Annotated in this window: 55 protein-coding genes and 1 tRNA gene (2 of these 56 only partly in view); 25 read left to right on the top strand and 31 right to left on the bottom strand. The window is 72.4% G+C overall.

Going from position 1 to position 56,150, the window contains the following annotated elements:
• The 3 genes from ACBR40_RS21480 to ACBR40_RS21470 all read left to right on the top strand — a co-directional run.
• A protein-coding gene (locus ACBR40_RS21480; RefSeq protein WP_371249882.1) for a M1 family metallopeptidase crosses the window boundary here: on the top strand, positions 1-957 show its 3' portion. Its footprint begins 462 nt before the window's first position; only the last 957 of its 1,419 coding nucleotides appear in the window; the start codon falls outside the window, past its left edge; the stop codon is at positions 955-957.
• A gap of 76 nt (positions 958-1,033) precedes the next feature.
• A complete protein-coding gene (locus ACBR40_RS21475; protein WP_329589850.1) occupies positions 1,034-1,579 on the top strand; it encodes an RNA polymerase sigma factor in 546 nt (181 codons plus the stop codon).
• Positions 1,576-2,364 (top strand): hypothetical protein, encoded by a 789-nt coding sequence (locus ACBR40_RS21470; protein ID WP_371249881.1) that lies wholly within the window; start codon positions 1,576-1,578, stop codon positions 2,362-2,364. The genes ACBR40_RS21475 and ACBR40_RS21470 overlap by 4 nt, the downstream gene beginning before the upstream one ends.
• A gap of 57 nt (positions 2,365-2,421) precedes the next feature.
• On the opposite strand, the gene ACBR40_RS21465 is transcribed toward ACBR40_RS21470, so the two are convergent.
• Positions 2,422-3,594 carry an FIST N-terminal domain-containing protein gene (locus ACBR40_RS21465; protein ID WP_344210862.1) on the bottom strand — a complete coding sequence of 391 codons (1,173 nt, stop codon included), beginning with the start codon at positions 3,592-3,594 and terminating at the stop codon, positions 2,422-2,424.
• A gap of 172 nt (positions 3,595-3,766) precedes the next feature.
• On the opposite strand from ACBR40_RS21465, the gene ACBR40_RS21460 reads away from it, so the two are divergent.
• From ACBR40_RS21460 to ACBR40_RS21445, 4 genes are all read left to right on the top strand, one after another.
• Positions 3,767-5,164 carry a sigma 54-interacting transcriptional regulator gene (locus ACBR40_RS21460; RefSeq protein WP_344210864.1) on the top strand — a complete coding sequence of 466 codons (1,398 nt, stop codon included), beginning with the start codon at positions 3,767-3,769 and terminating at the stop codon, positions 5,162-5,164.
• A gap of 62 nt (positions 5,165-5,226) precedes the next feature.
• Entirely contained in the window at positions 5,227-5,988 is a 762-nt protein-coding gene (locus ACBR40_RS21455) for a hypothetical protein (protein ID WP_371249880.1), read from the top strand.
• Between the two features lie 49 nt (positions 5,989-6,037).
• Positions 6,038-7,996: a VWA domain-containing protein gene (locus ACBR40_RS21450; RefSeq protein ID WP_371249879.1), complete on the top strand. Its 1,959-nt coding sequence runs from the start codon at positions 6,038-6,040 to the stop codon at positions 7,994-7,996.
• A 35-nt stretch (positions 7,997-8,031) separates the two neighbouring features.
• Positions 8,032-8,487, top strand: coding sequence for a GNAT family N-acetyltransferase (locus ACBR40_RS21445; RefSeq protein ID WP_371249878.1), 456 nt, complete (start codon positions 8,032-8,034; stop codon positions 8,485-8,487).
• Here ACBR40_RS21445 and ACBR40_RS21440 read toward each other — a convergent pair.
• Complete coding sequence (locus ACBR40_RS21440; RefSeq protein ID WP_371249877.1) at positions 8,462-9,148, bottom strand: hypothetical protein; 687 nt, start codon at positions 9,146-9,148, stop codon at positions 8,462-8,464. The two genes, ACBR40_RS21445 and ACBR40_RS21440, sit on opposite strands and share 26 nt — an antisense overlap.
• 239 nt (positions 9,149-9,387) lie before the next feature.
• Between ACBR40_RS21440 and ACBR40_RS21435 the strand changes: the two genes are divergently transcribed.
• Genes ACBR40_RS21435 through ACBR40_RS21425 form a run of 3 tightly spaced genes read left to right on the top strand, consistent with a single transcriptional unit; the run spans position 9,388 to position 12,562 of the window.
• Positions 9,388-10,671, top strand: a complete 1,284-nt coding sequence (locus ACBR40_RS21435) for a sensor histidine kinase (protein ID WP_371249876.1) — start codon at positions 9,388-9,390, stop codon at positions 10,669-10,671.
• Positions 10,668-11,363, top strand: coding sequence for a response regulator (locus tag ACBR40_RS21430; RefSeq protein ID WP_371249875.1), 696 nt, complete (start codon positions 10,668-10,670; stop codon positions 11,361-11,363). The genes ACBR40_RS21435 and ACBR40_RS21430 overlap by 4 nt, the downstream gene beginning before the upstream one ends.
• A gap of 44 nt (positions 11,364-11,407) precedes the next feature.
• On the top strand, positions 11,408-12,562 hold the full coding sequence (locus ACBR40_RS21425; protein ID WP_371249874.1) for an epoxide hydrolase family protein: 1,155 nt from the start codon (positions 11,408-11,410) through the stop codon (positions 12,560-12,562).
• Position 12,563: 1 nt separating this feature from the next.
• Here ACBR40_RS21425 and ACBR40_RS21420 read toward each other — a convergent pair whose 3' ends face one another.
• Positions 12,564-12,986 carry a DUF6292 family protein gene (locus ACBR40_RS21420; RefSeq protein WP_344210880.1) on the bottom strand — a complete coding sequence of 141 codons (423 nt, stop codon included), beginning with the start codon at positions 12,984-12,986 and terminating at the stop codon, positions 12,564-12,566.
• 139 nt (positions 12,987-13,125) lie between these two features.
• Between ACBR40_RS21420 and ACBR40_RS21415 the strand changes: the two genes are divergently transcribed.
• Both ACBR40_RS21415 and ACBR40_RS21410 read left to right on the top strand, forming a co-directional pair.
• Entirely contained in the window at positions 13,126-13,251 is a 126-nt protein-coding gene (locus ACBR40_RS21415; RefSeq protein ID WP_344210882.1) for a hypothetical protein, read from the top strand.
• A 10-nt stretch (positions 13,252-13,261) separates the two neighbouring features.
• On the top strand, positions 13,262-13,693 hold the full coding sequence (locus ACBR40_RS21410; protein WP_371249873.1) for a hypothetical protein: 432 nt from the start codon (positions 13,262-13,264) through the stop codon (positions 13,691-13,693).
• A gap of 13 nt (positions 13,694-13,706) precedes the next feature.
• Here the strand turns inward: ACBR40_RS21410 and ACBR40_RS21405 are convergent, their stop codons facing one another.
• On the bottom strand, positions 13,707-14,849 hold the full coding sequence (locus tag ACBR40_RS21405) for a cystathionine gamma-synthase (protein ID WP_344210886.1): 1,143 nt from the start codon (positions 14,847-14,849) through the stop codon (positions 13,707-13,709).
• Positions 14,850-15,163: 314 nt separating this feature from the next.
• Between ACBR40_RS21405 and ACBR40_RS21400 the strand changes: the two genes are divergently transcribed.
• The gene (locus ACBR40_RS21400; protein WP_344210888.1) at positions 15,164-16,306 is read left to right on the top strand and encodes a histidine kinase; all 1,143 of its coding nucleotides are present in this window, start codon (positions 15,164-15,166) and stop codon (positions 16,304-16,306) included.
• A 51-nt stretch (positions 16,307-16,357) separates the two neighbouring features.
• Here ACBR40_RS21400 and ACBR40_RS21395 read toward each other — a convergent pair whose 3' ends face one another.
• Entirely contained in the window at positions 16,358-17,728 is a 1,371-nt protein-coding gene (locus ACBR40_RS21395) for a cystathionine beta-synthase (protein ID WP_344210890.1), read from the bottom strand.
• A 127-nt stretch (positions 17,729-17,855) separates the two neighbouring features.
• Here ACBR40_RS21395 and ACBR40_RS21390 point away from each other — a divergent pair, with 127 nt between their 5' ends.
• The 3 genes from ACBR40_RS21390 (at position 17,856) to ACBR40_RS21380 (ending at position 21,625) form a co-directional block, all read left to right on the top strand.
• Positions 17,856-18,839 (top strand): SGNH/GDSL hydrolase family protein, encoded by a 984-nt coding sequence (locus tag ACBR40_RS21390; protein ID WP_344210892.1) that lies wholly within the window; start codon positions 17,856-17,858, stop codon positions 18,837-18,839.
• A 143-nt stretch (positions 18,840-18,982) separates the two neighbouring features.
• Positions 18,983-20,329, top strand: coding sequence for a PQQ-binding-like beta-propeller repeat protein (locus tag ACBR40_RS21385; RefSeq protein WP_371249872.1), 1,347 nt, complete (start codon positions 18,983-18,985; stop codon positions 20,327-20,329).
• Between the two features lie 78 nt (positions 20,330-20,407).
• Positions 20,408-21,625 (top strand): acetyl-CoA C-acetyltransferase, encoded by a 1,218-nt coding sequence (locus tag ACBR40_RS21380; protein ID WP_344210896.1) that lies wholly within the window; start codon positions 20,408-20,410, stop codon positions 21,623-21,625.
• Between the two features lie 74 nt (positions 21,626-21,699).
• Here ACBR40_RS21380 and ACBR40_RS21375 read toward each other — a convergent pair whose 3' ends face one another.
• The 18 genes from ACBR40_RS21375 to ACBR40_RS21290 form a co-directional block, all read right to left on the bottom strand.
• The gene (locus ACBR40_RS21375; protein ID WP_344210898.1) at positions 21,700-22,107 is read right to left on the bottom strand and encodes a PPOX class F420-dependent oxidoreductase; all 408 of its coding nucleotides are present in this window, start codon (positions 22,105-22,107) and stop codon (positions 21,700-21,702) included.
• 64 nt (positions 22,108-22,171) lie between these two features.
• Entirely contained in the window at positions 22,172-22,405 is a 234-nt protein-coding gene (locus ACBR40_RS21370) for a DUF4287 domain-containing protein (RefSeq protein ID WP_091086767.1), read from the bottom strand.
• 166 nt (positions 22,406-22,571) lie between these two features.
• Positions 22,572-23,366, bottom strand: coding sequence for a Bax inhibitor-1/YccA family protein (locus ACBR40_RS21365; protein ID WP_344210901.1), 795 nt, complete (start codon positions 23,364-23,366; stop codon positions 22,572-22,574).
• A 170-nt stretch (positions 23,367-23,536) separates the two neighbouring features.
• Positions 23,537-23,609: transfer RNA gene (locus tag ACBR40_RS21360), tRNA-Leu, on the bottom strand.
• Between the two features lie 451 nt (positions 23,610-24,060).
• Positions 24,061-24,573, bottom strand: a complete 513-nt coding sequence (locus tag ACBR40_RS21355) for an ACT domain-containing protein (protein ID WP_344210903.1) — start codon at positions 24,571-24,573, stop codon at positions 24,061-24,063.
• Positions 24,574-24,652: 79 nt separating this feature from the next.
• Positions 24,653-25,969: an NAD(P)/FAD-dependent oxidoreductase gene (locus ACBR40_RS21350; RefSeq protein ID WP_344210905.1), complete on the bottom strand. Its 1,317-nt coding sequence runs from the start codon at positions 25,967-25,969 to the stop codon at positions 24,653-24,655.
• A gap of 93 nt (positions 25,970-26,062) precedes the next feature.
• On the bottom strand, positions 26,063-26,857 hold the full coding sequence (locus tag ACBR40_RS21345; protein WP_371249871.1) for a uracil-DNA glycosylase: 795 nt from the start codon (positions 26,855-26,857) through the stop codon (positions 26,063-26,065).
• 18 nt (positions 26,858-26,875) lie between these two features.
• On the bottom strand, positions 26,876-27,757 hold the full coding sequence (locus tag ACBR40_RS21340; protein ID WP_371249870.1) for a hypothetical protein: 882 nt from the start codon (positions 27,755-27,757) through the stop codon (positions 26,876-26,878).
• Positions 27,754-28,080 (bottom strand): PadR family transcriptional regulator, encoded by a 327-nt coding sequence (locus ACBR40_RS21335; RefSeq protein ID WP_344210910.1) that lies wholly within the window; start codon positions 28,078-28,080, stop codon positions 27,754-27,756. The genes ACBR40_RS21340 and ACBR40_RS21335 overlap by 4 nt, the downstream gene beginning before the upstream one ends.
• 100 nt (positions 28,081-28,180) lie before the next feature.
• Entirely contained in the window at positions 28,181-29,347 is a 1,167-nt protein-coding gene (locus ACBR40_RS21330; RefSeq protein ID WP_344210912.1) for a hypothetical protein, read from the bottom strand.
• A 178-nt stretch (positions 29,348-29,525) separates the two neighbouring features.
• Positions 29,526-30,473, bottom strand: a complete 948-nt coding sequence (locus ACBR40_RS21325; RefSeq protein WP_344210914.1) for a Ppx/GppA phosphatase family protein — start codon at positions 30,471-30,473, stop codon at positions 29,526-29,528.
• On the bottom strand, positions 30,464-30,952 hold the full coding sequence (locus ACBR40_RS21320) for a DUF501 domain-containing protein (protein WP_344210916.1): 489 nt from the start codon (positions 30,950-30,952) through the stop codon (positions 30,464-30,466). The genes ACBR40_RS21325 and ACBR40_RS21320 overlap by 10 nt, the downstream gene beginning before the upstream one ends.
• Positions 30,942-31,430: a septum formation initiator family protein gene (locus tag ACBR40_RS21315; RefSeq protein ID WP_344210918.1), complete on the bottom strand. Its 489-nt coding sequence runs from the start codon at positions 31,428-31,430 to the stop codon at positions 30,942-30,944. The genes ACBR40_RS21320 and ACBR40_RS21315 overlap by 11 nt, the downstream gene beginning before the upstream one ends.
• A 60-nt stretch (positions 31,431-31,490) precedes the next feature.
• Complete coding sequence (eno, locus tag ACBR40_RS21310) at positions 31,491-32,768, bottom strand: phosphopyruvate hydratase (protein WP_344210920.1); 1,278 nt, start codon at positions 32,766-32,768, stop codon at positions 31,491-31,493.
• A 160-nt stretch (positions 32,769-32,928) separates the two neighbouring features.
• On the bottom strand, positions 32,929-33,870 hold the full coding sequence (locus tag ACBR40_RS21305) for a MazG family protein (RefSeq protein WP_371249869.1): 942 nt from the start codon (positions 33,868-33,870) through the stop codon (positions 32,929-32,931).
• Positions 33,871-33,873: 3 nt separating this feature from the next.
• Positions 33,874-34,476 (bottom strand): SurA N-terminal domain-containing protein, encoded by a 603-nt coding sequence (locus ACBR40_RS21300; RefSeq protein ID WP_344210924.1) that lies wholly within the window; start codon positions 34,474-34,476, stop codon positions 33,874-33,876.
• Positions 34,477-34,506: 30 nt separating this feature from the next.
• On the bottom strand, positions 34,507-37,995 hold the full coding sequence (gene mfd, locus ACBR40_RS21295) for a transcription-repair coupling factor (RefSeq protein WP_344210926.1): 3,489 nt from the start codon (positions 37,993-37,995) through the stop codon (positions 34,507-34,509).
• A 132-nt stretch (positions 37,996-38,127) separates the two neighbouring features.
• On the bottom strand, positions 38,128-38,490 hold the full coding sequence (locus ACBR40_RS21290; RefSeq protein ID WP_344210928.1) for a signal peptidase I: 363 nt from the start codon (positions 38,488-38,490) through the stop codon (positions 38,128-38,130).
• A gap of 62 nt (positions 38,491-38,552) precedes the next feature.
• On the opposite strand from ACBR40_RS21290, the gene ACBR40_RS21285 reads away from it, so the two are divergent.
• The 3 genes from ACBR40_RS21285 (at position 38,553) to ACBR40_RS21275 (ending at position 41,438) form a co-directional block, all read left to right on the top strand.
• On the top strand, positions 38,553-39,272 hold the full coding sequence (locus ACBR40_RS21285) for a class I SAM-dependent methyltransferase (RefSeq protein WP_344210930.1): 720 nt from the start codon (positions 38,553-38,555) through the stop codon (positions 39,270-39,272).
• 70 nt (positions 39,273-39,342) lie between these two features.
• Positions 39,343-40,557 carry an adenylyl-sulfate kinase gene (cysC, locus tag ACBR40_RS21280; RefSeq protein ID WP_371249868.1) on the top strand — a complete coding sequence of 405 codons (1,215 nt, stop codon included), beginning with the start codon at positions 39,343-39,345 and terminating at the stop codon, positions 40,555-40,557.
• Complete coding sequence (locus tag ACBR40_RS21275) at positions 40,554-41,438, top strand: sulfite exporter TauE/SafE family protein (RefSeq protein ID WP_344210934.1); 885 nt, start codon at positions 40,554-40,556, stop codon at positions 41,436-41,438. Before cysC ends, ACBR40_RS21275 begins: the two co-directional genes overlap by 4 nt.
• On the opposite strand, the gene ACBR40_RS21270 is transcribed toward ACBR40_RS21275, so the two are convergent.
• Positions 41,435-42,586 (bottom strand): glycoside hydrolase family 26 protein, encoded by a 1,152-nt coding sequence (locus ACBR40_RS21270; RefSeq protein WP_371249867.1) that lies wholly within the window; start codon positions 42,584-42,586, stop codon positions 41,435-41,437. The two genes, ACBR40_RS21275 and ACBR40_RS21270, sit on opposite strands and share 4 nt — an antisense overlap.
• 297 nt (positions 42,587-42,883) lie before the next feature.
• On the opposite strand from ACBR40_RS21270, the gene ACBR40_RS21265 reads away from it, so the two are divergent.
• From ACBR40_RS21265 to ACBR40_RS21240, 6 genes are read left to right on the top strand one after another with little or no spacing between them, the layout of a single operon-like run.
• Entirely contained in the window at positions 42,884-44,296 is a 1,413-nt protein-coding gene (locus tag ACBR40_RS21265) for a hypothetical protein (protein ID WP_371249866.1), read from the top strand.
• A complete protein-coding gene (locus ACBR40_RS21260; protein ID WP_344210940.1) occupies positions 44,293-45,573 on the top strand; it encodes a hypothetical protein in 1,281 nt (426 codons plus the stop codon). The genes ACBR40_RS21265 and ACBR40_RS21260 overlap by 4 nt, the downstream gene beginning before the upstream one ends.
• Positions 45,570-46,520 (top strand): hypothetical protein, encoded by a 951-nt coding sequence (locus tag ACBR40_RS21255; RefSeq protein WP_344210942.1) that lies wholly within the window; start codon positions 45,570-45,572, stop codon positions 46,518-46,520. Before ACBR40_RS21260 ends, ACBR40_RS21255 begins: the two co-directional genes overlap by 4 nt.
• On the top strand, positions 46,517-47,371 hold the full coding sequence (locus ACBR40_RS21250; RefSeq protein WP_344210944.1) for a sulfotransferase domain-containing protein: 855 nt from the start codon (positions 46,517-46,519) through the stop codon (positions 47,369-47,371). Before ACBR40_RS21255 ends, ACBR40_RS21250 begins: the two co-directional genes overlap by 4 nt.
• Entirely contained in the window at positions 47,359-48,651 is a 1,293-nt protein-coding gene (locus ACBR40_RS21245; RefSeq protein ID WP_344210946.1) for a lipopolysaccharide biosynthesis protein, read from the top strand. Before ACBR40_RS21250 ends, ACBR40_RS21245 begins: the two co-directional genes overlap by 13 nt.
• A complete protein-coding gene (locus ACBR40_RS21240; protein WP_371249865.1) occupies positions 48,648-49,532 on the top strand; it encodes a sulfotransferase in 885 nt (294 codons plus the stop codon). The genes ACBR40_RS21245 and ACBR40_RS21240 overlap by 4 nt, the downstream gene beginning before the upstream one ends.
• On the opposite strand, the gene ACBR40_RS21235 is transcribed toward ACBR40_RS21240, so the two are convergent.
• The 7 genes from ACBR40_RS21235 to ACBR40_RS21205 form a co-directional block, all read right to left on the bottom strand.
• Positions 49,522-50,301: a WecB/TagA/CpsF family glycosyltransferase gene (locus ACBR40_RS21235; protein WP_371249864.1), complete on the bottom strand. Its 780-nt coding sequence runs from the start codon at positions 50,299-50,301 to the stop codon at positions 49,522-49,524. The two genes, ACBR40_RS21240 and ACBR40_RS21235, sit on opposite strands and share 11 nt — an antisense overlap.
• The gene (locus ACBR40_RS21230; RefSeq protein WP_371249863.1) at positions 50,298-51,206 is read right to left on the bottom strand and encodes a glycosyltransferase family 2 protein; all 909 of its coding nucleotides are present in this window, start codon (positions 51,204-51,206) and stop codon (positions 50,298-50,300) included. The genes ACBR40_RS21235 and ACBR40_RS21230 overlap by 4 nt, the downstream gene beginning before the upstream one ends.
• Positions 51,203-52,099 carry a sulfotransferase gene (locus tag ACBR40_RS21225; RefSeq protein ID WP_371249862.1) on the bottom strand — a complete coding sequence of 299 codons (897 nt, stop codon included), beginning with the start codon at positions 52,097-52,099 and terminating at the stop codon, positions 51,203-51,205. The genes ACBR40_RS21230 and ACBR40_RS21225 overlap by 4 nt, the downstream gene beginning before the upstream one ends.
• Positions 52,100-52,212: 113 nt before the next feature.
• Positions 52,213-53,475 (bottom strand): sulfate adenylyltransferase subunit CysN, encoded by a 1,263-nt coding sequence (gene cysN, locus ACBR40_RS21220; RefSeq protein WP_329589758.1) that lies wholly within the window; start codon positions 53,473-53,475, stop codon positions 52,213-52,215.
• Positions 53,476-54,390 (bottom strand): sulfate adenylyltransferase subunit CysD, encoded by a 915-nt coding sequence (cysD, locus tag ACBR40_RS21215; protein WP_371249861.1) that lies wholly within the window; start codon positions 54,388-54,390, stop codon positions 53,476-53,478.
• A gap of 19 nt (positions 54,391-54,409) precedes the next feature.
• The gene (locus ACBR40_RS21210; RefSeq protein WP_344210960.1) at positions 54,410-55,174 is read right to left on the bottom strand and encodes a 3'(2'),5'-bisphosphate nucleotidase CysQ; all 765 of its coding nucleotides are present in this window, start codon (positions 55,172-55,174) and stop codon (positions 54,410-54,412) included.
• Positions 55,174-56,150, bottom strand: partial view of a sugar transferase gene (locus ACBR40_RS21205; RefSeq protein ID WP_371249860.1) — the 3' portion only. It continues 460 nt past the right edge of the window; 977 of the gene's 1,437 nt are visible here — the last part of the coding sequence; its start codon lies beyond the right edge, outside the window; its stop codon occupies positions 55,174-55,176. Before ACBR40_RS21205 ends, ACBR40_RS21210 begins: the two co-directional genes overlap by 1 nt.

Below are 56,150 nucleotides of genomic sequence, written 5' to 3'. Positions count from 1 at the left end.
AACCTCGGCACCTACGGCTTCATCCCGACCCGCGACGGCGCGTTCGTCACCGCCGAGCCCGACGGCGCCAAGACCTGGTTCCCGGCCAACGACCACCCCTCCGACAAGGCGTCCTTCGACTTCGCGATCACCGTGCCCGCCGGGCTCACCGCCCTGGCCAACGGCGAGCTGACCGGCCGGCCCACCACCGTGGGAGGCAGGACCACGTGGCGCTGGCACGAGAGGCAGCCGATGGCCACCTATCTCGCCACGGCCACGCTCGGCACGTTCGACCTGCGCGAGGGCCGCACCGCCGCAGGCATCCCGCTGCTGGCCGCCGTCGATCCGGCGTTCAAGAGCTCGCTCGACAAGCTCTACACCGTCTCCGGCGAGGTCACCGACTACTGGTCCACCGTCTTCGGCCCCTATCCGTTCGGCTCGACCGGCGGCGTCGTCGACGACTTCGCCACCGGCTACGCCCTGGAGAACCAGACCAAGCCGATGTACGGCGGCTTCGCGCCCGACGAGGCCATCATCGCCCACGAGCTGGCCCACCAGTGGTTCGGCGACAGCCTCAGCATCCGGCGCTGGAAGGACATCTGGCTCAACGAGGGCTTCGCCACCTACGCCGAGTGGCTGTGGGCTGAGCACAAGGGCACGGGCACCGCCGAGGCCATCTTCCAGCGCAATCTCGCCCGCCCGGCCGGCGACCCGATCTGGGCCTACCCGCCGGGCAACGCCAAGGCCGACGACCTGTTCAACCAGTCCGTCTACACGCGCGGCGCGATGACCCTGCACGCCCTGCGCAAGGCCGTCGGCGACGAGACGTTCTTCAAGCTGCTGCGCGCCTGGACCGCCGAGCACCGCTACGGCAACGTCACGACCGAGCAGTTCATCGCGTTCGCCGAGAAACTGTCGGGCAAGGACCTCGGCCCGCTCTTCGACGCCTGGCTCTTCCAGCCCCGCCGCCCCACCTGACCAGGGCGGCAACGCTTTCCGTCGCCCGGCCCAAGTAGAGGTGTAAGGCGAACGACGGAAAAGGAAGTGGCGGGCCATGCGCCTCAACGAGGACCCCGCGGCCTTCGAGGCCTTCTACCGCCGCCACGTGGACGCGGTGCTGAGGTTCGTGACCAGACGGGTGAGCGACCCGCACCTGGCCGCCGACCTCACGGCCGACATCTTCGTGGCGGTGCTGGACTCCGCGCACACCTACGTTCCCGGCCGCGGCAGCGAGGCCGCCTGGCTGTACGGCATCGCGCGCAACGTCGTGTCGGCCCAGCACCGGCGGGCGGCCCGGGAGTCCCGGGCCGGCAGCCGGCTGGCCGGCCGGCGGCTGATGGACGACGACGACCTCACCCGGATGGAGGAGCGGATCGACGCCGGGCGCCGGATGCGCCACGCCTGGGAGGCCCTGGCCGGGCTGCCCGAGGGCGAGCGCGCGGTGCTGGAGCTCGTCGCGATCGACCAGCTCAGCCTCAAGGAGGCCGCCGCGGCCCTCGGGATCCGTCAGGTGACCGCCCGGGTCAGGTTGCACCGGGCCAGACGAGCCCTGCGAGACGTCGCTTCGCCGGCATCCGTGTACCTGGAAGGACAGGCATGAGCAGCTTCGAGGAGCGCCTTCTCAGTGCACTCAAGTCGGAGATCACGATGAGAACGGCGGACGACATGATGACGACGACGAGCACTTCCCCGGCCCTGAGCGGGCGGCGCGGACGGCGGCTGGCGGTGGCCGTCGCGGGCATTGGGGCGGCCGCCGCCGCGGCCGCGGCGCTGATGGTCCAAGCGCCCGCGTACGCGGTCACCGAGGCGCCGGACGGGACGGTCAGCGTCCGGATCAGCGCCTTCACCGACCCCGGCGGGCTGGAGGCCGAGCTGGCCCGCCACGGCGTCAAGGCGGTCGTGGACTACCTGCCCGAGGGGCGGACGTGCCGGCCGGAGCGCGGCCGGCCGGGCGGCCCGCACGGCCGCTTCGGCAGCGCCATCAGGAGGGACGGGGACGGGATCTCCTTCTCCATCACGGAAGGGCAGGTGCCGGCCGGGTCGACGCTCGTCCTGGCCGTGACCAAGGGGCCGGACGGCGACCGTGACCTGCCGTCGGCGACGTCGCTCCAGGTGGTGGAGGGTGAGGTCGCGCCCTGCGCGGCCACTTCCTTGCCGCTGCCGTCATCCGGCTCCGGCGGCACGGAGGAAGGAAAGAAGGACGACGGCCCCGGCTTCACGACACGCGAGGACGGCGGCCCCGGCCCCACCACGCGCGACGACGGCGGCCCTGGCCCCACGACGCGCGAGGACGGCGGCCCTGGCCTCACGACGCGCGAGGACGGCGGCCCCGGCCTGGTCACGCGCGAGAACGACGGCTCCGGCCCGGCCCAAGGCACCGGCTGACACCCTCACCGCCGCTCCGGCCCCGCCCCTGCATCCCGGCGCGGGCCGGGGCGGCGGTCACGCCGGGGACGTGCTGGAGAAGACCAGGACGGAGGCGGTGAAGCCGTGGACGTGGTTGTGCCCGGCGACCGGCCCGACCTCCCCGGCGGCGAAGAACCCCGCCACCCCGATCGGCCCGAGCGTGTCGCGCAGCGCGACGGGGTCGTGGTCGGCGGTGCCGAACATGGCCGAGCCGCGCCCGTTGCAGGAGAACAGCAGCGCCCCGTCGACCCGGCCGAGCTGTTCGCGGTGGGCGTCCAGGACGTCGTACAGGTCCTCGTCGGCGGTGGCGGCGTCGCGCACCTGGAAGCGTACGGTCCGGCCGACCTCCACGATGTCGCCGATGGCGACGGCCTCGCGTTCGGGGTCGATGCCGATCACGCCGCGGATGAGGAAGTCGCCGCGTTCGTGGCGCTCGGCGTACTCGTCCATGGCGATGCCGATCTGCAGCCCGGCGGCGACGAGCTCGCGGTCGTCCTCGTCGAGGTCGCTGACGATGTCCTCGAGCCGGGCCAGCGCGGGCTGCCCGGCCAGCTCAAGTAGCAGGTTCTCCTCGGACGCGGTCACCACCATGCTGGGGCCGATCGGCCGGCAGCCCTGGCTGACCACGGTGCTGACCTGCAGCGGCCCGCCGAGCAGGACGCCGATCGCGCCTTCCAGATAGACCTTGCCGTCCGCGAACAACCTGACCGAGCCCCGCCCCTGGAGGCCGTTGGCCAGCCCGCCGATGAGCGGGAGGTCGCCGAGCACGTCCACCGAGCGTTCGACGAAGGCGTCGGTCGGAAAGGTGTACGGGTCGGCCAGCAGGATCGCCACATGGTCGTCAGTGGCGCGCTCGGGCACCCCGACGACCACGAACTTGTCCTCGGCCGCCAGCGTGTCCAGCGCGAACGTGGTGAGTCTGGCCCCTTCCAAGGTCGCCGCCCAGGCGCTCACGGCGGGCGTCAGTTCCACCCCCTGCCCGTCGCCGATCACCCCCGTGGCGCTGCAACCGATCACGTGCGCACCGGGCGCGAGCTCCATCGCGGCCTGTCCGGCCCTCGCGACGTCGTCAGGGTCGTCGCCGCAGATGAAGAAGCAGACCAGGTCGGCTTGGCCGCTGAGCCTCGACAGGGCCCGGCCGACGGCGTTCTGCGCGGCCACCACCAGGTCGGAACCCACGGCGAGGCCGTCGGCGAAGCGACTCGTCATCAAGGCCACACGTCTCGCCTCCCTCAACATGTCCAAGTTCCCTAGGTCCGGATTCTCCCCACTAAAGGGACAAGCACGCACACGAACCGTCACTCAATAGTCGAGATCCGAAATCTCCCCTGGTTGTGGAAGGCCCTGCCACATTCCCCTCAGGGGACGTAGTCTCGAACCCGTGCATCAGCCACAGCCACGAACTCTCCGCGAGCTGCGGGAGAGCGGACACGTCCACCGCACCGTGAAAGCCGAGGTCAGGGCGAACCTGCTGGCCAAGCTGCGGGCGGGCGAGCCGCGCTTCCCCGGCATCGTCGGCTTCGACGAAACGGTCCTGCCGCATCTGGAGCGGGCCCTTCTCGCCGGGCACGACCTGGTCCTCCTGGGCGAGCGCGGCCAGGGCAAGACCCGGCTCATCCGCACCGTCACCGGGCTGCTCGACGAGTGGACGCCGGTGGTCGAAGGGTGCGAGATCAACGACCATCCGTACGCGCCGGTCTGCACGCGCTGCCGGACGCTGGCGCGGGAGCTGGGCGAGGAGCTGCCGGTCGCCTGGAAGCACCGCGACGAGCGCTACGGCGAGAAGCTGGCCACGCCCGACACCAGCGTGGGCGACCTGATCGGCGACATCGACCCCATCAAGATCGCCGAAGGCCGCACGCTCGGCGACCCCGAGACCGTCCACTACGGGCTCGTGCCGCGCACCAACCGGGGCGTCTTCTCCGTCAACGAGCTGCCCGACCTGGCGGAACGCATCCAGGTGTCGCTGCTCAACGTGCTGGAGGAGCGCGACATCCAGGTCCGCGGCTACAACCTGCGCCTGCCGCTCGACATCCTGCTCATCGCCAGCGCCAACCCCGAGGACTACACCAACCGCGGCCGGATCATCACTCCGCTGAAGGACCGCTTCGGCGCCGAGATCCGCACCCACTACCCGCTCACCGTCGAGGACGAGCTCACGCTCATCCGCCAGGAGTCCGTCCCCGACATCGGGGCCGACATCCCCGAGCACCTGGTCGAGGTGATCGCCCGCTTCACCCGCCTCGTCCGCGAGTCCACCGCCGTGGACGCCCGTTCCGGCGTCTCCGCGCGCTTCTCGATCGCCGCCGCCGAGACGGCCGCCGCCTCCGCGGTGCGCCGCTCCGCCATCGCGGGCGAGGAGCAGGCCGTCACCCGCGTGGTCGACCTGGCCTGCGTGGTCCACAGCCTGCGCGGGAAGGTGGAGTTCGAGGTCAGCGAGGAGGGCAGGGAGACCGAGATCCTGGCCCACCTGCTGCGCCGGGCGACGGCGGAGACGTTCCGCAACCGGCTGGGCGGCGCGGACCTGTCGGCGGTGACCGACAAGTTCGCCGAGGGCGGCCAGGTGGAGTCCGGCGAGCTGGTCCCGGCCGGCGAGCTGCTGACCCGCATGGGCCCGGTGACCGGCCTCGCCAAGATCATGTCGCGGCTGGGCATGGGCGCGGGCGAGGAGTCCCCCGGGCACGCGGCGGCGGCGCTGGAGTTCGCGCTGGAAGGGCTCTACCTCATGCGGCGCCTGTCGAAGGAGGACCTCGACGGAACGGCCGTCTATCGCACGTGAACGCGGGCGCGTTTTCCCGCGTCAAAGGGGGTGACTGATCGTTCCTGACGGGGGAGCCACCCATGCGCCGTTCGCTTGCCTGCGCCACCGCCGCCGTACTCACCGCGGGCGCCTTCGCCGTGCCCGCGCGGGCCACCACTCCCAGCGCCTCGCCCCAGGTCGCGTACGGCTACGCCTGGCCCGACGGCAAGGGTCACCTCCGGATCGTGCCGAAGTCGGCCACGCTCGTGAAGCAGCAGGGCTTCCTCGGCTACCGGCTCAAGACGCTCGCCGGGGCCAAGGAGGTCCGGCTCGACTACACGAGGGCCGCCGTCGGCCGGGTGACCGTGGCCTGCGACCTGAAGGAGACCGAGGGGCAGGTCGCGCTCGACGCGAAGGGGCTCGGCCGCACCCGGTGCAAGCCCGGCGACCTGGCCGCCGCGCTGGGGCGCGGGGCGACGCCGATGCGCGTGGAGTACCAGGACGGGCGGGCCGTGCGGGTCAACGAGATCCTGATCTCCAACTGGCCGAACTCGCGCACCGCCCGGGGGACGATCGAGCGGGTGGACGACCGTACGGTGCTGTTCGCGACGGGCGGGAAGACGTACAAACTGGGCTACTCCTACCTGACGTACTTCTACCGGACCACGGCCCGCTGCAAGGACGGCTGGCTGGCGGGACGGCCGGTCAACGCCGGCCGCGACGGCCTGGGCAAGCGGGCGTGCGGCCCCGACGACCTGGCGAGGGCCCTGCGCTCGGTCGAGCACCCGGTGCTCGCGAAGCTGCGCTTCTCGCCCGAGGTCGGCGGGATCGACGAGGTCTGGGAGGTCTACGGGGACGCGTAGGACCGGCCCCGCAGCGAAATCGGGCATTCCGGGTTAGCGTGGTGGGGTGATGGCCTACCGCTATGGCGAGTACCACGACGGCCCCGACCCTCTCGCTCCCCCCTACGACGTACGGGCGGCGCTGGACGAGATGGGCGACGCGATCCTGTCGGGCTCGACGCCGGTCCACGCCCTGCGCGACCTGCTCAAGCGCGGCCTGCCCGGCGCGCAGGACCGCCGCGGTCTCGACGACATGCTCAGGGAGGTCCGGCGGCGCCGCCGCGACCTGCGCGAGCGCGGGCGGCTCGACGGCACCCTGGAGAAGGCGCGGGCGCTGCTCGACAAGGCCATCGGGCAGGAGCGGGCCGAGCTGTTCCCCGACCCGTCCGACGACGCGCGGATGCGGGAGGCGGGGCTCGACGCGCTCCCCGACGACACCGCGAGCGCCATCCAGGAGCTGAGCACGTACGAGTGGCGCTCCGGCGCCGCCCGCCAGACCTTCGAGGAGCTGCGCGGCCTGCTGCGCCGCGAGGTCCTGGACGCGCAGTTCCGCGGGCTCCGCGACGCCCTGGCCAACCCCGACCCGGAGGCCATGGAGCGCGTCCGCCAGATGATGGCAGACCTCAACGACATGCTGGACAGGGACGCCCGCGGCCAGCACACCCAGGCCGACTTCGCCGCGTTCATGGACAAGTACGGCGACCTGTTCCCCGAGAAGCCCCGCAACCTCGAAGAGCTGGTCGACATCCTGGCCCGCCGCGCCGCCGCCACGCAGCGCATGCTGGCCTCGATGACGCCGCGCCAGCGCGAGGAGCTGAGCAACCTCATCAACCAGACGCTGGAGCAGGCCGGGCTGTCGGACCAGATGCGCCGCCTCGGCGAGGCCCTCTACTCCCGCCGCCCCGACCTGGCCTGGAACGCCCCCGAACGCCTCACCGGCGAGGAACCGCTCGGCATGGGCGACGCGGTGACCGCGCTGGAGGAGCTGGCCGACCTGACCCAGCTCGAAACGGCGCTGCGCCAGGACTACCCGGGCGCGCGGCTCGACGACGTGGACGAGGCCGCCGTACGCCGCGCGCTCGGCCGCTCCGCCGTGGACGACCTGGAGGCGCTCAAGCGCATCGAGCGCGAGCTGGAGGAGCAGGGCTACCTGCTGCGCCGCCGCGGCAAGCTGGAGCTGACCCCGAAGGCGGTGCGCCGGCTCGGCGAGACCGCGCTGCGCCGGGTGTTCTCCTCGCTGGACGCGGGCCGGCGCGGCGACCACGACCAGCACGACGCCGGCTCGGCGGGCGAGCTCACGGGCTCGTCGCGGCCGTGGCGGTTCGGCGACGAGCAGCCGCTCGACGTGGTCCGCACCCTGGTCAACGGCGTGCGCCGGGGCGGGGTGACATCAGGGGGCGGCGCGGCGGTGCGCCTGTCCGTGGACGACTTCGAGGTGGCCGAGACCGAACGCCGCACGGCCGCGGCGGTGTGCCTGCTGGTGGACCTGTCGTACTCGATGGCCCTGCGCGGCACCTGGGCCGCCGCCAAGCAGACCGCCCTCGCCCTGCAGGCGCTGGTGGCCTCGAAGTTCCCGCAGGACGCCGTGCAGATCATCGGCTTCTCCAACTACGCGCGGGTGCTGCAGCCGGACGAGCTGGCCGGGCTCGACTGGGACATGGTCCAGGGCACGAACCTGCACCACGCCCTGCTGATCGCCGGCCGCCATCTCGACCGCCATCCCGACTTCGAGCCGGTGGTGCTGGTCGTCACCGACGGCGAGCCGACCGCGCACCTCATGCGCAACGGCCACTCGGCCTTCGAGTGGCCGCCGTCGCACGAGACGCTGGAGCTCACCCTGGCCGAGATCGACAAGATGACCCGGCGGCGGGCCACGCTCAACGTCTTCATGCTGGCCGCCGACGACCGGCTGAAGGAGTTCGTGGACGAGGTGGCGCGGCGCAACGGCGGCCGGGTGTTCTCGCCGAGCGCCGAGCGGCTGGGCGAGTACGTCGTCAGCGACTTCCTCCGCCTGCGCCGCTCCCGCTGACTTTTCTGTCGGTCCCGGCTGCCAGACTCCCGGTCATGACGGACGTACGGCTCAGAGACGTGGTGGAGGACGACCTGGAGGTGTTCCTGGCGCAGGAGCACGATCCGGAGGCCGTCCGGCGCTCCCGGTTCCCCGCCCGGCCCCGGGAGCGCTTCCTCACCCACTGGCGCACCCGGGTCCTCGGCGACCCGGCCAACCGGGTGCGCGCGATCGAGGCCGACGGCCGGCTCGCCGGCAACCTGGTGGCCTGGTGGGAGGAGGACCGCCGCTTCATCGGCTACTGGATGGGGCGCGAGTTCTGGGGGCGCGGCATCGGCACCCGCGCGCTCGGCCTCTTCCTCGCCGAGGAGCCGGTCCGCCCGCTCCACGCCGACCCGCACATGGGCAACACCGCGTCGGTGCGCCTGCTCGAACGGCACGGCTTCCAGCGGGAGGGCACGGTCCGGCACGGCGACGACGAGCACGTCATGCTCGTGCTGCGCTCGGGGTGACCGCGGCGGGCTGCTCGCCCGCCCACTCGGCGTCGGTCATGCGGATCAGCTGCACGCCGGCGTACCCGAAGGTCGCCAGCAGGATGACCGGCCCGCCGAGGCCGAGCACCATGTTCCACTGGCTGGCGCCCACCAGCCAGATCACGATGCCCGCGAGCACCGCGACGGGGAACCACCATCCGGCCCGCCCGCCCCAGGCGTAGGCGACCGCGACCAGCACCAGGCCGAGGAACGTGCCGATCATGCCGGGCATCTGCCAGGCGGCGATCATCGCGGGCTGCGCGGCGTCCTGCATGAGCTTCTCGGCCTGCTCCACCGGCAGGGCCTGGAAGAGCACGATGTCGAAGAAGTCGGAGATCATCAGGGACGAGAAGTTGATCAGCCCGAGGACGGTCACCGCGCCCGCGAGGTTGGCCAGCACCACGCCCTTGCGCCGGACGAGGTGCACCAGCCCGATCACGCCCGGCACGAACAGCACCCAGCAGTAGTGCAGCAGCGTGGCGCTGACGCCGACGGCCTCGGGGTTGTTGGCGTAGACGAGGGGGTCGGTGACGCCCGGCTCGCTGGGGTCGGTGACCATACCGAGGAGCAGGCAGAGGGGGGCGAGCAGGAGGCTCACCCCGGCCGCGGTGCGGCGGAAGGCGTTCGCGTTGGTAAGCATGGGGTGGACCGTACGGAGCGGCCACCAGGCCCGTCGTCAAAGCAGCCTTTGACCGGGGGTCCCCCGCGCGACGGATTCCCCGCCATCACCCGTCCCCGCACCCGCCGCGCCGCCGGGGACGGGTGGTGGCACCGCGCCCGCGAGGCGGTGACCGGAGGGCGTGATGCCGGAGGGCGTGATGCCGGTGGCCGGAGGCCCTGCTGGAACGGTGCAATCGGGGCGGCGGCTACCCTCGCCTCATGCTCCGCCGGCACTTCCGTCCCCCCGCCGCCGCCCCCGACTCCCCCACCACCCCCGCCGACTCCGCCGCCGCCGACTCCCCCACCCCCTCCGCCGGCTCCGCCATGGGCAGCCGCACTTCCCCCGCCGACGCCGCATCCTCCTCGGCAGGGCGGGTCCCGGCGTTCCTTCCCTCCTCGCCCGTTGACTGGCTCGTCGCCGTGGTGGTGGCGTTGTTCTCGGTCGCCGAGGAGCTGAGCGAGCGCGGCATGGCGCCCCAGCGCGAGCAGGCCACCTGGTGGGCGGTGGCGGGGGTGGTGGCGGCGGCCGGGGTGCTGTACCGGCGGCAGGCGCCGTTCGCCGTCCTGGTCGGCTACTCCGCCGCGAACGTCGCCGTGTTCACCGTCTCGGCCTCCCCCGCCGCGGCCTGGCAGTTCTACACGCAGCTCGTGCTGCTGTTCACCCTCCTGTCGGAGGTGCCGCTGCGCAGCCCCAAGGTCGCCGTCGGCGCGGTCGCGACCGGCGCGTACGTCGCCGGCATGCTGCTCCACAGCATCACCCCGCCCGGCCCCGGCGACGTCGCCGTGGCGCTGGCGATGACCGCCATCGCGGCCGGCGCCGGCCTCGCCGTACGCCGCCACCGGGTGCTCGCCGTCCAGGCCGCCGAGCGCGGCGAGCTGCTGGCCCGCGAGGCCGTCGCCGAGGAACGCGCCCGCCTGGCCCGTGAGCTGCACGACATCGTCGCCCACAGCGTCAGCGTGATGACCATGCAGACCGGCGCGGTACGCCTGATGCTCGCCCCCGGCCAGGACCGCGAGCGCGAGACGCTGACCACGGTGGAGGAGACCGGCCGCGCCGCCCTCATCGAGCTGCGCCGCATGGTCGGCCTGCTCCGCACCGCCGACGACGACCGCCTGAGCCCGCGCGCCGGTCTCGGCCGCCTCGACGACCTCCTCGACCAGGTGCGCGCGGCCGGCCTGGACGTGACCCTGGACGTCCGCGGCGAGCCGGTGCCGCTGGCCGCCGGCCTCGATCTGTCCGCGTACCGCATTGTCCAGGAGGCCCTGACCAACGCGCTCAAGCACGCCGGCCCGACGAGGGCCGCGGTGACGATCGACTACCGTCCCGGCGAGCTGCGCCTGTCCGTCGCCAACGAGGCTCCTGCCCGCAGGCCGTCCGGCACACCCGGCGGCGGCCACGGCCTGATCGGCATGCGTGAGCGGGCCGCCCTGTTCGACGGCACCCTCACCGCCGCCCCGCTGCCCTCGGGCGGCTTCGAGGTACTGGCGGTGCTCCCCCTGTGAGTGAGCATGTGAGCGAGCCGACCGAGCCGCGACCGATCGGCGTCCTGATCGCCGACGACCAGGCGATGATCCGGGCCGGGCTCCGGCTGATGCTGGAGACCCAGCCCGACCTCGCCGTGGTGGCCGAGGCCGCCGACGGCCGCCAGGCGGTGGAGCTGGCCCGCGCCCACCGCCCGGACGTCGCGCTCCTCGACATCGCCATGCCCCACGTGAACGGCCTGGAGGCCGCCCGCCGCATCCTGGCCGCGAGCCCGGCGCCCCGCGTGATCATGCTCACCATGTACGACACGGACGACAACCTCGACCGTTCACTCCACGCGGGCGTCAGCGGCTTCCTGCTGAAGGGCTCGCCGCCGGAGCACCTGTTCGCCGCCGTGCGCAGCGCCGCCAGGGGCGAGATCCTGCTCGACCCGGCGGTGACCGGCCGCGTCGTGGACGCCTACCGCCGTACGTCGCCGCCCCCGCAACCCCCGCCCGAGCCGGCGCTGACCGCCCGTGAGCAGCAGGTGCTGCGGCTGATCGCGCAGGGCCTGTCCAACGCCGAGATCGCCGCCGCCCTCGCCATCGCCGAGGCCACGGTGAGCACCCACCTCAACCGGCTGCTGGCCAAGCTCGGCCTCCGTGACCGCGCCCAGGTGGTGCGCCACGCCTACGAGACGGGCCTCGTCCGGCCCGGTGAGCCGCCGCCCTGAAACGAGGAAGCGTCTCGTCCGCGTTCGGAGTAAGGCTGGGAGGCATGAGCGATGCGATTCACCCGTTCCGGGTCGACATTCCGCAGGCCGACCTCGACGAGCTCGCCGCCCGCCTGGCGAGCACCCGGTGGCCCGGCGAGCTGCCCGGCGTCGGCTGGTCGTACGGCGTGGCCCAGGGCCACCTCGAAGAGCTGGTGCGCTACTGGCGCACCGAGTACGACTGGCGCCGCCACGAGGCCCGGCTCAACTCCTTCCCCCAGTTCACCACCACGATCGACAACCAGAACATCCACTTCCTGCACGTACGCTCCCCCGAGCCGGACGCGATCCCGCTGATCATCACGCACGGCTGGCCCAGCACCGTGTACGAGTTCCTCGACCTCATCGGCCCGCTGACCGACCCGCGCGCGCACAATGCGGACCAGGCTCCCGCCTTCCACGTCGTCATCCCGTCGGTGCCCGGTTTCGCGTTCTCCGGCCCGACCAGGGAGACCGGCTGGGGCGTGAACCGGGTCGCGCGGGCGTGGGCGGAGCTGATGCGCCGCCTCGGCTACGAGCGCTACGGCGCCCAGGGCGGCGACTTCGGCAGCATGGTCTCGCCCGAGCTCGGCCGGCACGCCCCGGACAAGGTCATCGGGGTGCACGTGAACGCGCTGGCCAACGCCTCGACGCCGACCGACCCCGACGACCTGGACCGGCTGTCGGAGGCCGAGCGGGAGCTCGCCCAGGAGCAGGAGGCGTGGTGGTACACCCACTCCGGCTACGCCACCCAGATGTCGACCAGGCCGCAGACGCTGGCGTACGCGCTCAACGACTCCCCCGCCGGGCAGCTCGCCTGGAACCTGGAGTGGTACGTGGACTGGGACCCGGCGAACAAGGTGCAGGCCCCGGTGGACCGCGACGTCCTGCTCACGGACCTGACGATCTTCTGGCTGACGCAGACCACGGGCTCGGCGGCCCGGCTCTACTACGAGGGCGGCGACGAGGGTTGGGGCAAGCGCCCGGCCCCGTCAGGGGTGCCGACGGGAGTGGCCAACTTCCCCGGCGACAAGGCGCTGCGGGGTCTGGCCGAGCTGTCGCACTCGATCGTGCACTGGTCCACGCCGCCGCGCGGCGGCCACTTCGCCTCGGTGCAGGCCCCCGACCTGCTGGTCGAGGACATCCGTACGTTCTTCGCGCTGGTGAACAGCCGGCGCTAGGTCAGGCGTCCACGAGGCGCGTGTAGAAGGCCAGGGCGAGGTCGAAGCCGTCACGGCAGTTGCGGTGGGAGCGGTAGCAGGGGCGCCAGGCCGTGCTGGCGCCCACCCCGGCCCGCGCGTCGGCCAGCGCCCCGGGCACCCGCTCGGGGCGCGGCAGCAGGCCGTTGCCGAGATAACGCACGCCCGCCAGCTCGGTGTGGGAGCCGCGGCCGCCGGCCACGAAGGCGCCGAGACGCCAGCCGCTCTCCTCGTCCCACACCAGCGCGTTGCCGTCGGCCAGCCTGAGCGTGGCGTCACGCGGATCGCAGGGGCCCTCCCACCAGTCCGCCACCTCGGCTCCGAGCTGATCGACGACCTGGCGCACGTAACTGACCGGCTGCTCCAGCCACTCGTCGCTGTACGGCTCGACATGCCTGATGGCCACGGACGGCACCCCCTTGTGCCCAAACGGTAAGGAAAAAGGAACGGTTACCAACCCTACCCGTGCCCAACTTATTCCGTTGCACGGCCGTCTAGTCATTCCGGACGATATTTACGGCGTACACGGGGAAGGAGGCGAGCCCATGATTGCCATGATTCTTCTCATCGTCATGATGGCCGTGACGGTAGCGGCCATGGAGCTCATCACGCGTTGTCCGGTCAGCGGCAAAGAGAGTGTCGAGTCACCCGCCGAGATCGCCGGCGACTAGTCTCTCCGGCATGTCCACCCTGCTTCTCTGGCTCCACGTCGGGTTCGCGATCTTCACCGTCGGCCCGGTGACCGCCGCGACGATGGCCGCGCCCCGCCTCATCCGCACCAAGAACGTGCCCGCGCTGCAGAACATCCAGCGCCTGACGCGGGTCTACAGCATCGGCACGCTCGGCGTGTTCGTGTTCGGGCTGGTGCTCGGCATCGTGATGGGCGGAGGTGTGCTCGGCAAGTGGTACATGACGGCCTCGATGACGCTGTTCATCGTGGCGGCGGTGCTGCTGGTGCTGATCGACCGTGACCTCCGCGCCGCCGTGCACGCTCTCTCGAGCGAGAACCCCGCCGACGACGCGAAGGTGCAGAACGGACGGATCGCCGCGATCAGCGGAATCGTGTCCGTGATCTGGCTGGTGATCCTCTTCCTGATGATCGTCCCCACCTGACGGGACGCGCCGCTCAGCCGGCGAGCGCCTGCGTGAGGTCGGCGAGCAGGTCGTCGATCGTCTCGATGCCGACCGACAGCCGCACCAGGTCGGCGGGCACCTCCAGCGGCGAGCCGGCCGCCGACGCGTGCGTCATCCGCCCCGGGTGCTCGATCAGCGACTCGACGCCGCCGAGCGACTCCCCCAGCGTGAACAGCTTGGCCCGGTCGCACACCGCCACGGCCTCCGCCTCGCCCCCGGCCACCCGGAACGACACCATGCCGCCGAAGCGCCGCATCTGCTTGGCCGCGACCTCGTGCCCCGGGTGATCGGGGAGCCCCGGGTAGAGGACCTCGGTCACGCGCGGGTGCGCGAGCAGCAGGTCGACCACGCGCTCGGCGTTGTCGCAGTGGCGGTCCATGCGTACGCCGAGGGTCTTGAGCCCGCGCAGCGTCAGCCAGGCGTCGAACGGCCCGGCCACCCCGCCCATGGCGTTCTGGTGGTAGGCGAGCTCCTCGCCGAGCCCGGCGTTGGCGGCGATCAGCGCGCCGCCGACCACGTCGGAGTGGCCGCCGACGTATTTGGTGGTGGAGTGCACGACGACGTCGGCGCCGAGGGCGAGCGGCTGCTGCAGGTAGGGCGAGGCGAAGGTGTTGTCCACCACCAGCAGCGCCCCGTTGTCGTGGGCGAGCCGCGCGAGCGCGGCGATGTCGGCGACGCCGAGCAGCGGGTTGGTCGGCGTCTCGACCCAGACGACCCGCGTCTTCTGCGTCATGGCGGCGGCCACCGCGTCGAGGTCGTGCAGCGGGACCGGGTCGTAGTGGAGGTCCCAGCGCTCGTGGACCTTCGCGAAGAGCCGGTAGGTGCCGCCGTAGGCGTCGTTGGGGATGATCACGTGGTCCTGCGGCCTGCAGACCGTACGCAGGAGGGTGTCCTCCGCGGCCAGCCCCGACGCGAACGCGAGCCCGCGCGCGCCGCCCTCCACAGCCGCCAGCGCCTCCTCCAGCGCGGTGCGGGTGGGGTTGGCCGAGCGGCTGTACTCGTATCCGGAACGCAGGCCGCCCACGCCGTCCTGCTTGTAGGTGGACGTGGCATATATCGGCGGCACGACCGCGCCGGTCAGCGGGTCGGGCTCCTGACCTGCGTGGATGGCCAGGGTCTCAAAACCGTTGCTCATACGCCAACGGTAACGGACGTTCGGACAGCTCCAGGATGGCCGGCGGGACAGCGCCCCCGGAGGTCAGGCGGCGTCGTCGGGCTCCCCCTCAAGCCGGGAGATCAGCAAGGGATCGGCCAGCGCGAGCAGCAGCGCGACGACCAGCCCGACCCCCAGCAACCCGAACCCGATGGCAATCATGTCCGTCTCCTTTCGACCTCTCCAGCATCCGCTCAGGCCCCGCCCCTCCGCCTCCGCTGAAGGGCCGGTCCATGCCCCCGCGCTCGGCCGAACGGTTGATACGAGAGGTCCGACCTGAGACCTAGGCTCGAAGCGTGGGTGAGACGAAACGCCTCCTGTACTGGGTGCGGCGGCTGAGCGAGTTCGCGATGCTCGGCTGGCTCGGCCTGATGCTCCTGTTCGACCTGGCGATCGCCGCCTCCGTCGGGGGGCTGCAGTGGCTGGTGCCGGCGTGCGGGGTGGCGGGCATCGTGGCCGTGGCGCTGCGGCGGCGGCACCGCGCCGACGGCTTCGCCGTCATGCTGGGCCTGTCGTTCGCCGCGTCCATGGCGATCGGAGGCACGAGCCTCGCCGGCGTGCCCGGCATGACGGAGACCGGGGCGCTGCTCATCCTGGTCATCGGCGTGCTGCGGCACGTCGAGCCGGTACGCCTGGCGGCCACCCTCGCCTGCGCCGGGCTGATCGTGCTCATGGCCGAGGCCGTGGGCCGCGACTACCACGGGGCGGGGCTCGCGTTCTCGTTCCTGCTGTTCGCCAGTTGGTCGATGGCCGCCGGAGCGGGCGGCTACCTGCGTTTCCAGCAGGAACGGCGGGCGGAGGCCGTCCACTCCGTGCGCCGGGCCGAGCGCCTGGAGCTGGCCAGGGAGCTGCACGACCTGGTCGCCCACCACATCACCGGGATCGTGGTCCAGGCGCAGGCCGCCCGTACGGTCGCCGAGGCCAGCCCGCAGGCGGTGCTGCCCGCGCTGGACGCGATCGCCACGGCCGGGTCGGACGCGCTGACCTCGATGCGGCGCATGGTGACGGTGCTGCGCGCCGAGGAGGAGGCGGGCCGCAGGCCCGGCACGACCCTGGCCGACCTGCGGATGCTGACCGACCGGTTCTCGGCGGACGGCCCGAAGGTGGCCTTCGAGATCGGCCCCGGCCTGGACGACCGTACGCTGCAGCCCGAGGTCATGACGACCCTGCACCGGGTGCTCCAGGAGTCGCTGACCAACGTGCGCAAGCACGCCGCGCGGGCCGCCTGGGTGGAGGCGGACCTGCGCCGTCACGAGCGGTCCGTGGTGCTGCGGGTGCGCAACTTCGGCTCGGCGTCGGACCCGCGGGTGTCCCGTCTGGGCGGCGGCTTCGGCCTGGTCGGGATGGCCGAACGGGTGGAGGCCCTGGGCGGCCGGCTCTACGCGGGCCCGTCGAGGGAGGGCGCCTGGGAGGTCGTCGCCGAGTTCCCCCTGACCTGACCGGTCCCCCTCCCTGGGCCGCCCGGTGGCGGGCCCAGGGCGGGGACGGGCTCAGTGGTTGGCGAGGAAGGCGAGCAGGTCCTGCCGCGTGATCAGCCCGGACGGCTTGCCGTCCTCGAGCACGACCGCCGCATCCGCCTTCTCCAGCGCTTCCACCGCACGCGCCACAGGTTCACCACTGCCGATCGTGGGTAGCGGCGCGGACATATGATCAGCAATCGGGTCTTCGGAGGAGAGCCTGCCGTGGTAGAGGGCTTCGAGGAGGTCGCGCTCCACGATGGAGCCGACGACCTCGGCCGCCATGACCGGCGGCTCCTCCTTCATCACCGGGAGCTGGGACACGCTGTACTCGCGCATGATCGAGATGGCCGTGCCGACCGTCTCGTGCGGGTGGGCGTGCACGAACTCCGGCAGGCCCGGCCCCTTGCGCGCCAGCACGTCGGCGACCAGGCCCTCGTCGGAGCTGGTCGTGAGGAAGCCGTAGTCGGCCATCCAGTCGTCGTTGAAGATCTTCGACAGGTAGCCGCGGCCGCCGTCGGGCAGCAGCACCACGACGGTGTCGCCCTCGTTCGCCCGCGCCGCCACCTGGAGCGCCGCGACGACGGCCATGCCGCACGAGCCGCCGACCAGCAGCCCCTCCTCGCGGGCGAGGCGGCGGGTCATGGTGAAGGAGTCCTTGTCGGAGACCGCGATGATCTCGTCGCAGATCGTGGTGTCGTACGTGCTCGGCCAGATGTCCTCGCCGACGCCCTCGACCAGGTAGGGCCGCCCGCTGCCGCCGGAGTAGACCGAGCCCTCGGGGTCGGCCCCGACGACGCGCACCCGGCCGCCGGAGACCTCCTTGAGGTAGCGGCCGGTGCCGCTGATCGTGCCGCCGGTGCCGATGCCGGCGACGAAGTGGGTGATGCCGCCCTCGGTGTCGGCCCAGATCTCGGGCCCCGTGGAGTGGAAGTGGGACTCCGGGTTGTCGGGGTTGGAGTACTGGTCGGGCTTCCAGGCGTTGGGCACCTCGCGGGCCAGCCGGTCGGAGACCGAGTAGTAGGAGTCGGGGTGGTCGGGCGAGACGGCGGTCGGGCAGACCACGACCTCGGCGCCGTAGGCCCGCAGCACCGCGATCTTGTCCTGGGCGACCTTGTCCGGCACCACGAACAGGCACCGGTAGCCCTTCTGCTGGGCCACGATGGCGAGCCCCACCCCGGTGTTGCCGGAGGTCGGCTCGACGATGACGCCGCCGGGGCGCAGCGCGCCCGACTTCTCCGCGGCCTCGATCATGCGGACCGCGATGCGGTCCTTCACGGATCCGCCCGGGTTGAAGTATTCGACCTTGGCGAGCACCTGGGCCGGCAGGCCGGCGCTCACTTTGTGCAGCCGGACGAGCGGGGTGTTCCCCATGAGGTCGACCAGGGAATCGTAAACGCGCACCGAGGTGTTCACCTTCTTTACCAAAGCTTGATCAGCTATCCGAAGGCCGAGACCCGGTCGGGGTGGCAGGCCCTCGGCTAGTTTCCTAGCAAACGCTACCGCCGAGTTCGACCAGGGAGGGACGTACGTGGTCTGGGCAGCTGGCATGGCGCGCGCCGCACGCAGGATCGCCACCGCGGCGGCGCTCGGAGGAGGCGGGCTGACGGCACTGGGAGCCACCGCGTACGGGCTGCTGGTCGCCGAGGGACTGCTGGCGCGCAAGGCCATCGGCCGCCCGCACGGCATGGACGGACCCCCTTCCGACGGCACGTACGGCATGTTCCCCGGCAGGGCGATCAAGCTGGCGATGCTGGGCGACTCCACGTCGGTGGGCCTCGGCATGACCGACCCGGCCGAGACGCCCGGCGTGCTGCTCGCCAACGGCCTGGCCGCGGTGTCCGAGCGCCCGGTGCGGCTGCTCGTGGCCGGCCGGTCGGGCGCGTCCTCGGCGGAGCTGGGCGAGCAGGTGGACCGGGCGCTGGCCATGGAGCCGGACGTGGCGGTGATCTTCGTGGGCGCCAACGACATCATCACCCAGACGCCGCCCGCGATCGCCGTGCGCCACCTGACCAAGTCGGTGCGCAGGCTGCGGGACGCGGGCGTCGAGGTGATCGTCGGCACCTGCCCCGACCTCGGCACGGTGCGTCCCATCGCCCAGCCGCTGCGATGGGTGACCCGGCGGTGGAGCCGGCAGCTCGCCGCGGCCCAGACGGTGGCGGTGGTGGACGCGGGCGGCCGTACGGTGGCCTTCGCCGACACGCTCGGCCCGGAGTTCGCGACAAATCCGTCAGAGATGTTCGGACCCGATCGTTTCCATCCATCTGCCCGAGGTTACGCGCAGGCCGCTTACGCGGTGCTACCGTCAGTGTGCGCTGCGTTGGGGTTGTGGCCTGAGCCGCGCCCCGAACGCGGCGAAGAACTGCAACCGATCTACCTCGCGGCGGCCACGGCCGCGGAGGAGCCCGGCACCGAGGTCACCGCGACCCGGGTCGACGGGCGGGCGACGGGGCTGCACGGCAAGTGGGCCGCGTTGTTCCGCCGACGGCTCGGCGAGCAGCTCAACGACGCCTGACATCCCCGGTTCAGGCCCGGCGAGCGGCTCGGCGCGGCCGGGGCCCGCCCCCGTCCCGGCGTGGCGGGCCCTCGACCGCGCCCCGCACCGGTCACCTTCCGCGGCCGAGCCGTCACTCGTCGTCCCCTTGGAAGGTATCGCCCGTGCTCCGGCCCCTCTGGAAGCCGTCCGTCGCCCTAGCCGCAACCCTCGCCGTCGCCGGGTGCGCCGGCAGCGACGCGGCCACCACCCCCGCCTTCCCCACCTGGCACAACACGCAGGTCAACGTCGTCAGCCGGCTGGCCGAGGCGGCCGGGGTGGTGACCACGACCTCGATGAAGCCCGACGGCTCTTTGGAGACGGTGGCCGTCCGGCTGCGCGACGGCCGGCGGCTGTGGGCCTACCCGGCCACGATGGCCGGCCGGCTGCCCGGCATGGGCGTCTCCGCTCCCGCGATCGTCGAGACCGGCGGCGGCGAGGGCGTGGTCGTGGCGCTCGACCCAGCGCGCAAGGGCCGGTGGAAGGCCACGCTGGTGGCCCGCGACGCGCACTCCGGCGTGCAGAAGTGGACCCGGCCGGTCCACTCCACGTTCGGGCCGCAGCGCTGCGGGCCCTACGTCTGCCTGTCGGAGCACACCGCGCTGGCCAAGGCCCGCACGGTGGTGCTCGACCCGGCCAGCGGCAAACCGGTGTGGAAGCTGCCAGGCATCTCCGAGGTCGAGTGGTCCGACCAGGCGCGGGTGCTGCTGCTGCGGCTGTCGGACGATCCGATGGTGGAGTCGTACGAGCTCAAGACCGGCAAGCTGCAGTGGCAGCAGCCGATCGAGCAGGCGCTCGGGCCGGGCGTCGACCTGTCGGGCGGCTGGGCGTTCGGCGCGGCGGGCGACGACCTGGTCGGCTACGTCGCCCCCTACACCGACCCGACCACGAGGCGGCTGTCCACGTTCGGCCTGTTCTCCCTGCGCAGGGCCGACGGCACGATCAACTGGATCCGGCCGTCGGTCGTACGCGTCTACCCCAGCGGCAACCCCGGCTACGCCCCCGTGGTGCGGCCGGTGGACCGCCAGGGCGCCTACGGCGGATTCGCCCGGCTCGACTCGCTGTCGGGGCGGGTGATGGGGCAGGTCGGCGCGGCCGACGTGCCCGGCTCCGGCTGGTGGCTGGCCTTCCCCGAGCGCATGGACAAACTGGGCTTCCTGTCCCACGGCGCCAAGGGCTCGGTCTACGACCTGGCCTCGGGCCGGCCGGCGCCGGTGGAGGAGGAGCGGAGCTGGTCCTTCTGCGTCACCGACCCCAAGCCGCTGCCGCTGAAGGACCAGCCGCCCGGCTTCTACTCGACGGCGGCCCTCTGCGAGTACGACCTCGCCACCGGCGAGCGGGTCACCACGGCGGGCCCGCCCCCGGCGTGGTTCACCGGCAGCCTGGCGGGCTGGCGGCTGTGGCGCGACGAGAAGGGCGCCCTGCACGCGGTGAACGACCACACCGAGAGCGCGCCGGGCATGTACGGGTAATTCCTTCCGGGGGGCGGCGAGGCGCGCGAGAAGAACTGGAATATAGTTCTACTATTAGCCGCCGACAGAGGAGGGGCCATGCCCGAGGCAGTCATCGTCGCAACCGCGCGTTCGCCCATCGGACGAGCCTTCAAGGGGTCGCTCAAGGACATCAGGCCCGACGACCTGACCGTGCAGATGATCCAGGCGGCCCTGGCCAAGGTGCCCCAGCTCGATCCGCACACGATCGACGACATCATGCTGGGGTGCGGCCTGCCCGGCGGCGAGCAGGGCTTCAACATGGCCCGGGTGGTGGCGGTGCTGCTCGGGCTCGACGACGTGCCCGGCACCACCGTGACCCGCTACTGCTCCTCCTCGCTCCAGACCACCCGGATGGCCTTCCACGCCATCAAGGCGGGCGAGGGCGACGTGTTCGTCTCCGCGGGCGTGGAGACCGTCTCGCGCTTCACCAAGGGCAACTCCGACTCGCTGCCCGACACGCACAACCCGCTCTTCCTGGACGCCCTCGCGCGCACCAAGTCGTACACCGAGGGCGGCAAGACCTGGCACGACCCGCGCGAGGACGGCGACGTCCCCGACGTCTACATCGCGATGGGCCAGACCGCCGAGAACGTCGCCCAGCTGCGCGGCGTCAGCCGCCAGGAGCAGGACGAGTTCGGCGTGCGCTCCCAGAACCTCGCCGAGAAGGCGCTGGCCGACGGCTTCTGGGCCAAGGACATCACGCCCGTCACGCTGCCCGACGGCACCGTGGTGAGCGCCGACGACGGGCCGCGGCCGGGCACCACGTACGAGAAGGTCGCCGGCCTCCAGCCGGTCTTCCGCCCGGACGGCACGGTCACGGCCGGCAACTGCTGCCCGCTCAACGACGGCGCCGCCGCCGTGGTGATCATGAGTGACGTCAAGGCGGCCGAGCTGGGCATCACGCCGCTGGCCCGGATCATCTCCACCGGCGTCTCCGGCCTGTCGCCGGAGATCATGGGCCTCGGCCCCGTGGACGCTTCCCGGCAGGCGCTGGCGCGGGCCGGGATGGCCATCGAGGACGTCGACCTGGTCGAGATCAACGAGGCGTTCGCGGCCCAGGTCATCCCGTCCTACCAGGAGCTGGGCATCGAGCTCGACCGGCTCAACGTCAACGGCGGCGCCATCGCGGTGGGCCACCCGTTCGGCATGACCGGCGCCCGGATCACCTCCACGCTCATCAACGGCCTCCAGCACCACGACAAGACCATCGGCCTGGAGACGATGTGCGTGGGCGGCGGCCAGGGCATGGCCATGCTCCTGGAGCGCCTGAGCTGACCCGCGCGCTCCGGCGCCCGGCCCGCGGGCCGGGCGCCGGACCGCTTCAGCCGGGCCGCTTCAGCCGGGCCGCTTCAGCCGGACCGGTCGGGGCCGGCGGAGACCGGCGTGATGCGCAGCAGGACGCGCCGCTCGCGGACCATCGCGGCGCGGTAGTCGTCCCAGTCGGGGTGCTCGCCCGAGATGTCGCGGTAGTACGTGATCAGCGGCTCCATGGCCTCGGGCAGCGAGAGGACCTCGGCGGTGCCGTCGACCTGGATCCATTGGCCGTAGAAGGCGCTGGTGAAGACGCACAGCGACACGTGGGGGTCGCGCCGCACGTTGCGGGTCTTGAACGCCGTCTCGCGCGTGCTGACGACGATGTGCGGCCCCTGCACGCCGACCGTCACCGGGGACATCTGCGGGCGCCCATCGCGATGTCGGGTGAGCAGGACGGCGTTGTGGTTGTCGCGGAGGAAGGCCACTGCCTTGTCGAGGTCCATGACCTCATGGTGACGCATGACGACGCGCCCGCGCTTACGGCACGGGCGCGGGTCGGTGACGGGCTTAGATGAAGCCCATCCGGTTACGGCGGTGCCGCTCGTGCTCGTGAACGATGGCGGCGGCGTAGCCGTGGGTCAGCCCGTGCTCGTCGGCGAGCCAGTTGGCCCGCTCGGCGCACCTGAGGAATGACGGGCCGTTGTCGATGGCTTGGAACCACTCGGGGAGTTCGCGTCCCGTTATCATGGGGACCCTTGCGATCAGCTTCGTCTGCGTCTCCGGTGAGTGGTTCAACGACATGGGCACCTCCGCGGATTAAGGTCCTTTGCTTGACACTGCAACACCATCCACCGAAAGGCAAGCCCCTGGCTGCCTGGAATCCGTGACGGCACGTAGATTTTCGGTCGCACAAAGAGAGGGCCCCGCGTGAACGCGGAGCCCTCGGAGGTGACGACGATGTCTACGCTCAGTCACCGTCGCTGAAATAGCTGACGAAGCGCAGAACCTCCAGGTAGATCCAGACGAGGCTCAGCGTCAGGCCGAACGCGCACTGCCAGGCGAACTTCTCCGGCGCGCCCTGGCGGACGCCCTGCTCGACCGAGTCGAAGTCGAGCAGCAGGAAGAAGCAGCCGATCAGGATCATGACGATGCTGAACACCCAGCCGATGGGGCTGTCGGTGCGCAGTCCGAGGCCGTCGCCGCCGTTGAAGATGCCGACCAGCAGGTTGACCAGCACGAGGCCCAGGGCCGCCATGGCCGCCGCGACCGTGAACTTCACCAGCTTGGGCGTCACCCGCACGATCCGCAGCGCGTAGACGGTCAGCACGGCGCCGAAGGCGAAGGCCGTGCCGAGCACCGCTTGCAGCACGATGCCGCTGATGGCGCCCTCGAAGAGCTGGCTGATCTTGCCGAGGAAGATGCCCTCGAAGAAGGCGTAACCCAGGATGAGCGCCGGGTTGGTGCTCTGGGTGAACGAGGCGATCAGGCCCAGGACCAGCGCCACGACCGCGCCGACGATCGCGAACATGGGCGGCACGTCGAGCACCCAGGCCGCCGCGGCGGCGAGGACCAGCGTGCCGAGGGTCAGGAAGCCGCGCACGACCACGTCGTCGAGGGTCATGGTGCGGAACGCGGGCCGGCTCGGGGGTGCGTACGACGGGGAGTCGTACATGTTCTGCAGCATGTCAGGAGACGGGGCCGGGCCTGACCATGCTCCCGCCTGACGGCGGGTCTTGCTGAAAACGGGGTTCTTGCTCTCCATCGCTGCCTCCTGTGTCGCCGAGCCTACGGGGCCTGGCGGCACCTTGGTCAACTCGCGCTCAGATCGGGTTCGTGGGGGACTTCGGCAGCGAGGACAACGAACGTGGCCGTCGCGGAGTTCCCAAGGTCATCCACCGTGTCGAAAAACGTATTTCCAATGGTAGAAGCAGGTGCCCCCGGCGGGATTCGAACCCGCACGTCAACCCTTTTAAGGGGTTTGCCTCTGCCATTGGGCTACGGGGGCGCCGCAATCATACGAAACGGACCATGCTTCCGAGGAGCACAACTTCGCATCAAGAGTCACAACTGTGAAGTTCGATGTGAAGTGATAGGGCTCCCGACACTCTGCCCAAGAAGAGTAGACCGTCCAGATGGTCCGGTTGGTGGTGAATGCAGCGGGCTGCGAAGGTATCGGCTTCGATGTGACGGCCTCCCCGGTGTCTGGCAATTGCACATGTACGCGCCCATGATCCCAAGGGGAGGCCCCGCCGAGGCGCGGATCGGCCAGAACGCACTCTCCGGCGTACGGACGGCCCGGGGGTGCCGTCCGGTGCCTAAGGCGATCGAACGGCCGCTGAGGCCGATCTGAGGGGCCGCGAGCCCCGTCGTGGCCGGCAGGCAGGCCGTTGCACGGGAGCCGGGATCGGGGCCGGGATAGGGATCGGGGCCGGGATAGACGTCGGGGGCCGGGCCCGTCACGGCAGGTCCGGTTCCACGGGGCGGAAGGTTATCTCGGCGTCGAGGCCGGCCCCGACGGCCGCGAGCCTGCGCATGAGGGCCGCCACGTCCACCTCCTTCGGCAGCTCGACGTCGGCGATGAGCACGTAGAGCCGCCCGGTGAGCCGCGTGCTCATGCCGGTGATGTTGCCGCCGTCGGCGGCGAGCACGGCGCTGACGGCCGAGACGATCCCGGTCCGGTCGGGGCCGTGGACGGTGAGGACGTAGCCGAGGCCGTCGCCCTCCTCGCAGAAGTGCCTGCGGGCCTCGATGGCGGAGGCGGTCACCACGAGGTCGGAGGTCCGCAGCCGCTTGAGCACCTCGTCGCAGTCGAGGTCGCCGGAGACCAGGAGCATCATGGCCACGTGCCCGCCGAGCAGCGTCATGGTCGAGTCCTGGATGTTCGCCCCGCAGTCGGCGAGCGAACCGGTGACGGCGGCGATCACGCCGGGCCTGTCCACGCCGAGCACGGTCACCGCTGAAAGCCCCACCGGTGCTACCCCTTCCGCTTGCGCCAGGGGTGCCGAAAGCGCCCCGGCCGTCGCGGCCGGGGCGCTTGCCGTACCCGGGCTAGCGGCGCATCGTCGCGACGGCCGCCCTGAAGCCCTCGCGCGGGTGCTCCATCTCACCGAGGGAGATCGTCTCGCGCTTGAAGAACAGGGCCAGGGTCCAGTCGACGACGACGCGGACCTTGCGGTTCAGCGTAGGCACCCGCGACAGATGGTAGGTGCGGTGCATGAACCATGCAGGGAATCCGCGAAGCTTGACGCCATAGACATTGGCGACACCCTGGTGCAGGCCGAGACCGGCAACCGATCCGACATACTTGTGGCGGTATTCCTGCAATTCCTGGCCGCGCAGGTGACGGACGATGTTGTCGGCCAGCACCTTGGCCTGGCGCACCGCGTGCTGGGCGTTGGGCGCGCAGTACTGCCCGGGGTTGGTGACGTCGGGCACGCCCGCCGCGTCGCCGGCCGCGAAGGCGCCCGGGCTCGCGTGCACGGTCAGCAGCGCCGTGGTCTTGATCCGGCCGCGCTCGTCGAGCGGCAGGTCGCTGTCGTTGACGACCGGGCTGGGCTTGACGCCCGCCGTCCACACCAGGGTCTCGGCGTCGAACTCCTCGCCGTCGGAGAGCACCACGTGCCCGCCCTCGCAGGACTCCAGCCGGGTCTCCAGCCTGACGTCGATGCCGCGCTCGCGGAGCTGCTCCAGCGTCCACTTGCCCATCTCGGGGCCCACCTCGGGCAGCACCCTGCTGGTCGCCTCGACGAGCACCCAGCGGATGTCGGAGGGCTTGATGTTGCGGTAGTAGCGCACGGAGTCCTTGGCCATGTCCTCCAGCTCGGCCAGCGCCTCCACGCCCGCGAAGCCCGCGCCGACCACCACGAACGTCAGCGCCCTGCGCCGCACCTCGGGGTCCTCGGTCGACTCGGCCACGTCCAGCAGGTGCAGCACGCGGTTGCGCAGCGCGATGGCCTCGCCGACGGTCTTGAAGCCGATGCCGATGTCGGTCAGGCCGGGGATGGGCAGCGTGCGGGAGATGGACCCGGCCGCCATGACGAGCACGTCGTAGGCGATCTGGCGCGGCTCGCCCTCGGCCGGCTGGAAGGTCACCACGCGGTCGCCGTGCTTGACGGTGGTGACGGTGCCGTTCAGGATGCGCACCTTCGGCAGGACCCGCCGCAGCGGCGCCACCAGGTGCCGGGGGGAGAGGTTGCCGGCCGCCGCCTCCGGGAGGAACGGCTGGTACGTCATGTAGGACTGGGGATCGATGATCGTGATGCGCGCCTCGCCGCCGCGCAGCTCGCGAGAGAGCTTGCGCTGCAGCCGGAGCGCCGTGTAGAGGCCGACGTATCCACCGCCGACGATGAGAATGTGCTTGTTCATCCTGAGGCCCCATCCCTCGTCATGCTTGTGAAAGCATTCACAAGGCTATGTCAGGAGGAGCAGCAGAAGCCAATCCCGGCATGATGGGATGCGTCACAGTGCCATTGACCTGGCCCTTTCGAAGATCGAGTCCAGCATCTGGGCGGTGACGCGGCCGGTGAAGGTGTTCTGCTGGCTCGGGTGGTAGCAGCCGAGCAGGGTGACCGGCGCGTCACCGTGCCGGACCTCCACCTTGGCCCCGTGCCCGAACGGCGGGCGGCTGCGCGGCAGCTCGTACCCCGCCTCCTTGAGCGCCGGCCACATGGCCTGCCAGGCGTAGCCGCCGAGCGCCACCACCACCCGCACGTACGGCGCGACCAGCTCCAGCTCCCGCGCCATCCACGGGTAGCAGGCGGCCTTCTCCTCGACCGTGGGCTTGTTCGCGGGAGGCGCGCAGCGGACGGGGGCCACCACCCGCGTGCCGATGAGCCGCTGGCCGTCGCCCGCGTACGTGCTGGTCTCCCGCTCCGCCAGCCCCGCTCGGTACAGCGAGGCGAACAGCCAGTCGCCGCTGCGGTCGCCGGTGAAGATCCGGCCGGTGCGGTTGCCGCCGTGCGCGGCCGGGGCCAGCCCGACCAGCAGGATGCGCGGCCGCTCCGCGCCCCAGCCGGGGACGGGACGGCCCCAGTACGTCTCGTCCGCGAACGCGCGCCGCTTCACCGTGGCCACTTCCTCCCGCCACTCCACGAGGCGCGGGCAGGCCCGGCAGACCGACTGCCTCGCGGTGAGCTCCGCGAGGTCGTCGCTGCCTGCGGCGAGGCGGCGCACGTCGGCGGGGTCGTGGGCGACGGGGGTGTCAGCGGTGGCGGGATCGCCCGGCCAGCCGGTGCCCGGTGGTACGAAGCTCATGACACCGATGGTGCCCGATCATTTCGTGCGGTCCGGACTCGTGGTGGCCGGACTCGGTGTGGGGCAGGCGGTCGGCGTGGGCGAGGGCTCCGGGTCGAAGCTCTGCTTCTTGAGCGGCAGCGGGTAGCGGTTGAGCACCGGCTCCCCGCACGAGCGGTCGACGGTGTAGCCCCGGCTCCCCGGGTCGGTGATGACGGGGTTGCCGTCCTGGTCGTAGAGGTAGACGTCGGTGAGCGGGGTGCCGTCCTTGGCGTACGGCCGGATGTTCGCCACGCCGATGGAGCTCGACGAGCCACCCACCATGAGCATGTTGACGCGCGTGGCGGCGTGGGCGACGGGCGCGGGATCGGCGTCGAGCGGCTTGACCGCGGTCAGGCCGGCGAGCAGGGCGAGCGCGGCGAGCGCGTTGAGCCCCGCGGCGAACAGGGCGGCCGGGCGGCCACCGCGCCGCCGGCCGAACCACACCGACGCCACCACCAGGGCCGCCACCACGGCCCAGTCGGCCGGGTTCTCGGGGACGGCGCGGCCGTGGCCGTAGAGCGAGACCAGCAGCATGGCCAGCAGGTAGCCGCGCAGCACCCACCAGCCGGGCCGCAGCTCGGGCAGGAAGGCCGCGAAACCCCGGTAGGGCCCGTGGCGCAGCAGGGCCGCGTGCGCCCGGGTCGCCCAGGCGCGCGGGCGGAACCCGCGGGCGCGGCGGCCCTGCGCGCGGCCACCGTAGGCGGCCATGAGCTCCTCGGCGTAGGCGGCCGGCGGGCCCAGCCGGTCCTCCAGCGGCAGGTCCGGCGACTCTGCCGCGATCTCGGCCAGATGGTCGTCCAGGTCCTCCAGCAGTTCCTCGCGGTCGGGGTGGTCGCCCACGACCTCGCGTACGGCCCGGGCGTACTGGGCGGGGGTCATCCTCGTCCCTCCTTCAGCAGGGATGCCATGGTGGCCACGAACGAGTCCCAGGTCCTGGCCTGGGCGGCGTACATGCTTCTGCCGGTCTCGTTGAGCCCGTAGTACTTGCGGTGCGGCCCCTCGTCGGAGGCCATCACGTAGGAGGTCAGGGCGCCCGCCTTGAACAGGCGGCGCAGGGTGCCGTACACGGAGGCGTCGCCGACCTCCACGAGGCCCGCCTCCCTGAGCCTGCGCACGACGTCGTAGCCGTAGCCGTCGCGCTCGGCGAGCACGGCCAGGACGGCCAGGTCGAGCACGCCCTTGAGGAGCTGGCTGCTGTCCACGCCATGCACACTACTGTGCAATGCGCGGTAGTGGCAAACGAGAAACCGGGTGGCGCACAAGGCGGCCACCCGGTTCTTCGAACCAGATCGAACCCGTCGCTCAGGCGGCGGAGGACGGAGCCGGAGCGTCCGTCGCGGGCGCCTGCGTGGCGGGCGCCTGCGTCGTCACGACCTTGCAGGCCGCGTACGACTGGAAGCTCGACTCGGTGTTGTTCGGGCCGCTCACCGTCAGGCTGACCCTGCCGCCCTTGGTGGCCTCACCGACCAGCGCGCTCTCGGGCAGCGTCACGGTCTTCGAGTCGGAGCCGCGGAAGAACGACTCGCCCGAGGACACGGAGACACCGTTCACCCGCCAGGTCCAGGAGACCTTGGCCGAGCCGGTGGTGCTCACGGTGGCGTGCGCGCCCACCTTGCAACCGTCGTGGTTGGTGGCGGTCACCAGACCGGACACCGCGACCTTGGTCACGGGAGCGGGGGCCGGGTCCTTGCACCACACCGAGTACGAGGCCCGGTTGGAGTAGGCGCGGTCCGGGCCGAGGATCTGCAGCTGAGCCCAGCCACGGTGGCTCTCGCGCGGCGAGAAGCCGAAGCCGACCTTGGTGGCGTGGCGGACCTTCACCTTGCCGTAGTCGACGGCGTCACCGTTGAGCACCCAGCGGTACTTGACCCAGGTCGGCCGGTCGGCCTTGATCAGGCCGGTGAAGCCGATCTTGTTGCCGGGGCTGCAGACGCCGACGTAGGAGTCGGGGTTCGCCCAGGCGCTCGCCGACACCGAAGCGTGGCCGGGGAGGTGGATGTCGACCTTCGGCTCCCTCTCCTGCTCCGCCTCGGCGCAGGATACGGAGAAGTAGCCCTTCTTGGTGACGAACTTCTTCGGGGAGAGGACCTGGACGGCCTCCCAGCCCTTCACGTCCTCCTTGAAGGTGATCGACTGCCGGACGGTCACCGACTTGGTGCCCTTGCCCTTGAGCTTGATCACGTTGACCTTGCCCTTGGACCCGTCACCGTGCAGCCAGCGGTAGGCCAGCTCGGTCTTGCCCTTGAGCGAAACCTTGATCTTCGCCGAGAAGTTGACCTTGACGGGACAGTCGCCCTCGAACTTGCCCGGCTTGGCCTTGGGCGTGGTCGCCGAGACCTTGACACCGGTCTTGCCGGCCGTGGCCGCCTGCGCGGGCCCGGCGACGAGCCCGGCGGTCAGGGTGGCGAGCACCGCGGCCGAGGCGCCGAACGCAGCCGCCCTGCGAGCGGTTAACCCAGAGAACTTCATGGTGAGAGTGCTCCATTCCGTATGAGGGAAAAGGACGCAGCTCGGGAACGGTCGCCACGCCGACACTTTCCGTGCACGGCAATATGGCAAAGCCCCCGTAATGCTCCTTCACCTAAGCACGAATATGATGGCACACTCAACACGGACGAAGATCCGTAATGTCCGTATTTGGCGACATTTATCGGGCGAGCGACCAGGCAATACCGTCCAGGATGTCGTGTTCACTGACAATGACCTGCGAAAACGCAAAACGGCGGACGATGCGGTCCAAAATGAGCGCGCCCGCCCCGATGACGTCGACCCGGCCCGGATGCATCACCGGAAGCGCGGCCCGCTCACCATGCGTCATCTCCAGCAGCCGCCGCGTCACCTCGTGCACCTGCTCGGCCGACAGACGCGCGTGATGGATGCGCTCCGGCTCGTACGCGGGCAGGGCGAGCGCGATGCCCGCGACCGTCGTCACGGAGCCGGCCAGGCCCACGAGCGTGTGGGCACGGCGTACCGGCACCTCCGCCTCCACCCGGTCCAGCGCCGCCTCGATGTCGGCCACCACGGCCTCCAGCGCCCGCGCGGACGGCGGGTCGCCGGCGTCCTTCAGGTGCCGCTCGGTCAGCCGCACGCAGCCGATGTCCACCGACAGCGCCGCCTCGGCGTGCTGCTCGCCCACCACGAACTCGGTGGACCCGCCGCCGATGTCCACCACCAGGTAAGGGGGCAGCGGGCCCTCGGGCACCTCGGTCTCGGGCGACAGCCGCACCAGGCCCCTCGTCGCCCCGGTGAACGACAGCTCGGCCTCCTCGGCCCCCGACACGACCTCGGGCTCGACGCCGAAGATCTCGCGCACCCCGGCCACGAAGTCCTCGCGGTTGCCGGCGTCCCTGGTCGCGCTCGTCGCCACGACGCGGGTCGCGCCCGCGTCGTGCCGCTCGATCAGCTCCTGGTAGCCGCGCATGGCCTTGAACGTGCGCTCCAGGGCGTCGGGCGCCAGCCGGCCGGTCCGGTCGACGCCCTGCCCGAGGCGGACGATCTCCATCCGCCGCTCGACGTCGTCGATCTGGTCGTCGCCGACGTCCGCGATGAGCAGACGTACGGAGTTGGTGCCGCAGTCGACGGCGGCTACACGCATGGTCCGTCACTCCACCACTCGGGGAGTGCGTCCAGCGCCTCCCTGCCGATCGGGTTGACACCGGGCGCCGCCAACTCGTGCGCGACGAGCGCGTGCAGGCACTTGACCCGCTTCGGCATGCCTCCGGTGCTCTGCATGTCGCGCGGGAGCGGCTCCAGGCCCTCCTCCTCGGCCGCCGCGTCCCGCCTGGCCACGTACGCGTCGTGCGCGGCCTGGTAGGCGGCGGCCAGCTCCGGGTCCGTGGCGAGCCGCGCCTGCATCTCGCGCATCAGGCCGGAGCCCTCCAGCGTGCCGATGGCCGAGGCCGCCTTCGGGCAGGTCAGGTAGTAGAGGGTCGGGAACGGCGAGCCGTCGGGCAGCCGCGGCGCGGTCTCCACCACGTCGGGATTGCCGCACGGGCAGCGGTGCGCCACCCCGCGCAGCCCTCGGGGCGGCCGGCCGAGCTGCTGCCTGACGACCTCGACGTCTTTACTGTCCAACGCTTTCCTTCTTCGTCGGCCCAGGAGTGGGCTCAGCGGTCACCTTCGTGCTGGGCTTGATGCTCGGCTGCGGAGCCCGGCTGTCCGTGACGGCCCGGCGGCCGGTGCCCGCGTCGGCGGCCTCCACGGACTCCCACAGCGTCTGGTACCACGGCGGCGCCGTCGCCGGCTGCTTGACCGTCGTCCGCCGCTCGTCCTCGCCGGGCTCCATCACGACGAAGCACTTCTCACCCGGCCCGCAGTAGTGCAGCCGCTCCTTGGCCGTCTTCTTGATCCAGTTGGGGTCGTTGGCCTGCTGGTCCCTGGCCAGCAGCGCCTGCTTCTCCGCCTCGACCCTGGCCTTCTCCGCGCGCAGCTCGGAGATGCTGCGGCGCAGGCTGATGTACTCGCGCACAGGGTAGGCGAGGCTCATCGCGATCGCGCACACCACGACGGCCAGGATGGCGGCCCGCCCGGTGAGCTGCGGCCTCTTCGCCACTGCTGCCACACCCCCCTTTCGGAACGACTCGCGGGAGTACCCGCGAGCCGTCACTCGAAACTAGCGCCGGAAACGCGGGAACGCCGAACGACCCGCGTAGCGGGCGGCGTCGTCGAGGAGCTCCTCGATGCGCAGCAGCTGGTTGTACTTGGCGACCCGGTCGGAACGGGCGGGCGCGCCGGTCTTGATCTGACCGCAGTTGACCGCCACCGCGAGGTCGGCGATCGTCGTGTCCTCGGTCTCGCCGGAGCGGTGGCTCATCATGCACCGGTAGCCGCTGCGGTGGGCGAGGTCCACGGCGTCGAGCGTCTCCGACAGCGTGCCGATCTGGTTGACCTTGACCAGCAGGGCGTTGGCCGCGCCCGCGACGATGCCGCGCTCCAGCCGCTCGGGGTTGGTGACGAACAGGTCGTCGCCGACGAGCTGCACCTTGTCGCCGAGCGAGGCGGTGATGGCCTTCCAGCCCTCCCAGTCCTCCTCGTCGAGCGGGTCCTCGATGGACACCAGCGGGTAGTTGGCGACCAGGTCCTCGTAGAAGGCGATGAGCTCCTGCGCCGACAGGCCCTTGCCGTCGATCGTGTAGACGCCGTCCTTGTGGAACTCGGTGGCGGCCACGTCGAGGGCGAGCGCGACGTCCTCGCCCGGCGTGTAGCCGGCCCGCTCGATGGCGACGAGGATCAGGTCGAGCGCGTCGCGGTTGGAGGGCAGGTTGGGGGCGAAGCCGCCCTCGTCGCCCAGGCCGGTGGCGTAGCCCTTCTCCTTGAGCACGCTCTTCAGCGCCTGGTAGACCTCGGTGCCCATCCGCACGGCCTCGCGGAAGGTCTCCGCGCCGATCGGCGCGATCATGAACTCCTGGATGTCCACGTTGGTGTCGGCGTGCGCGCCGCCGTTGAGGATGTTCATCATCGGCACCGGCAGCACGTGTGCGTTGGGGCCGCCCAGGTAGCGGAAGAGCGGCAGCTCGGCGCTGTCGGCGGCGGCCTTGGCCACGGCCAGCGACACGCCGAGGATGGCGTTGGCGCCCAGCTTGGACTTGTTGGGCGTGCCGTCCAGGTCGATCATGATCTGGTCGATGATGCGCTGGTCCTCGGCCTCGATGCCGCCGATCTCCTCGAAGATCTCGTCGGTGACGGCGAGAACGGCCTTCTCCACGCCCTTGCCGCCGTAACGCTTGCCGCCGTCACGCAGCTCGACCGCCTCGAACTGGCCGGTGGACGCCCCGCTCGGCACGGCCGCGCGGCCGGTGCTGCCGTCGTCGAGCACCACCTCGACCTCGACCGTGGGGTTGCCCCGGGAGTCGAGGATCTCGCGAGCGTATACGACCTCGATGGTAGCCACGGGATGCGCTCCTAAATCGGAAGACGATATGCCTTCAGAGCCTATCGGTCCGGCCCGCCGAGACAGGTCGCCGGTCAGGCGCGCGGCGGGTCAGCCGGTCAGGCGCGGCGGATCAGCCGGTCAGGCGCGCGGCGGGTCAGCCGGTCAGGCGCGCGGCGGGTCAGCGGCGTTCCCACGCGTGGACGCGGTCGCGGTAGGCGCGGGCCGCGGCACGCAGCTCCGCCTCGGCGTCGAGCCCGGCCTCCCCGGCCCGGCGGACCAGGTCGAACAGCTCGCGGGCCACGCCCTGGCCGATCCCCGCCGCCAGCGACTCGGGCGCGCCGGACCGCTCGGCCCTGCGGATGAGCTGGGCGGCCAGCGACAGCGCGGGCTGACCCATCGGGACGCCGTCGAGCGCGGACTCGCGTCCCTTCGCCGCCCGCTCGGCCGCCTTGATGGCCTCCCAGTTGTCGTTGACCTGGTCGGCACTCTCGGCCCGCACCGAGCCGAACACGTGCGGGTGGCGGCGTACGAGCTTGTCGACGATGCCGGCCGCCACGTCGTCGATGTCGAAGTCCTCGGCGACCCTGGCGTGGAAGACGACCTGCAACAGCAGGTCGCCCAGCTCCTCGCGGAGCGCCCGGTGGTCGCCCTGCTCGATGGTCTCCAGAACTTCGTACGCCTCTTCGAGCAGGTAGGGCACCAGCGACTCGTGCGTCTGCCCGCGGTCCCACGGGCACTCGGTGCGCAGCCGGTCCATCACCGCGACGAGGTCGAGCACCCGCGCGCCCGGCAGGTCGTACGAGCCGGGCACGACCTCGATGAGCGGCGGGTCGGCCATCGCCACGGCGGCGTGCCCGACCGCCCGCATGAACTCCTCGTCGCCGCTCTCCGAGCCCGACCCGGCCAGCCACACCACGGTCTCGGCGACCGCCCGCGCGGCCAGCGCCCGCGGGTCGGGCTCGACGACCTCGACCTCGACGCCGGCCTCGGCGAGGTAGGGGAGCTGCGGGTGCGCCGCGTTCCCCGTCAGGACGGGACCGGAACGCAGCGCCTCCCACGCCTGGTGGCTGAGCAGCCCCGGGGCGACCCTGGGCGAGGTGGTGACGACGACGAGCGGCACGGACTAACCCTGCGGGGTCTGCGCGGCGGTGTCCGCCTGCTTGCCGAAGCGGCCCGCGTCCACGAACGGCCCGGGGTTGGCCTGCGAGCGCTGCGGGTTGAGCGTGCCGTAGCGCGGGTTGACCACCGTCTTGACCGCGTTGAACTCCTGGGCCAGCCGCTGCTGCCCGCTCTCGCCGCCGAACTGCTGCTGCAGCTTGGCCAGCCCGACCATCGCCCGCCCGTAGTCGCGCGCGTCGGACGGCACCACGCCCTGCGACAGCAGGTTGATCTCGGCCGACTGGAACTGGCCGGGATCCTTGATCGCCGAGTCGACCTCGGTCTCGCTGACCTGCACGTTGTAGCGGGTCAGCAGCTGCTCGGTGACGGCCACGTTGACCAGGCGCTGGAGCACGACATGGCTGACCGGGACCCCGCCGAGGTCCGCCTCGCTGAGGTTGTTGCGCTGAAGCGCCGCCTTGTACGCCTGCGCGTCCTCGTTGACCTCGCTCACCGTGATGCGGTCGTCGCCGACCACGGCCGCGGCCCCGACAGGGGAGGGGGAAGAGCAGGCGGTCAGGGCCAGGCCCGCCGCGGCGGCGGCCATCGCCACTCGTATCGACTTCACATGCGTCCCTTTCCGACCGAAAAACCGCCGCTAGCTTACCCGTGCGGGCTCGAGGAACAGCGCCTCGACCAGGTCCCCGCACCATTTGAGCAGGTCGAGGTCGCGCAGAGGCTGCCCGCCGAGCGGCTTGGTCTTCGGGATCGGCACCAGCAGCGTCTCCGCGGCCTGCTTGTAGACCGCCTTCTTGTAGAGCCGGTCGAGCCGGACCTGCTGCGACTCGCGCAGCCGCGCCGGGCCGAACTTGATGTTCTGGCCCTGCAGCGTGACGTCGGTGAGCCCCGCCCTGCGCGCCTTGATCCGGAACGCGGCCACCTCCAGGAGGTTGTCCACCTCCACCGGTGGCTTGCCGTAGCGGTCGGTCAGCTCCTCGCGCACCTCGGCGATGTGGCTCTCCTCGGCGATGCCGGCGATCCGTTTGTACGCCTCCAGCCGCAGCCGCTCCGAGGTGACGTAGTCGTGCGGGATGTGGGCGTTGATCGGCAGCTCGACCTTGACGTCCGGCGTCTCCTCGCGCGCCTCGCCGCCGTCGAGCTTGGCCTTCTGCTCCTGCACGGCCTCGGCCATCAGGCGGACGTAGAGGTCGAAGCCGACGCCGGCGATGAAACCGGACTGCTCGGCGCCGAGCACGTTGCCCGCGCCGCGGATCTCCAGGTCCTTCATCGCGACGTACATGCCGGCGCCCATCTCCGTGTGCTGCGAGATGGTGGCCAGGCGCTCGTGCGCGGTCTCGGTGAGCGGCTTCTCCGGCGGATAGAGGAAGTAGGCGTAGCCGCGCTCGCGGCCCCGCCCGACCCGGCCGCGGAGCTGGTGGAGCTGGGACAGGCCGTAGTTGTCCGCCCGGTCGACGATGAGGGTGTTGGCGTTGGGCACGTCGAGCCCGGACTCGACGATCGTGGTGGAGACGAGCACGTCGTACTCGCGTTCCCAGAAGCCCACCATGATCTTTTCGAGCTGGTTCTCGTTCATCTGGCCGTGGGCGACCGCGATGCGCGCCTCGGGCACCAGCTCGCGCAGCCGGGTCGCCACCCGGTTGATCGAGGCGACCCGGTTGTGGACGAAGAACACCTGGCCGTCGCGCATCAGCTCGCGCCGCACGGCCGCGGCGATCTGCTTCTCCTCGTACGGCCCCACGAACGTGAGGATCGGGTGCCGCTCCTCCGGCGGCGTGAGGATGGTCGACATCTCGCGGATGCCGGTGAGGCCCATCTCCAGCGTGCGCGGGATCGGCGTGGCCGACATGGCGAGCACGTCCACCTGCGTGCGCAGGTGCTTCATGGCCTCCTTGTGCTCGACGCCGAAGCGCTGCTCCTCGTCGATGATGATCAGGCCCAGGTCCTTGAAGCGCACCTCGGGGCTGAGCAGCCGGTGGGTGCCGATCACGACGTCGACCGCGCCCGTGCGCAGGCCGTCGAGGGTGGCCTTGACCTCGCCGTCGGTCTGGAAGCGGGAGATCGGCTTGACCGTGACGGGGAAGCTGGAGAACCGCTCGGCGAAGGTGGACATGTGCTGCTGCACCAGCAGCGTGGTCGGCACCAGCACCGCGACCTGCTTGCCGTCCTGGACCGCCTTGAACGCCGCCCGCACCGCGATCTCGGTCTTGCCGTAGCCGACGTCGCCGCAGATCAGCCGGTCCATCGGGACGCCGCGCTCCATGTCGCGCTTGACCTCGTCGATGGCGGCGAGCTGGTCGCCGGTCTCGGCGTAGGGGAAGGCGTCCTCCATCTCGCGCTGCCAGGGCGTGTCGGTGCCGAAGGCGTGGCCGGGCGAGGCCATGCGGGCGGAGTAGAGCCTGATCAGCTCGCCGGCGATCTCCTTGACCGCCTTCTTCGCCCGCGACTTGGCCTTGGCCCAGTCGGCGCCGCCCATGCGGTTGAGCGTGGGCGCCTCGCCGCCGACGTAGCGGGTGACCTCGTCGAGCTGGTCGGTGGGGACGTAGAGGCGGTCGCCCTTGGCGTACTCGATGACGAGGTATTCGCGGGTCGCGCCCTGCACCGTGCGCTGCACCATCTCGACGTAGCGGCCGACGCCGTGCTGCTCGTGCACGACGTGGTCGCCCAGCTTGAGCTGCAGCGGGTCGACCATGTTGCGGCGGCGCGAGGGCAGCCTGCGCATGTCCTTGGTGGACGCCTTCTGGCCCACGAGGTCGAGATGGGTGAGCACGGCCAGCGACGGCGTGACGAAGCCGTGCTCGATCAGGCCGGTGCTGACGTGCACGACCTTGGGCTCGGGCGCCTTGTCGAGGTAGGGGCGCAGCCGGGCGGGCACGTCCACGCCCTTGAGCAGCTCGACCATGCGCTCGGCCGGGCCGTGGCCCTCGCTGAGCAGCACGACCGCCTTCTCCTCCGCCAGCCAGCCCTTGATGTCGGCCAGCGCCTTGGCGGTGTCGCCGCGGTAGGCCTCGCTGTCGTGGGCGTCGAGCTCGACGCCGTTGCCGAACGGCGCCATCGTCCACCACGGCTGCCCGAGCACGTCGGCGTGCTGACGGATCTCCTCCAGCGTGCGGAACGCGGCCGCGTCGAGGTCGATGGGCGCCTCACCGCCGGCCGCCGCGTTGATCCAGGACGCCTCCAGGAACTCCTGCGAGGTGCGTACGAGCTCCTCGGCCCGCCCCCTGATCCGCTCGGGGTCGCAGACGAACACCGCGGAACGCACCGGCAGGTGGTCGAGCAGCAGGTCCATCTCCCCCGCCAGGGCCGGCGCGAACGCCTCCATGCCCTCCACCGGGGTGCCCTCGGCGAGCTGGTCGAGCACCTCGGCCAGCGCGGGGTGCTCCTCGGCCAGCTCGCGGGCGCGGCGGCGTACGTCGTCGGTCAGCAGCAGCTCACGGCAGGGCGGCGCGAACAGGCCGTCCTCGGCCGCCTCCAGCGAGCGCTGGTCGGCCACCTTGAACCAGCGGATCTCCTCGACGGTGTCGCCCCAGAACTCCAGCCGCAGCGGGTGCTCCTCGGTGGGCGGGAAGACGTCGAGCAGGCCGCCGCGTACGGCCACCTCGCCGCGCCGCTCCACCATGTCGACCCGGTGGTAGCCGTTGCCGACGAGCTGGGCCACGACCTCGTCGAGGTCGGCATCGTCGCCGGCGCGCAGCCGGATCGGCTCCAGGTCGCCGAGACCCTTGACGATGGGCTGCAGCAGCGCGCGGACCGGGGTGACGATCACGCTGAGCGGCCCGGCGGCGGTGTCGCCCTTGACCGGGTGGGCGAGCCTGCGCAGCACGGCCAGCCGCTGCCCCACGGTGTCGCTGCGTGGCGACAGGCGCTCGTGCGGCAGGGTCTCCCAGGCGGGGAAGACCGCCACGGAGGCGGGCTCGACGAGGCTGGTCAGCGCCGCGGCGAGGTCCTCGGCCTCGCGGCCGGTCGCCGTGACCGCGAGCACCGTGCGCTGGTCGTGCGCGGCCAGCGCGGCCACCCCGAACGGCCTGAGCGCGGACGGCGCGATCAGCGCGACGTCGCCGCCCTCCTCAAGGGCGGCGGTCAGCCTCGGGTCGGCGCGAACAAGGTCAAGCAGTCCGGAAAGACTCATCAGATACGCCCACAGCCCCACGACGGCATCACGATCACCCCCGGCCATGCCAGGTCCCGGGGGTGTGCTTCCCAGACTACTCGCCGCCAGACCTCTCCACTCGCCGCCGGACCTCCCCGCTCCGGCCGGACCTCAGCCGACGCGGTAACCGGCCACCGAGGGCCAGCGCACGGTGAGCACGGTGGACAGCTCCTCGGCCCGCCAGGAGTGGTCGACGCCCCTCCCCCACACCACGTAGTCGCCCGGCTCGGCCAGCAGCACGCTGCGGCCGGGCAGCTCCACCCGGAAGCGCCCGCTGACGAGCACGAGCAGCGCGGTGCGCGTCTCGCCGCGCACCCACCGCGCCCGGACCTCGCCCGGCCGGTGGACGCCCCACTTGATCTCGACCTCGTCGCTGTGCCGCGGGTCGCCGGGCGGTTTGAAGTGGCCGAGCAGCCAGCCGCCGTCGGCCGCGCCGTCCGCGACCGCGTTGCCGACGTAGATTTGGTCGCTCATGGGCCAGGACGCTAGCAGCGATATGCGTTACCAATACCGATCGGATGACTACTGTAGGTCACATGTCTGAGGTGCGATCGGTCGTCCAGCGGGGCGATCTCTTCGATCAGCGGGTCCGCGAGCACTGGACCGGCCAGCTCGGCAGACGGCTCGACGTGCTGGTCGCAGGGTGCGTCCACGACGAGCCGCTGGCGCCCGAGCGGGTCGAGACCAGGTGCACGGGGGTCGACGAGGACCATCCGGCGATCCGCAGGGTGCTGGACGAGCGGGCCGACCTGGTGGCCTGGTCGCTCGGCGACCTGCGCGGCGTGCCGCTGCCGCCCAGGTCCTACGATCTGATCCAGCTCTCGTTCCTGCTGGAGCGGGTCAGGCACGCCGAGCTGGTGCTCGACCGGCTGCTGCAGGCGCTGCGGCCGGGCGGGCTGGTGCTGCTGCGCATGCGTGACCGCGGGTCGGCATACGGGCTGCTGGACCGCCTCACGCCGGGGTGGCTGCGCCGGGCGCTGTGGCGGGCGGTGACGCGGCCGGGCACGCCGGGGCCGCTGCCCGCCGTGTACGAACCGCTGACCTCCGCCGACGGCATGCACACGTTCTGCCTCAGCCGCGGGCTCATGATCATCGACGAGGAGCGGCGGGCGAGCGGCCCCGCCAGGTCGGGCCGGCTGGGCCGGGCCGCGATCGCCGCGGTCTCTCGGCTGACCAGCGGCCGCTACCCCGCCGGGCACGACGAGATCACCATGGTCATCAGGAAGCCTCAGCATCACTTCGCCAGGGTGCTCTAGCGGCCTGCTTGAATGAGTCGGTACACTCCTTTCCTACCAAGTCAGTCGGATTAGTTGGGATGTAGGAACCGTGGAGTGGACCCCCGAGCCGCACGAGCTGGCCGACCTCGAGCTGCTGCTCTCCGGCGCGTTCGCGCCGCTGACGGGGTTCCTGGGCCACGACGACCTGCACGCGGTCCACGAGCGCGGCACGCTCGCCGACGGCACCCCGTGGCCCGCGCCGGTCACCCTCCACCTGCCCGCCGAGGTCTCCCCCGGCGACGAGGTGACCCTGCTGGACCCCGAGGGCCTGCCGCTCGCGGCCCTGACCGTGACGGAGCGGGAGGCCGACGGCCTGGTCGCGGGCCCGGTCAAGGGCCTCGGGGCGCCGGAGCACGGGCCCTTCGCCCGCCTGCGCCGCACCCCTGCCCAGGTCAGGGAGGAGCTCGGCGGGCGCCCGGCGCTCGCCGTCACCATGCGCGGGCCGCTCGACGACCTCTCCGAGATCGTCGCCACCGCCAAGGAGCTGGACGCGCTGATCATGCTGCTCCCCCTCGCGTACGGCGAGGGCGGCCCGGCCGTCGTCCGCGCCGCGCTGCGCGCCAAGGAGCAGCTTCCCCCCGGCACGCTCGTGGTCTCCGTGCCGCTGGCCCCGCGCGCCGAGCCGGAGATCGACCTGGAGCTGCGCGAGCGCGTCGCGGCGGCGTACGGCGCCGTCGAGCACTTCCCCGGCCCCGACCCGGTCACCATCCCGGGCCCGCCGCACCGGCGCGGCCTCGTCGTCTTCTTCACCGGCCTGTCGGGCTCGGGCAAGTCGACCATCGCCCGCGGCCTCCGCGACGAGCTGCTGGAGCTGGGCGGCCGCGCGCTCACCTATCTCGACGGCGACGTGGTGCGCCACCTGCTGTCGAAGGGCCTGACCTTCTCCAAGGCCGACCGCGACCTCAACATCCGCCGCATCGGCTTCGTGGCCGCCGAGGTCGCCAGGCACGGCGGCCTGGCCATCTGCGCGCCCATCGCCCCCTACGCCGCCACGCGCGCCGAGGTGCGGGCCATGGTCGAGGCGGTCGGCGCGGACTTCCTGCTGGTGCACGTGGCCACGCCGCTGGAGGAGTGCGAGCGGCGCGACCGCAAGGGCCTGTACGCCAAGGCCCGCGCCGGGCTCATCCCCGAGTTCACCGGCATCTCCGATCCCTACGAGGAGCCGGACGACGCCGAGCTGGTCATCGACACCACACATCTGTCGATCGAGGCGGCGGTCTCCCGTGTGCTGGAGACGCTGCGGTCCGGAGGCTGGGTACGTTGATCGATCTCGCCCTCGTCGGCGGTTCCTTTCTCGTCGCCATCGTGGTCGGGCTGACCGGCATGGGCGGCGGGGCCCTCATGACGCCGATGATGATGTTGTTCTTCAACGTGCCGCCGCTCGCCGCGGTCTCCAGCGACCTCGTGGCCTCGGCCGTGATGAAGCCGGTCGGCGGCTTCGTGCACCTGCGCCGGGGCACGGTCAACCTGCGTCTGGTGGGCTGGCTGTGCGCGGGGTCGGTGCCGGCGGCGTTCTGCGGGGTGTTCCTGGCCCGCGCGTTCGCCGTCAGCGACGCGGTGACGTACGCGCTGGGCGTCGCGCTGCTGCTGGCCGTGGCGGGCATGGCGGTCAAGACCCTGCTCGGCGGGCGGGGCGGCACGGCGAGCGCCCACGACATCGTCGTGCGCCCGATCCCTACCCTACTGGTCGGTATGGTAGGCGGTCTGGTCGTCGGGATCTCCTCCGTCGGCTCCGGATCGCTGATCATCGTGGCGCTGCTCGCGCTCTATCCGGCGCTCAAGGCCAACCAGCTCGTCGGCACCGACCTGGTGCAGGCCGTGCCGCTGGTCGCCGCCGCCGCGCTCGGCCACCTGCTGTTCGGCGACTTCCAGCTGCACCTCACGCTCTCGCTGCTCATCGGCTCGCTCCCCGGCGTCTACCTCGGCGCCAGGATCTCCTCTCGCGCCCCGGGCGGCCTGATCCGCGCCCTGCTGGCCATCGTGCTGCTGGCCTCGGCGCTCAAGCTGCTGGACGCGAGCAACGTCGTCACCGTCGCGGCCCTGGCCGCCGCCACCGCGGTCATCGTCGTCGGGTGGCGGCTGCGGCGGCGCAGGGCGGACGCGCCCGCCGAGCCGGACGCGGCCATGAGCCCGGCCGCCCGCTAGGGACGCGGCACCGGCGTCGAGCGGAAGTAGGGGTCGCGCGCGAGCCGGGTGAAGGCCCGCCCGGCCCCAGGGTCGGAGTCGAAGGTCGTGTCACCGCGCGGCGCCTGCGGCGAGTCGAAGTACAGCAGCGCCTTGATCTGCGGGTAACGCTTGATCTCCCGCCCCACCGACTCGAAGAACCGGCGCTTGAACGAGGGGTCGCGCGGCCGTCCGAACACCCCCCACTCGGCCACCATCACCGGCTTGCCAGGGAAACGGAGCTGCATCCACCGGTAGAAGCCCGGCCACTGCGCGAACTCCTCCTCCTCGCGGGTCTTGTTGACCAGCCTGTCGAAGTCCTTCACCCGGTCGTCGGCGTAGGGGTCCATGGCGACCCAGTCGACCACGTCGTCACCGGGGTAGAGCTGCTCGAACCACGGCTGGGCCGCCCAGTTGGGCGCCCCCATGTACGTCATCACGAAGACCGCGTTCCTGACGCCCCTCTCGCGCAGCCGCAGCACGACGTGCCGGTACATCGCCGCGTAGTCGGCGGCCCGCATCCCCGAGCCCGGCGACTCGTCCACGTCGTTCTCCGGCTCGTGGTGCAGCGTGAGGAAGAACCGCTCGGGGAAGGCGCTGCGCAGGTGGGCGGCCAGCCGGTCGATGCGGCGGTCTATCTCGCCGCGGGCGACCTCGGCCCAGGTGTGGTCGAGCGCGGGCTTCCAGTTGACCATGAGCAGCCGCGGCCTGGCCGGGTCGCGGGCCAGCCCGATCTCGGCCCGGGTCGGGAACAGCTCGCCGCCCCGGTGGTAGACGTGCACCACGTCGGCGGCCGCCCCCATGCGGGTCTCGGCCCCGCGCAGTGCCTGCTCGACCGGCGCGCCGGTGAAGATCTCGGGCGCCAGCCCCCACCAGGCGCCGCAGGACGGGATGAGCCGGGCGGTGGCGGTACAGGCCGGCGCTCCGGTCACCTGTCTGGCGGGGCCGGCCGCGTCGCCGGACTCCGCCGCCGAGGCCGCCGTGGAGCCGGCCACCGAGCCGCCCGAAGAACCGGCCGACCCGGCCGACCCGGCGGCGCCCGCCGTGCCGGTCGCGCCGGAGCAGGAGCTGAGCGTCACGATCGCGGCGAACGCCGTGACCGTTCTGGAGGTAATTCCCCGTAGTTGCAAAATTGTCCACCCTCCTGGTCGAAGGACCCCCGTCCTGTCACACCTGAACCTTGCCATGTCATTCCACGAACTTCAGCCGGAGTGGCGAGTATCCGCTGGTCGTCCCGGGTAAAGCGCCGCCCGAATTTTCCGGGAATATCGCTTTATGGAGGCCCTTCTTTGCCGCCGTAACGGAAAAATCTCTGCGGATTCAGGTCCGGTGCTGATCGTCCGCCCTATAGTGGGCGCACGCCTCGGCCCGTGACGCTGCGTCGCCGGGCGGCGACGACGCGCACACCCCTCCAGGAGGCCGCTCCCATGACCCAGCCGCCGGACGTCCATGCCCGCCGCGGCGAGTTGGCGGACCACCTCGCGCTGCTGCGCCGGCAGTGGCTGGTCCTCGTGGGCTGCGTCGTGGTCGGCGGCACCGCCGGGCTCGGGCTCATGCGGCTCACGCCGTCCGCCTACACCGCCGTCACCCAGGTGCAGGTCATGCCCATCGGCGCCCAGGAGCCCGGCAACCAGGTCACCGCCCGCCAGCGCGAGTCGCTCAACCTCGACACCGAGGCCCAGGTCGCCGCGTCGGCCGTGGTCACCGGCCGGGCCGCCAAGGCACTCGGCCTCACCACGGCGGAGCCCGCCGAGGTCACCGTGCCGCCCAACTCCTCGGTCCTCGCCATCGCGGTCACCGCCGCCGACCCGCAGACCGCCGCCGTCCGGTCCACCGCGTACGCCGACGCCTACCTCGCCCACCGCCGTGACAGCGCGCTCACCGCGCTCGCCGAGCAGCAGCAGGCCGTGCTGGGCAAGCTCAGGCAGGTCAACGCCGGGCTCGACGCGACCATCCGCCGGCTCGCCCTGCTCGTCAGAGGCACGCCCGACCACACCATCGCGCTCCAGCGGCAGAGCGTGCTCAACAGGCAGGCCGCGAGCCTCGCGCTCAAGTACGACGCACTCCGCACGGTCGCGGTCACCCCCGGCGCGGTCATCAGCCCCGCCGTGCCGCCGTCCGAGCCCAGCTCGCCCAGCCTGCCGCTCTACCTCGGCACCGGCCTGATGGCGGGGCTGCTGACCGGCGCCGCCGCCGCCCTGATCCGCGACCGGCTCGACATCCGGCTGCGCCAGGCCGCCGACATCGAGCGGCTGACCGGCCTGCCGGTGCTGGCCGACCTGTCCTGCGTCACCGAGCCCGGCCTCCTGCACGAGCGGTCCTACGCCGCCGAACCCGGCGTCCTGCACGAGCGGTCCTACGCCGTCGAGCCCGGCGTCCTGCACGAGCTGGCCTGCGCCGTCGTCGCCGCCTGCCCGGGCAAGCGGCTGCTGGTCTGCGCCCTGCCCGCCGACCTCCGCTCCTCCTCGCCCGTCGAGCCGCTCGCCGTCAGCGCCCCGCTCACCGTGCTCGACGGCACCGACGTACGCGACCTCGCGCGGGCCGACGCCGCCCTGCTGCTCGTCGGCCTCGGCCGCGTCACCGCCCCCGAGGTCACCGCCGCCGCCCGCCGGCTCGGCCGGCACGACGTCCCGATCATCGGCGTGGTCGCCGTCACGGACGTGGTGCCCACGTTCGTGCCGCTGCTGGAGCCGCGCCCGCACACGCCGCTCGGCAAGCTGGTGGCCACCGGCGAGTTCCCCACGGCGACCTCCGCCGAGCTGGGCATCAGCACGTCCGCCGAGACGACCCCCCTGCCGCACATGCCGCCGCTGCGCAGGTCCAGGCCGGGACCGCCGTGAGCCGCGCCGCCTGGCCGATCGCGGCGCTGCTGGTCGGCTACCCGCTCTGGTGGGCGCTCGGGTTCGGCGGCCTGTCGGTGATCGTCCTGGCCTGGCCCATGGCGGTGCTGCTCTGGCGGCGCAGGCCGATCCAGGTGCCGCCGGGGTTCTGGCTGTGGATGCTGCTGCTGGCCGGCTACCTCGTGAGCGCGCTGATGCTGGCCGAGTCGCCGCCCGGCACCTACGGCGAGCTCGGCCCCGGCCGGCTCATCGGCTGGACGATGCGGCTCGCGCTCTACGTCAGTGTCCTGATCATGGTGCTCTACCTGGGCAACCTGACCGAGCGGGAGCTGCCGCAGCTCCGGCTCGTACGCATGCTGGGGGTGCTGTTCGCCACGACGGTGGCCGGCGGGCTGCTCGGCGTGCTGGTGCCGGGCTTCGCGTTCACCTCGCCCGTGGAGCTGCTGCTGCCCGACTGGCTGAGCGGCAACGCCTTCGTCCAGAACCTCATCCACCCGACCGCCGCGCAGACCCAGAAGGTGCTCGGCTACGCCATGCCGCGCCCCGAGGCGCCCTTCGAGTGGGCCAACGCCTGGGGCAGCAACGTGTCGGTGCTGCTGGTCTGGGCGGTGGTCGGCTGGTGGGCGCACGGGAGCCGGCGGCAGCGGGTCCTGCTCGCCGTACTGGCCGCCCTGGCCGCGGTCCCCGTCGTCTACTCGCTCAACCGGGGCCTGTGGATCGGGCTCGGTCTGGCCGTCGTCTACCTGATCGTCCGGGTCGGCGGGCGCACCAGGCTCGCGCTGTGCGGGGCGGTGGCCGCGGCGGCGCTGGCGTTCGCGCTCAGCCCGCTGGCCCCGCTCGTCGCGCAGCGGCTCGACCGGCCGCACTCCAACGACATCAGGGCCTTCACCGTCACCGCCACGCTCGCCGCCGCCGCCCACTCGCCGGTGATCGGCTACGGCAACACCCGCAACGCCACGGGCAACGGCCGTACCGTCACCACCGGCCGCACCGGGTGGTGCCCGGGCTGCGGGCATCCGCCGCTCGGCAGCGACGGCCAGCTCTGGCTGCTGCTGATGACGCAGGGGCTCACCGGCGCCGCGCTCTACGTGGCCTTCTTCGTGGGCGCGATCCGCCACTACTGGGCCGACCGCAGCCCCGTCGGGCTGGGCGGGGTGCTGGTGATGGGCCTCGTGCTGCTCTACATGTTCGTCTACGACGGCCTGGTCACCCCGCTCATCCTCTACCTCATCTCCTTCGCCCTCCTGTGGCGCAACACCCGCCGAGGTCCCGCATGAACGACGCCGCCGTCCGTCTCGGCTACCTGGCCGACACCGTCCGGCTGCTCTATCCAGGGCCGGGGTCGCCGCGGGCCTACACCCTGCTGCCGCACGCCGCCGTGCCCCGCCGGCTGGCGCCGCGGCGCTGGTGGCACGTCGGGTCGCCGGTCATGGTGCCCGGCGAGGGGTCGATCGCGGCCCATCTGGGCGAGGTCTTCGGGCGGCCGGTCGAGACCGTCCTGCACGTCCGGCCGGCCCGGCGGGCCAACCGCAAGCCGGTGCTGGAGGTCCGTTCGGGCGGGCGGCTGCTGGCGTACGTGAAGGTGGGCGACACCGCGCGCACCCGCGCGCTGGTCGCCGCCGAGGCGGCGGCCCTGCGCCGGGTCGCCGGGCTCGGCCTGCGCACGGTCGTCGCGCCCGAGGTGCTGCACCTCGGCGACTGGCGCGGCCTCACGGTGCTGGCGGTGTCGCCGCTGCCCGTACGCCGCCGTCGCCGCGCGCCCCGCCCGCTGCTGCTGGCCGCGATCGCGGAGATCGCCGCCACCGGCCACGACGCCGGTCATGGCTCCGGTCGCGACGCCCGCCACGACGCCGGTCATGCCACCGGGGCCGCCTGGCACGGGGACTTCGTGCCCTGGAACGTCTGCCCCGCCCCCGGCGGCCGGCTGCTCGTCTGGGACTGGGAGCGCTACGCGACCGGCGTCCCCTACGGCTTCGACGCCCTCCACCACTTCTTCCACCGCGCCCTGCGCCGGCTGCCGCCCCCCGACGCCGCCCGCGCCTGCGTGGCGCGGGCGGCGCGCGAGCTCGCCCCGCTCGGCGTGCCGGCGGCCACGGCCCGGCAGAGCGCCCTGCGTTACCTCATCGCCCTGGCCGACCGGCACGCCGCCGACGGCCACGAACCGCTCGGCCCGCCGCACGCCTGGCTCAACCCGGCCGTCGACCACGAGGAGTCGTTCCTATGAGGACCGTGAAGCGGTCGGTCCTGTCGTTGTCGCGGGCGGCGGGCCGGTTGACCGCCGGGGCGCGGCTGCTGCCCGCGTTCATGATCACGGGCGGCCAGCGGTGCGGCACGACGTCGCTCTACCGGGCGCTGGCACAGCACCCGCTGCTGCTCAAGCCGGTGCTGCACAAGGGCGTGCACTACTTCGACGTGGCCTACTGGCGCGGGCCCGCCTGGTACCAGGCGCACTTCCCGCTGCGGGCGGGGGCGGCGCTGCTCACCCACCGCTACGGCGGCCGGGCGCTGGCCTTCGAGTCGTCCCCCTACTACCTGTTCCACCCGCTGGCCGGGGAGCGGATCGCCGCCGACCTTCCCGGGGTCAAGCTCGTCGTGCTCGTCCGCGACCCGGTCGAGCGCGCCTGCTCGGCCCACGCGCACGAGCTGGCCAGGGGGTACGAGACGGAGCCGCGGTTCGAGCGCGCCGTCGAGCTGGAGACCACCCGGCTCGACGGGGCCGAGGAGCTGCTGCGCGCCTCGCCGCACGCCCGGCACCACTCCCACCGCCACCACGCCTACCTCGCCCGCGGCCGGTACGCCGACCAGCTCGACCGGCTGGAGCCGCTGTTCGGCCAGGACCGCATCCTCGTGCTGGACAGCCACCTGTTCTTCGAGCAGCCCGAGCACGTCTACGACCGGGTGCTGGAGTTCCTGGGGGCGCCGCACCTGGGTTATCCGGAGTTCGAGCGCCACAACGGGCGTCCCCGGCCGCACCCGCTGCCCGGCGGGCTGGGGCGGGCGCTGCGCGACCACTTCGAGCCGTACGACGCCCGGCTGACGCGCTGGCTGGGCGCGGAGCCGTCGTGGCGGCGGTGACCCCGGCCCGCCTGGTCGCGGGGCTGCGGCGGCGCGGCGGCGTGGCGCGCGGAGGGGCGGCGGGGCTGGCGGCGGCCGGGGTGTCGGCGGCGGCGCAGTTCGCGCTGGTCGTGGTGGTGACCCGGGCGGTGAACGCGGCCGAGGCCGGGGCGTTCTTCGCGGCCACCGCCGTGGTGCTCATGGCGGCCGGCGTCGCGAAGCTGGACGCGGGGAACGGGCTGGTGTTCTTCATCGCCCGCGCGAAGGCGGCCGGACATCACGACATTTCCGGATTTATCCGGGCGGCGATCGTTCCGTGCGCGGTGGCGGCCGCCGTGGCCGCCGCGCTGCTGTGGCCGCGCGTGGGGCCGGTGGCGGCGATCGTGCCGGTCGTCGTGCTCGGCGACGTGCTCCTGGCCGCCACCCGCGGCTCCGGCTCGCTGCGGCCCACCGTGCTCCTGGACGGCATGGCACTGCCCGCCGCGCAGCTCACGCTGGTCGCCGCCGTGGCCCTCGCCGGGCGGCCGGAGTGGCTGCCGCTCGCGTGGGCGCTCCCGTACGTGCCGGTGCTGGTCCTCGCGGCCGTCGCGGTGCGGAGGCGGACGCCGAACGGCCCCGGCCTGCCCGGGGCGGGGCGTGAGCTGTGGCGCTACACCGCTCCCCGGTCCTTCGCGGGCGCGATCCAGGCCGTCTTCCAGCGGCTGGACGTCGTGGTCGTCGCGCTGCTCGCCGGGCCCGCGCAGGCCGCCGTCTACACCGCCGCCACCCGGTTCAAGGTCGTGGGCCAGCTCGCGAACCAGGGGCTGACCCAGGCCGTGCAGGCCCGGCTGGTGAGCGCGCTGGCGCGGGGCGAGCTGGCACGGGCCAGGGAGCTCTACCAGACGGCGACCGTCTGGCTGGTGCTGCTGACCTGGCCGGTGTGGCTGGCGTACGCGGCGCTGGCCCCGTGGCTGCTCTCGGTGTTCGGGCCCGCGTACGGCACGGCGGCCCCGGTCGCGCTGGTGCTCGCGGGCACCATGATGGTGGCCACGGCCTGCGGGATGGTGGACGTCGTGCTCACCGCCGCCGGGCACACCGGCATGAGCCTGCTCAACCTGCTGGCGGCCGTCGCCTGCACGCTGGTCCTGGACCTGGCGCTGGTGCCCGCGCACGGGGCGCTCGGCGCCGTGGCCGGATGGTCGGGCGGGGTGCTGGTGAAGAACCTGCTGCCGCTGTGGCAGCTCCACCGGCGTTACGGGCTGCGCCCATTCGGCCGGCACACGCCGGCGGCGCTGCGCCTGCGTACCTGGGCCGCCGCATGAGCGCCGCGCCCGTGCTGGTCACCGGTCTGCCCAGGAGCGGCACGAGCTGGGCGGGCAAGATGCTGGCGGCCGGCGGCGGGCTGGTCTACGTCAACGAGCCGCTCAACCCCCAGCACCCGCCCGGCCGCTGCCCCGGCGTGCTGGCCGCCGAGGTCACCCACCGGTTCCAGTACATCTGCGACGACAACGACCAGGTGTGGCTGCCCGCCTTCCGCGACACGGTCGCGCTGCGCTACCGCTGGGGGGCCGAGCTGCGCGCGAACCACCGCCCGTACGACCTGGCCCGCCTGCTCCGCTACGGCACCGCCTTCGCCTGCGGCCGGCTGACCGGACGCCGCGCGCTGCTCGACGACCCGTTCGCGGTGCTGAGCGCGGGCTGGTTCGCCCGGCGGCTGGGCTGCCGGGTGATCGCGCTGGTGCGTGAGCCGGTGTCGTTCGTGGCGAGCTGGCAGCGGCTCGGCTGGCGCGCCGACCTCCGCGACCTGCTGGACCAGCCGCTGCTCGTCCGCGACCACCCCGAGCTCGCCGCCCTCGACCCCGCGACCGACCGCCTCGCCGCGATCGCCGCCCTCTGGCGGGTCACCCGGACAATCCTGGCCGGCACGCCCGGCATCCTCGTCGTCCCCTACGAGTCCCTGGCCGCCGACCCCCTCACGGGCTTCCGCGAGCTGTACGACCACGCCGGCCTGCCCTGGACGCCGGCCGCCGCCCGCCGCATCCACCGCGCCTGCACCGGCCCGTCGTCGGCGGGCGGCGCGTTCCGCTGGTCCGGCCTGTCGCGTACGGCCTACCGCCGCATGGACTCCCGCCAGGCGCTCGCCACCGCCACCCGTGGCCTCAGCCAGGAGGACGCCGCCCGAGTCCGCGCACTCACCGCCTGATCAGGCGTGCGGCCAGACTGCGGCCGAGCAGCCGGGCCGCGAACGGCAGGTCGTCGATGAGATAACGGCGGGCCAGCCGGCCCGGCTCGGTGGCGAGGCGGAACGCCCACTCCAGGCCCGCCCGCCGCATCCACCACGGCGCCCTCGGCACCATGCCGGCCGCGAACGCGAGCGCCGCCCCGCATCCCAGGAACCACGCCTGCGGCAGGTCGCGCCGCAGCTCGGCGATGAGGAGGTCCTGCCGGGGGAAACCGAGGCCGACGAAGACCAGCCGGGGACGGGCCGTCGCGACCCTGCGCCGCACGGCGGCCCGCTGCTCACGGCAGGAGTCGAAGCCGTGCGCGGGCGCGTGCGCGCCGCAGATCCGCAGCCCGGGGAAGGCCCTGACGAGCTCACGGGCGGCCCGCTCGGGAGCGCCGTGCGGGCCGCCGAGCAGGTAGACCGGCCATCCGTGGCGGGCGGCCCGCGCGCTGAGCGCGCGCAGCAGGTCGGCGCCCGCGACCCGCTCCGGCAGCGGCGTGCCCAGCAGCCGCGCCGTCCAGACCAGCGGCATCCCGTCGGCCACCACGAGGTCGGCCGAGGCCACGAGCCGCCCGAGCTCGGGATCGGCGGCGGCGAGGCGGCAGATGTCCACGTTGGGGGTGACGATCCGGCCGCCCCGCCCGGCGGCCAGTCCGGCCGCCACCCGCTCGACGACGTCGTCCTCGCGCACCGGGTCCAGCCCCAGCCCGCCGACCCGGACGCGCTCGGCGGTCACGAGCAGCGTCATATGCCGTGCCCCCGGTCGTGCAGCCGGGACAGCACCGCCGGCGCGGAGACCAGCCCGGCCGCCACCGCGAGCGCGATCGGCGCGCGCGGCTCGGCGGGACGGGAGGCGAGGGCGCGGGCGGCCCAGCGCAGGGCCGCGCGCCGGTGGCCCAGCGCGGCGTGCCCGAAGGCGAGTTGCCCGTAGACCCGGGCCGCGCCGCGCGGGTCCACGGCCAGCTCGGGGTGCCGGGCGAGCATCCAGTCGAGGCCGGCGATGCGGTCCGCCCAGCGGGCGGAGTAGTGGGAGGAGCCCCAGCGGACCCGGACGAGCGGCCGGTCGACGTAGGCGATCGGGTGGCGTTTGGCGGCGCGCAGGGCGAGGTCCCAGTCTTCGTTCTGGCCACCGGGCGCGCTCTCATCGGGGCGCGGGGCGCCGCGCTCGAACAGGAACGTCGAGGAGTGGACCATGACCATGCGGGAGCGTACGAGGTCGGCGGCGCGCACGGTGGACGTGCCCGCGAGCCGCGGCACCCGGTGGGAGCCGTGCTCGACCTCGATGCCGCAGCTGGCGAACTCGCCCCCGCCGCGGCGCAGCGCGCGGAGCTGGGCGGCGAGCTTGCCCGGCAGCCACAGGTCGTCGTCGTCGCAGAAGGCGGCCAGGTCGGCGTCGAGGGCGTCGAGGCCGGTGTTGCGGGCGCCGGGCAGGCCGGGCGTGCGCGTGTTGGGGATCACCAGGACCCGCCGCCGCGCGCCGTCGCCCAGCCCGGCGAGCCCCGCGGCGACCTCGGCCGCGGAGGCATCGCCGTCCACCACGACGGCCACCGTGAGCGTGCCCCAGTGCGCCTGGCCCAGCACGCTCTCGACGGCCTGGCGCAGCAGGACGGGCCGGTCGCCGCGGGTGGGCACGACCACGCCGACGGACCTCACGCGGCCCCCCGGTAGCCGTAGCGCAGGCGGAGCGGCCAGGTGAGCAGGCTGACCACGCGCCGGTCGCCCCCGGCCATGGCGGTCGCCCACGAGTCGTCGCGCCGCAGCTCGACGCGCCCGACCTGGAAGCGCATGGGGTTGCCCGAGACGGTGTGGGACAGCCCGAGCCAGGCGGTGCGCCCGTCGATGAACGACGGCTCGACGGCTCCGAGCCCCAGCTCGTGCCCGAGCGCGCCGAGCGCGGGCCCGGGGGCGGCCAGGAAGTCCTCGTAGCGGACGGTGGTGACCGGGACGCCGCGCCGTGCGAGCAGCTCCAGCGCGGCGTTCTGGGCCGTCCAGTGCAGAGCGGTGCGGGCGGGCCCCCACCGGGTCATCGGCAGGCCGTCCTCGGGCCGCTCGACCGTGCGGCCCCAGGAGTGGGCGACGGCGCGCGGATCGCGCACCACGTGGACGATCCGGACGTCGACGCCGCCGCTCACCAGGCAGCAGGCCAGGGAGGCGTGCTTGCTGGAGTCGACGACCACCCGGGCTCCGGTGGCGGCGTAGAGACTGCGGTAGATCTCGACGTAGTCGCCGAGGTCGGGATGGGCGATGCGCGGGACGCGACGGGTGCGATCGACCCGCCGGCGCAGCGTGAGCACCCGCTCCGCCAGCCGGGCCGACCATCCTCCGAAGGCGCGCTCCCCCACCTGCCGCCAGAAGGGACAGGCGGGAAAGGGCGCCCCGCACCCGCAGGGCTGGCCCGCGAGCACTCCCCTTTCCCACAGATGCACGACCTCGCCGAGGGCGATCACGCCGGGCAGCTCCCCGAGGAGCCGTTCGAGCAGCGTGGTGCCGCTGCGTCCCAGACCACCGAGGTAGATCACCTGGGTGGCGTGCTCATGATCGGTCAACGGAGTGGCCTCGCATCAGAACATCGCGCTCAGCGTGGACTCTGAGCGCGGCCTGCGGCGACCCTATCGCTACGGGTAATCGACCGGTCACGGAACGCCAGAAAGATCTACCTTCAGCGCGCGTCGAGCACCATCCCCGCGCCGACCGTGCCGTTGGTGGCCTCGTCGATGAGGATGAAGCCGCCGGTGAGCCGGTTGCGCGCGTAGTCGTCGACGAACAGCGGCTGCGTGACCCGCAGCGACACCCGGCCGATCTCGTTGAGGCCGAGCGAAGTGGCCTCCTCGTCGCGGTGCAGGGTGTTGACGTCGAGCCGGTAGTGCAGGTCGCGGACGAGCGCCCGCGCCGTACGGGTGGTGTGCTTGATCGTCAGCTTGGACCGCGGGGTCAGCTTGACGCCGTCGGCCATCCAGCAGACCATCGCCTCCAGCTCCTGCGCGGCGGCCGGCTGGTTGTTGGGCCGGGCGATCATGTCGCCGCGCGAGATGTCGAGGTCGTCCTCGAAGCGCAGCGTGACCGACATGGGCGGGAACGCCTCCTCCACCGGACCGTCGAAGGTGTCGATGGAGGCGATGCGGGTGCTCAGCCCGGAGGGCAGGTGCACGACCTCGTCGCCGGGCTTGAGCACGCCGCCCGCGACCTGCCCGGCGTAGCCCCGGTAGTCGTGGAAGGCGTGGTCGGTGGCCCGCTGGGGGCGGATGACGTACTGGACGGGGAAGCGCACGTCGGTCAGGTTGCGGTCGGAGGCGATGTGCACGTTCTCCAGGTGGTGCAGCAGCGAGGTGCCGAGGTACCAGGGCATGTTCTCGCTGCGTGAGACGACGTTGTCGCCGTTGAGCGCGGAGATCGGGATGAAGGTCAGGTCGGAGACGTTGAGCTTGGAGGCGAACGCCGTGAACTCCTCCCTGATCTCCTCGAAGCGCTCCTGCGCGTAGTCGACGAGGTCCATCTTGTTGACCGCCAGCACCAGGTGGGGCACCCGCAGCAGCGAGGTCAGGAACGCGTGCCGCCGCGACTGCTCCAGCACGCCCTTGCGGGCGTCGATGAGGATGATCGCCAGGTCGGCGGTGGAGGCGCCGGTGACCATGTTGCGGGTGTACTGGATGTGGCCTGGGGTGTCGGCGATGATGAACTTGCGGCGCGGCGTGGCGAAGTAGCGGTAGGCGACGTCGATGGTGATGCCCTGCTCGCGCTCGGCGCGCAGGCCGTCGGTGAGCAGCGACAGGTCGGTGTACTCGGTGCCGCGGTCGCGGGAGGTGCGTTCGACGGCTTCGAGCTGGTCCTCGAAGATCGCCTTGGAGTCGAACAGCAGGCGTCCGATGAGGGTGGACTTGCCGTCGTCGACGCTTCCCGCCGTGGCAAAGCGCAGAATGTCCATTTAGAAGTAGCCCTCTCGCTTGCGGTCCTCCATCGCGGCCTCGGACGCGCGGTCGTCGGCCCTGGTGGCCCCGCGCTCGGTGATCCGGGTCGCCGCGATCTCCTCGATGATCTCCTCGACCGTGGCGGCCTGGGACTGCACGGCCCCGGTGCAGGTCATGTCACCCACGGTGCGGTAGCGCACCACCGCCTCGAACAGGGGCTCGTCCTCGCCGCGCTGGACCACCTCGGAGTCGGGCAGCAGCATGCCGTCGCGCTCGAACACCTTGCGCGTGTGGGCGAAGTAGATGGAGGGGATTTCGATGCCCTCGCGCCGGATGTAGTCCCAGACGTCCAGCTCGGTCCAGTTGGACAGCGGGAAGACGCGGATGTGCTCGCCCTTGCGGATGCGCGCGTTGTAGAGGTTCCACAGCTCGGGGCGCTGGTTCTTCGGGTCCCACTGGCCGAAGTCGTCGCGGAAGGAGAACACCCGCTCCTTGGCGCGGGCCTTCTCCTCGTCGCGGCGGGCGCCGCCGAAGACCGCGTCGAACTCGTGCTTCTCGATCGCGTCGAGCAGCGTGGTGGTCTGCAGGCGGTTGCGCGAGGCGCGCCGCCCGGTGTCCTCCACGACCCTGCCCTGGTCGATCGAGTCCTGGACGCTGGCCACGATGAGCCGCGCGCCGAGCTCGCCGGCGCGGCGGTCGCGGAAGTCGATGACCTCGTCGAAGTTGTGGCCCGTGTCGACGTGCATGAGCGGGAACGGGATGGCCGCGGGCCAGAACGCCTTCTCCGCGATGCGGAGCATGACGATGGAGTCCTTGCCGCCGGAGAAGAGCAGACAGGGGCGCTCGAACTCGGCCGCCACCTCGCGCATGATGTGGATCGCTTCGGCTTCGAGCACGTCGAGCTGCGACGTTGTGTAGTCGCGCTGCAGCATGGGAGCTTCCTCCGGCGGTTTAGCGGTGCAGGTCCCGAATCCCGGCGAGCAGGGATGCCGCCAGCTCCGGTAGGGAAACCAGAATATCTGGTAGTGAGGGGTCGGCTTGGTTGTAGGCCAGCTCGGCGCCGTCCACGCGGCTCGTGTGGGCCCCGGCGGCCTGCGCCACGGCGACCGGCGCGGCGGAGTCCCATTCGTACTGGCCGCCGGCGTGCACGTACGCCTCCACCTCGCCGGTCAGCACGGCGGAGATCTTGGCCCCGGCCGAGCCGATCGGCACCAGGTCGGCGCCGACGAGGTAGGCGAGCTTCTGGACGAACTCCGGCGGGCGGGTGCGGCTGACCGCGATGCGGAAGCGCCCGCCGCCGGACGACGGCAGCTTGGGCGGCTCTGCGGTGGTGAGCGTACGGCCCTGCGCGGGCAGCGCCACGGCGCCCGCGGTGAGCCGGCCGCGCTCCCAGAGCGCCACGTGCACGGCCCAGTCGGCGCGCCCCTCCTCGGAGAACTCGCGGGTGCCGTCGAGCGGGTCGACGATCCACACCCGCTCGGCGGACAGGCGGCGCGGGTCGAGCCGCTCCTCGCGGGTGGCCTCTTCCGACAGGACGCTGTCGCTCGGCCGCAGCCGGGCCAGCGCCTCCATGAGGAAGACGTGGGAGCTCCGGTCGCCCTCGGCCTTCAGCGCGGCCGCGTCGTCGAAGCCCATGCGCCGGCGAACCTGCAGCAGTCTCTCGCCTGCTTCGTTCGCCAGGTCGGCGGCGACGGCGTGGTCGTCGCGAATCGTCATCAATATGCTCCTTGCCCGCGGGCGACGGCCGACCAGGTTTTCCACAGGATCTGCAGGTCCAGGGTGAGGGACCAGTTCTCCACGTAACGCAGGTCCAGCCGGACCGATTCCTCCCACGATAGGTCAGATCTACCACTTACCTGCCACAGCCCCGTCAGGCCGGGCCTGACGAGTAGCCGCCGTCGTACGTCGTCACCATAACGCGCCACCTCCTCGGGCAGCGGAGGGCGCGGCCCGACGAGCGACATGTGGCCGAGCACGACGTTGATGAGCTGCGGCAGCTCGTCGAGCGAGTGGCGGCGCATGCGGACGCCGAACGGCGTCACCCGCGGATCGTTGCGGACCTTGAACAGCAGTCCCTCGCGGTCGCTCACCAGCGTGATCTTCTGCTGCTCGGCCCCCCGCCGCATGGTGCGGAACTTCAGGATCGTGAACAGCCGCCCGCCGCGGCCCACCCGGGTCTGCCGGAACAGCGCGGGACCCGGGCTGGTGGCCCGGACCGCGATCGCGAGACCGGCCATCAGCGGGGCCAGCAGCACCAGCAGGGCCGCGGCCACCACGCGGTCGAAGACGTTCTTGAGCAGTTGCCGCAACCCCGCCAGCTCGGGATGCTCGACGTGCAGCAGGGGCAGGCCGGCGGCCGGGCGGATCGTGGTGCGCGGCCCGGCGACGTCCATGAGCGCGGGGGCGACGACCAGCTCGGTGCGGGTGCGCTCCAGCCGCCAGGCCAGCCTGCGCAGCGCCTCGCCGTCCATCTCGGGGCAGGCCAGCACGGCCACGGTGTCGGCGTCGAACTGGTCGACCGCGATCGGCACGTCGCTGAGGTCGCCGGCCACCGGCACCTCGGCCACCTGCTCGCCCGGCACGCCCTCGGGCAGGCAGGCGGCCACCACGTGGAGGCCGTGGTAGGACTCGGCGCGGAACAGCGCGACCAGCTCGGCGACGGACGCGGCGTGCCCGACGGCGACCACCTTGC

It is taken from the genome of Nonomuraea sp. AD125B, from assembly GCF_041402765.1.
In the GTDB taxonomy this organism is placed as follows: Bacteria; Actinomycetota; Actinomycetes; order Streptosporangiales; family Streptosporangiaceae; genus Nonomuraea; species Nonomuraea bangladeshensis.
Note: the sequence above shows the minus strand (reverse complement) of the source record. Positions and strands in the feature narration are given on the sequence as shown.

Excerpts from the sequence above, each read along its gene's own strand:
- ACBR40_RS21475 (WP_329589850.1), top strand. The coding sequence starts at position 1,034 with ATGCGCCTCAACGAGGACCCCGCGGCCTTCGAGGCCTTCTACCGCCGC.
- ACBR40_RS21470 (WP_371249881.1), top strand. The coding sequence starts at position 1,576 with ATGAGCAGCTTCGAGGAGCGCCTTCTCAGTGCACTCAAGTCGGAGATC.
- ACBR40_RS21465 (WP_344210862.1), bottom strand. The coding sequence starts at position 3,594 with ATGACGAGTCGCTTCGCCGACGGCCTCGCCGTGGGTTCCGACCTGGTG.
- ACBR40_RS21455 (WP_371249880.1), top strand. The coding sequence starts at position 5,227 with ATGCGCCGTTCGCTTGCCTGCGCCACCGCCGCCGTACTCACCGCGGGC.
- ACBR40_RS21450 (WP_371249879.1), top strand. The coding sequence starts at position 6,038 with ATGGCCTACCGCTATGGCGAGTACCACGACGGCCCCGACCCTCTCGCT.
- ACBR40_RS21445 (WP_371249878.1), top strand. The coding sequence starts at position 8,032 with ATGACGGACGTACGGCTCAGAGACGTGGTGGAGGACGACCTGGAGGTG.
- ACBR40_RS21440 (WP_371249877.1), bottom strand. The coding sequence starts at position 9,148 with ATGCTTACCAACGCGAACGCCTTCCGCCGCACCGCGGCCGGGGTGAGC.
- ACBR40_RS21435 (WP_371249876.1), top strand. The coding sequence starts at position 9,388 with ATGCTCCGCCGGCACTTCCGTCCCCCCGCCGCCGCCCCCGACTCCCCC.
- ACBR40_RS21425 (WP_371249874.1), top strand. The coding sequence starts at position 11,408 with ATGAGCGATGCGATTCACCCGTTCCGGGTCGACATTCCGCAGGCCGAC.
- ACBR40_RS21415 (WP_344210882.1), top strand. The coding sequence starts at position 13,126 with ATGATTGCCATGATTCTTCTCATCGTCATGATGGCCGTGACGGTAGCG.
- ACBR40_RS21410 (WP_371249873.1), top strand. The coding sequence starts at position 13,262 with ATGTCCACCCTGCTTCTCTGGCTCCACGTCGGGTTCGCGATCTTCACC.
- ACBR40_RS21405 (WP_344210886.1), bottom strand. The coding sequence starts at position 14,849 with ATGAGCAACGGTTTTGAGACCCTGGCCATCCACGCAGGTCAGGAGCCC.
- ACBR40_RS21380 (WP_344210896.1), top strand. The coding sequence starts at position 20,408 with ATGCCCGAGGCAGTCATCGTCGCAACCGCGCGTTCGCCCATCGGACGA.
- ACBR40_RS21375 (WP_344210898.1), bottom strand. The coding sequence starts at position 22,107 with ATGGACCTCGACAAGGCAGTGGCCTTCCTCCGCGACAACCACAACGCC.
- ACBR40_RS21370 (WP_091086767.1), bottom strand. The coding sequence starts at position 22,405 with ATGTCGTTGAACCACTCACCGGAGACGCAGACGAAGCTGATCGCAAGG.
- ACBR40_RS21365 (WP_344210901.1), bottom strand. The coding sequence starts at position 23,366 with ATGGAGAGCAAGAACCCCGTTTTCAGCAAGACCCGCCGTCAGGCGGGA.
- ACBR40_RS21350 (WP_344210905.1), bottom strand. The coding sequence starts at position 25,969 with ATGAACAAGCACATTCTCATCGTCGGCGGTGGATACGTCGGCCTCTAC.
- ACBR40_RS21345 (WP_371249871.1), bottom strand. The coding sequence starts at position 26,857 with ATGAGCTTCGTACCACCGGGCACCGGCTGGCCGGGCGATCCCGCCACC.
- ACBR40_RS21340 (WP_371249870.1), bottom strand. The coding sequence starts at position 27,757 with ATGACCCCCGCCCAGTACGCCCGGGCCGTACGCGAGGTCGTGGGCGAC.
- ACBR40_RS21330 (WP_344210912.1), bottom strand. The coding sequence starts at position 29,347 with ATGAAGTTCTCTGGGTTAACCGCTCGCAGGGCGGCTGCGTTCGGCGCC.
- ACBR40_RS21325 (WP_344210914.1), bottom strand. The coding sequence starts at position 30,473 with ATGCGTGTAGCCGCCGTCGACTGCGGCACCAACTCCGTACGTCTGCTC.
- mfd (WP_344210926.1), bottom strand. The coding sequence starts at position 37,995 with ATGAGTCTTTCCGGACTGCTTGACCTTGTTCGCGCCGACCCGAGGCTG.
- ACBR40_RS21290 (WP_344210928.1), bottom strand. The coding sequence starts at position 38,490 with ATGAGCGACCAAATCTACGTCGGCAACGCGGTCGCGGACGGCGCGGCC.
- ACBR40_RS21285 (WP_344210930.1), top strand. The coding sequence starts at position 38,553 with ATGTCTGAGGTGCGATCGGTCGTCCAGCGGGGCGATCTCTTCGATCAG.
- ACBR40_RS21265 (WP_371249866.1), top strand. The coding sequence starts at position 42,884 with ATGACCCAGCCGCCGGACGTCCATGCCCGCCGCGGCGAGTTGGCGGAC.
- ACBR40_RS21255 (WP_344210942.1), top strand. The coding sequence starts at position 45,570 with ATGAACGACGCCGCCGTCCGTCTCGGCTACCTGGCCGACACCGTCCGG.
- ACBR40_RS21250 (WP_344210944.1), top strand. The coding sequence starts at position 46,517 with ATGAGGACCGTGAAGCGGTCGGTCCTGTCGTTGTCGCGGGCGGCGGGC.
- ACBR40_RS21240 (WP_371249865.1), top strand. The coding sequence starts at position 48,648 with ATGAGCGCCGCGCCCGTGCTGGTCACCGGTCTGCCCAGGAGCGGCACG.
- ACBR40_RS21235 (WP_371249864.1), bottom strand. The coding sequence starts at position 50,301 with ATGACGCTGCTCGTGACCGCCGAGCGCGTCCGGGTCGGCGGGCTGGGG.
- cysN (WP_329589758.1), bottom strand. The coding sequence starts at position 53,475 with ATGGACATTCTGCGCTTTGCCACGGCGGGAAGCGTCGACGACGGCAAG.
- cysD (WP_371249861.1), bottom strand. The coding sequence starts at position 54,390 with ATGCTGCAGCGCGACTACACAACGTCGCAGCTCGACGTGCTCGAAGCC.
- ACBR40_RS21210 (WP_344210960.1), bottom strand. The coding sequence starts at position 55,174 with ATGACGATTCGCGACGACCACGCCGTCGCCGCCGACCTGGCGAACGAA.